This window comes from Candidatus Thiodiazotropha sp. AKAK2 (assembly GCF_058244685.1).
Genome location: NZ_JBSYOP010000020.1, coordinates 1 through 55,716, shown reverse-complemented (window position 1 = coordinate 55,716; position 55,716 = coordinate 1). Strand labels below are relative to the sequence as shown.

The window sequence follows — 55,716 nt, the reverse complement described above, 5'->3', positions numbered from 1 at the left end:
CCTATTATATGAAGGGACTGGCCAACTATAACCGCAATCAGAGTTTTCTCAGCAGTATCCTGCCCACGGATTCATCGGAGCGGGATGCGGGCGCTGCACTGGATTCATTCAACGACTTCGCCGAGCTGATACGTCGATACCCTGACAGCAAGTACTCGGCAGATGCTCATCAGCGCATGCTCTATCTGAGAAACAACCTCTCCAAATACCAGATTCATATTGCAAGATACTATATGAAACGGGGCGCCTATCTGGCAGCAGCTAACCGCGCAAACCGGGTGGTCACCAAGTTTCAGCGCACAGACTCGGTTCAGGAAGCGCTGGAAATCATGATCGATGCTTACTCCCGTCTCGGCCTGACGGATTTGGCCAAGGATGCTCAGCGTGTATTAACTCTCAACCTGGAAAACGGTCGTCTTACCCAACCCACCGCTGACGAGGCGGAGTGATCCACGATCGCCCCACTTCCCTGGACAACAAAAAACCGGCAGATTGAATCAATCCGCCGGTCTCTTTGAATCGATCAGACAAACCGTTTGTACTAAGGCGCTTTAGATCGCCGCTTCATTCTCTTCGCCGGTCCTGATACGGATGACCTGTTCCACTGGGGAAACGAAAATCTTGCCGTCGCCAATTTTTCCTGTACGTGCCGCATTGGTGATGGCATCGATGCAAGCCTGAACCTGCTCACTGGCTACCACCAGCTCCAATTTCACCTTCGGCAGGAAATCGACCACATATTCAGCACCACGGTAGAGCTCGGTATGCCCTTTCTGTCGGCCAAACCCCTTGACTTCAGTGGCGGTCATTCCGGTAATGCCCACCTCTGACAAGGCCTCACGAACATCCTCCAGTTTGAAAGGCTTGATGATTGCTTCAACTTTTTTCATTGTTACTCTGCTCTCGTAGGATAATCTTTCGCATCAGGTAATAATGGATTGTAACGCTGAGCCAACCAGCGAGTCTACGACCCCCCCGGAAATTGCTGCAACAAAACCCAATATTTGATGAATTCAGGCTGTTAACGGCAGAGTGCCTCTTCAATTCCCAACAGAGTCACCAACAAAACTGAGCAGGGAATTATTATAGACAGAAGGATTCAAAGGTGAAACCACACTCTCCATCTAACTGATTTCATTAACAATTTATGAGCTTCAGAACTTACGCCAGGTGAGTGGGTAGCGTCGATCCCGCCCATAGGCGCGTCGGGTGATCTTGACGCCTGGCGGGGCCTGGCGACGTTTATACTCATTTCGATCCACCAGACCGATCACCCGCTCCACCGTCGACCGGTCAAATCCTGCTGAAATAATGGTTGCCGGATCCTGGTCTTGTTCCACATATCGCTCGAGGATTTGATCGAGCACCGGATAGTCGGGGAGTGAGTCACTATCCTTTTGATCCGGCGCCAATTCCGCAGACGGTGGCCTATCCAATACCCGTTGGGGTATCACCGGAGACAACCCGTTGCGATAGCGACAGAGCTGGTATACCAGCGTCTTCGGAACATCTTTTATCGGAGCAAAACCACCCGCCATGTCTCCGTAGAGGGTGGCATAGCCTACCGACATTTCACTCTTGTTACCGGTGGTCAGCAATATCCGTCCTTTTTTGTTGCTGATCGCCATCAGGATGATGCCACGACAGCGGGCCTGGATGTTCTCTTCTGTCACATCAACCGGTTTGTCGGCAAACTCATCGCTGAGCATCTCGAGAAAGGCTTTGAACGCCGGCTCGATCGGGATGGTCCGATACTCGACTCCCAGCGCCTCCGCCTCCGCCTCCGCATCCTGATTACTCATATCTGCCGTGTAACGGGAGGGCATCAGCACCACTTCCACCTGATCGGGTCCCAGCGCATCAGCGGCTATCGCCAGGGTCAAAGCGGAGTCGATCCCACCTGAGAGACCGATGATGGCGCCATTGAAACCATTTTTCACCACATAGTCCCGCACCCCAAGCACCAGGGCCTGATAGACCCTCTGCGCTTCACTCATCAGCGGCTCCACATGCTGAGGTATCGGTGACACAGAATCCGCGGTGCACTCCAGCTCCACGATGGGACAGGACTCTTCGAAGCATGCCGCTCGTTGAACCAGATTACCTGTCGCATCCACGGCAAAGGAACCACCATCAAAGACCAACTCGTCCTGACCACCCACCAGATTGGTATAGATAATGGGAATACCATTATCCAAGGCACGTTTTTGAACCAGCTCCTCCCGTTCCGGCGCCTTGCCGATGTGGAAGGGCGATGCATTCAGGTTCAAGAGTACTTGAGCCCCAGCCGCTCGGCTCATGGCGGCGGGTTCCGCCTCCCAGATATCCTCACAAACAGTCAAACCCAGCTGTACCCCATTGAGATTGAAGGTCACTGCCTCGTGCCCTGGCGCGAAGTATCGCTTTTCATCAAACACACTGTAGTTGGGCAACTTGTGCTTCTCATACTCCGCGATCAGCTGCCCTCCACTGACCACACCTGCCACATTGAACAGCTTGCCATCCCGGTACCTGGGATAGCCGATCACCAGGCAGACGTGACTGATTTCCGAACAGATCAGCTCAATGGCACGCTCAACGCGTTGAATGAAATGGGGACGTAAAAGCAGGTCTTCCGGCGGATAGCCGGTAATCGCCAGCTCAGGAAAGACAATGGCATCCACAGCCTGTTGATCATTGAGCGCCAGATCGATAATTTTCCTGGCATTACCCTCGATATCTCCAACCAGAAAATTGAGTTGGGCAATCTGAATTTTAAGCTTCAAACGGGTACTCCTGACAGCTTGATGATTAATCAGAGTTGTGGATTGTATTGACTGATGCGTAAAAGGCTGCATTCCAGACCATTGAGAGTGCGGTTGCAAGTTTTTAACTTCGGCATCTGAACATCGATCCAGCCACAATCCTGATTGACTCAGTCTCAGACATCATAAACAATTGATTGTATGGGACTAAAAACGATACTTTTCGGCTTAGCAATCTGGGGAATCTACCTCATCATACGCCACCTTGTCAGGCAGCGATCCATAGATCAGACCGCATCAAGAGAGGTCAAATCGGTGGAAAGCGTGGAATGTGCCTATTGCGGGCTGCATCTGCCAAAAACTGAAGCAGTGGAAAAAAAAGGGGTCTACTACTGCAGCAAAGAACATCGGATCGCCGCTGAGTCGGGTAAACCAACAGATCATGAATAGCTGGCTGGAGAAGCTTGAGCAAACCATCATCACAGAATCTCCCGACAAGGAGATGGGTGCGGTGTCCCATTGGCGGTCACTGCGGCTATTCCTACTCTACAGAATCACCCTGTCACTGACCCTGCTGTTTTTCTTCTACGCAGACAGCGGTCCGGTATTCATTGGCTCGACGGATCCCCGGCTCTTTTCCATTACCGTTCTAACCTATAGTGCATTAGCCGTTCTCTCTTCCCTGCTGTTCATCTGGCGCTCACCCGGCCCGGAACACCAGGCCTACCTGGCCCTGTTCATCGATATTCTGGCCATCACCTTGCTGATGCATGCCAGTGGCGGCATCCAGACAGGCCTAGGTATGCTGATCGCGGTCTCCATCTCAGCCGGGGCTCTGATCATGGGGGGACGCGCATCACTCCTGTTTGCCGCATTGGCTGCATTGGCGGTGATCACCGACCAGGTCCACGCCAGCCTGAGCAACCGTGCATCGCCCCAGTTTATCCAGGCCGGATTCCTGGGAGCCGTCTATTTCGCCACCGCTCTGCTGACCTGGGTATTGAGCAGCCGCGCCCGTGCCAGTGAGCGCCTGGCCGAGAAACGAGCCAGCGAACTGGATCACATGGCGAAGATCAATGCCTATGTCATAAAACATATGCAGACCGGAGTCCTGGTCATCGATTCCTCAGGCAAAATCCTGATGATGAATGATCCGGCCTGGCATCTGCTGGGGATGCCCTCAGCCACCACCGGCAGCCATCTGGCCAAGGCCTCCCCGGAGCTGGCTCACATCGCCCGCAAGCGCCAAAACCCCAAACGCAAGCAGAAACTTACCTTCCGTAGTCAGAGCCAGGGCCCTGAACTCAAGGCCCAATTCAATGCACTGAGCGGTGAAGAGGCGGGAGACATGCTGATCTTTCTCGAAGATACCTCACAGGTAACCCGCGAGGCACAACAGATGAAGCTGGCATCTCTGGGACGACTCACCGCCAGCATCGCCCATGAGATACGCAATCCGCTCGGGGCAATCAGTCACGCCAGTCAACTGTTTCGTGAATCCCCGAGTCTCAATGTTGCCGACAAAAGACTGACTGAAATCATCACCACCAATGCAGCGCGGGTGAATCAGGTGATTGAGAATGTCCTCCAGCTCTCACGTCGGGAACCCGGTAAGCAAGTCACAATTCAGCTCGAACCCTGGCTGAAAAAACTCACAGCCGATCTGATCAGGCATCAGGGCTTCAAAGAAGAGAGCATTCGCCTGCAGATCGAACCGCTATCCACCGAGGTCTTTGCGGATCCCGAGCAGTTACGCCAACTGTTGAGTAATCTTTGCAACAACGCCAGGGAGCATTGTGACAAAAAGAGCCTGCAGTTGAGGATTGTCGGCGGTGTGACCAAAGAGTACCAGCATCCTATACTGGATGTGGTGGACAATGGACCCGGGATCGCCCCGGAAGTGGCCAAACAGATCTTCGAGCCCTTTTTCACGACTCGGAATAATGGAACGGGGCTGGGTCTCTACATCGCCAAGGAGTTAAGCGAAACCAATCGGATAAGACTGGAGTATATCCCAGGTCCAACAGGCGGAAGCTGCTTCCGCCTACACTTTGAAAACTGGCAGCGAGAGAATCCTCAAGCATGACACAACCCACCGCACTGATTGTCGATGACGAACCCGATATTTGTGAACTGTTGGAGATAACGCTGCTGCGTATGGGGATTGACGCCCACTCGGTATTCAACCTGGCTAGTGCACACCAACTACTCGCAGAGCAGAGCTTCGATCTCTGCCTGTCAGATATGCGCCTGCCTGATGGAAACGGAATAGACTTAGTTCGGCATATCAATCAGACCTACCCTGAGCTACCTGTCGCCATGATCACTGCCCATGGAAACATGGAGTCTGCCATCGAAGCATTGAAGGCGGGCGCCTTCGATTTTGTATCCAAACCGGTTGATCTGGAGGTGCTTCGCAAGCTGGTTCAGCAGGCCATCAAACTCAGTAAACCGGCAGGCAAAACCAAGGCCAAAATAGAATCTGTAACCAACCACGAACCGATGCTGGGGAACTCCTCAGCCATGATCCATATCATCAAGTTAATCGAGAAACTCGCAAGGAGTCAGGCGCCAGTCTATATCAGCGGAGAATCGGGTACAGGTAAAGAGCTGGCCGCAAGAATGATCCACAATCAGGGACCCCGTGCCGATCACCCCTTTGTGGCAGTCAACTGTGGCGCCATTCCGCAGGAACTGATGGAGAGTGAACTGTTTGGTCATAAAAAGGGCAGCTTCACCGGCGCCACTCAGGATCATGAAGGCCTCTTTCTCAGTGCGAACGGAGGTACTCTTTTTCTGGATGAGATTGCAGACCTACCACTTCATATGCAGGTAAAACTGCTTCGTTCCATTCAAGAAAAGATGATCAGACCTGTAGGTGGACAGAAGGAGATCCCCATTGATGTACGCATCATCAGTGCAACCCATAAGGATCTGGCCAACATGGTGAAAGAAAGCAAATTCCGCCAGGATCTGTTCTATAGAATTAACGTAATCGAATTACCCCTACCCCCACTACGAGAACGAGCCGAGGACATCCCTTTATTAGCGCAGCACTTCCTAACCCGACTATCTCGCCAGAGCGGTATCAACAAACCTAAACTTACCTCTGAAGCGATAAAAAAGCTCAAATCCTATAGTTTTCCTGGGAATATTAGAGAGTTGGAAAATATAGTGGAGCGCTCAATTACCCTTCTCGATCGTGACAAATTAGAAGCTGAAGATCTTCTTTTACCCGTTCAAATGACAGAAACCGACTCAGAAAGCGAGGCACAAAAACTTGACGTAAAAATGGAGCAAGTAGAACGCAAAGCGATATTAGAAGCTCTTGAAGCAACCCGATGGAATCGAACTGCCGCCGCAAAAAATCTTGGGATGAGCTTACGCTCGTTGAGATATCGATTAGAGAAGTTGGGGATAGAGTGAGTTTTTTGAACTCCATCACATTTTTCAGCCTGGCAAAATTTAGAGCGCCTTAGAGCGATCACTCCAAGGAAGCGATCAGTAACCATTGAAAGTGACATTTTTTGTCACTTTCTAACATCGAGAGTCTTTTTTCAATAATTTGTCCATTCAGCTTGTTGAAGCTATTGTTACCTGCTTCCATCAGTAAGCCGGCCATTATTTTTTATATTTTTCAATCAATTACATCTCACTTCATACGAAACCACTTACTCTCGAATAATTTTGGCACCCAGCTTGCATACATGAGGGTAACCCGGCGGGATTTTAGGATTAAAGTTTTATCATCTATCGCCGACAACTCATGCACCGACACAAATGGAGCGTTTAAAGATGAAAAAACAATCTGGTTTCACCCTTATTGAACTCATGATCGTTGTTGCGATCATTGGTATCCTGGCCGCTATCGCACTGCCCGCCTACACAGACTATACCATCAGAGGTAAGGTCACAGAGGGTGTTGTCATTGTCAGTGGCGCGAAAGCAACCGTATCCGAAAATCTATCAAATCTTCCGGCTGCTAACAGCTGCGACGGCGTGAATGTTGGCGTAACCGGCTTAACAACCATCGGTTGCACAGCAGGTAACCCAACCACACTTGATGTTTCAGTTGCAACTGGCATCAACGCAACAACCGTTACCTTTGATCTGGTTGGCACCATGGCTGGCTCAGGCGTCACATGGGATTGCAATAACCCAAGTGATCAGCGTTATGTACCTGCCGAATGCCGTAACTAATACCGGTACTCGTCTAACTTAACGGTTAGCATTTAAACCGCCTCCAGATCTGGAGGCGGTTTAAGTTATTGAATTAAATCATTCTATAAACGCGTCCGCTATCCTCTCTCCCTCCCCCGCGGATCAATACATCTAAAAATCTCACTCCTCAGTAGTCAAATATACTGGTATGTTCCATACAGCCAATGATGCATGACTCACAAATCTTGGTATACGCACATTGATTCCTAGGTCACATAAAGCTATATTGCTTTAATATCAAGGTGTTGGCTGAATATTTGGATTTTTGTGATTTGTATCGAATTATCTGATTTTAACAGCCTCTAAAGTGCAAACACTCCATATCAGGCGAGTCGTATTCGAGACTGAAATATTTGATCTAAATATTCAATATAAATAGCCGATAACGTGTATTATACCCAAAATTGATCTCAAACTAGGATGGCAAATACTAAACCCCAATCTATCCTCAGCGGACTAGCACGTTGCTTGATACAAGATAATCTTATATCTGAAGATCAAGCAGAAACTGCTTTTTCTGAAGCTTTAAAAAAGAAAGTACCTTTTGTCACCTATCTTACCGAAAATAAGATACTCAAAAGTATTGATATATCCATCTCTGCTTCCCGGGGATTTGGCGTCCCAATTTTCGATTTAAATTCACTTGATACTGAATCTATACCCACGGATGTGCTTGCAGAAAAGCTGGTTCGTAATCACCATGCTCTGCCCATTTTCAAGAGAGGAAACAGACTATTTCTTGCGGTTTCAGATCCTACAAATCACCAAGGGCTTGATGAAATACGCTTCAATACCGGACTAGCCTCAGAAGCTATTCTCGTTGAAGAAAATAAACTTGGAAAAATGATTGATAAGGTGCTGGAAGCACAAGAAACCGGCATGGACGATTTGCTGGATGCTGACCTTGATAATCTGGACATTTCTACTGGGGAAGAAGATAAGTCGAATGATGAGTCTAATTTGGACGTGGACGAAGCCCCAGTCGTCCGTTATGTCAATAAGATACTACTCGATGCCATCAATCAAGGTGTTTCTGATATTCATTTTGAACCCTATGAATACACCTACAGAATCCGTTACAGACAGGATGGCATGCTGCGGGAAATTGCCAACCCACCATCAAACCTTGCAAATCGCCTATCCAGTAGAATCAAGGTTATGTCACGTATGAATATTGCGGAAAAGAGGGTACCGCAAGATGGCCGAATAAAAATGCAACTCTCAAAAAAACGCGCCATAGACTTTCGTGTAAATACCTGCCCAACGCTATATGGCGAAAAAATTGTCTTACGTATTCTTGATCCAGCTAGCGCACAGCTTGGAATTGAAGCATTAGGGTTTGAGGAAGCTCAACAAAAAGCATTTCTGAGTGCTATTGGTAAACCCTATGGCATGATCCTCGTTACTGGGCCTACCGGTAGTGGTAAAACGGTCAGCCTCTACACCGCATTAAACTTGCTAAATAAACCTGAGGTCAATATATCAACGGCTGAAGACCCTGTTGAAATACAAGTAGCGGGCATAAATCAAGTCAACATGAATGTTAAAACAGGCTTGACATTTGCTGAAGCTCTTAGAGCATTTCTTCGCCAAGATCCTGATATCGTAATGGTAGGTGAAATACGAGACTTGGAGACTGCAGAAATTGCCGTCAAGGCAGCCCAAACAGGCCATTTAGTACTTTCCACTCTACATACTAATGATGCCCCTCAAACCCTAACTCGATTAGCAAACATGGGGATACCTCCATTTAATATTGCCTCTTCAGTTCTACTCATAATGGCTCAACGACTTGCAAGGAGATTATGCGAAAACTGTAAAGCACCTGAAGAGCTGCCAAAAGAAGCGCTAGTTGAAGAAGGTTTTACCTCTGAACAAATTGATACAAATTTCACAATTTATAAACCAGTTGGATGTGACTTATGTGCTGGTGGATACAAGGGGCGTGTAGGTATTTTTCAGGTAATGCCAGTCTCTGAAAAGATGGGAAAAATCATTATGGAAGGCGGCACCTCTCTACAACTCGAAGACCAGGCCAAAAAGGATGGCATTGACAACCTCCGTCAGTCTGGCTTACGCAAAGTTATGCAGGGTATAACGAGCCTTCAAGAACTCAATCGGGTAACCAAGGATTAAATAATGGCACCGCCAAGAAAGAAACCCAAGATAAAGTCTTATCTGTTCACCTGGGAAGGAACCGATAAAAAAGGAGCGCGAATATCAGGCGAATCCAGGGCAACTGATGCGAACATGGTAAAAGCCGACCTTCGCAGACAAGGTGTCACACCGGTCAAGGTAAGAAAAAAACCCATCTCGATATTCAATAAGAAAAAGAAAATCACTGGTGCAGATGTAACTGTCTTCAGTCGCCAGCTCGCCACCATGATGTCTGCAGGCGTACCTATGGTTCAAGCATTTGATATTGTAGGAAGAGGACATGAAAACCCATCGATGCAAGAGCTCATCCTGACAGTTAAAGCAGATGTTGAAGGTGGTACTGCTCTTGCTGATGCACTAAAAAAGCATCCTCTGCAGTTTGATGATTTATTCGTCAATCTAGTACGTGCTGGTGAACATGCGGGTGTTCTCGAATCACTTTTGCACAAGATTGCAACATACAAGGAAAAAACCGAGTCACTCAAAGGGAAGATCAAAAAAGCCATGTTTTACCCTGCAGCAATCGTAGTAGCTGCTATCGTTGTTACAGCTGTATTGTTAATCTTTGTAATCCCTCAATTTGAACAGCTATTTACTAATTTTGGCGCAGAACTTCCTGCCTTCACACAAATGGTCGTGCATTTATCCCATCTTGTTAGAGATTGGTGGTGGGTAATTCTACTAGGCACTGCTGCTGGTGGGTATATGTTTTCATCCCTATGGAAGCGATCACGTAAGTTACGACATGCGATTGATCGTATCTTACTCAAAGTTCCCGTCATTGGAATGATACTAAACAAATCGGCCATTGCCAGATTTTCACGTACATTAGCAACAATGTCCGCTGCCGGCGTACCGCTTGTAGAAGCTTTGGATTCAGTAGCAGGGGCTACCGGTAATGTGGTTTACAGCGATGCCGTATTGAGAATGCGTGAAGATGTAGCAACCGGCCAGTCCTTACAGCTTGCCATGAAGCAAAGAAATCTTTTCCCTAACATGGTCGTACAGATGGTATCAATTGGTGAGGAATCCGGCTCTCTGGACGACATGCTCAACAAAGTTGCAGACTTTTACGAAGAGCAGGTTGATAACGCCGTGGATGCCATGAGCAGTTTAATGGAACCATTAATCATGGTTGTACTGGGCACCCTCGTAGGCGGTCTTGTTGTTGCCATGTACCTGCCGATATTCAAGATGGGTACAGCGATTTAATCTGACTTACCGAACCTAGTAATCAATAAGTAGAACGTGCGTGATCGTTTTTGATTATTTACAGGCTAATTTTTTAGCCTTTCTCCTAGTGGCATTGGTCATAGGACTGATTGTTGGCAGTTTTCTTAATGTTGTTATCCTTCGACTCCCGAAAATGATGGAGCAACAGTGGCACAGAGACTGCGACGAATTAAAAGGTCTCAGCTCTGATTCGTCAGCTGAGACTGAAGTTTACAATCTAAACACACCGGCTTCTCACTGCCCAAAATGCCAGCATAAAATTCGTCCTTGGGAGAATATTCCGGTAATCAGCTGGCTGATGTTAAAAGGTCGCTGCTCCAACTGCCAGAATCCGATCAGCGCCAGATATCCGATCATCGAAGCCGTAACCGGTTTATTATCACTCTGGATCGCTAACCATTTCGGCTTTTCCTGGGAAGCAGCCGCTGCGATGCTGCTGACCTGGGGTCTGATTGCCTTGACCGTAATCGATTTCGATGTACAACTGCTGCCCGACAACATCACTCTGCCGTTTCTCTGGCTCGGCCTGTTAGTCAATATTGGCGGACTGTTCACTGATCTTGAATCGGCTGTGATCGGCGCCATCGCAGGCTATATGGCGCTATGGAGTGTCTACCAGCTGTTTAAAAAACTCACTGGCAAGGAAGGCATGGGGTACGGCGATTTCAAATTACTCGCCATGCTCGGCGCCTGGCTCGGCTGGCAATATCTACCTCAGATCATTTTGCTCTCCGCTTTGGTTGGCGCCATTGTCGGTATCTTGTTGATCGTGGTCAGAGGCCGTGACCGGAACATTCCAATTCCTTTCGGCCCCTATCTGGCCGCCGCCGGCTGGATCAGTCTGATGTGGGGCTCTCAGATCAATCAGGCCTATCTTCGCTGGTCTGGCTTGTAATCCCTGTGTTGACAGTAGCCCTTACCGGGGGAATCGGCAGTGGCAAAAGCGCTGTATCCAACCATTTTGAATCCCTTGGCGTGCCGGTAATCGATGCGGACAGGCTGGCGCATCAGATGGTCCAACCCGGCTCGCCGGCTTTAACCCGGATAAAGGACAGCTTCGGTGATCACCTGATCGGCCCGCAGGGACAACTGAATCGGGGGGCTTTGAGAGAGATCGTATTTAATGACCCGACCCAAAGAAAACGTCTCGAATCCATCCTGCACCCACCGATCAGACAGGCCATGGAAGAATGGATCGAACAACAGACGGCCCCCTATGTGATACTGGTCATTCCACTACTGTTTGAGACCGGACAACAGGATATCGCGCAGCGGATACTGGTTGTGGATTGTGAAGAGTCCCTTCAGTACCAACGGGTTGCACAACGGGACAACCTGGACGAGTCAGAAATCACCCAGATCCTCGCCAGCCAGGTCGATCGTCAGACCCGACTGGAGGGTGCTGACGATATCATTGAGAATAATGGCGACCTGGCTGCGTTGACCAAAGCAACCGAACGAATGCATCAAGCCTACTTAGTGCTTTCGAAGTCTTAACGATTAACCAGATTAGTATCGAGTTTAATCGAAGGGGCTTGGTGGGGCCGGGCCCCACCCTACTGTTTCTTTCTGGGTGTCGGGGGGGGCCATGCCCCACCAAATGCGGCTCGAATAAGCCCAATCCCCAGCAATCCAGCAAGATACCATACTGCTGCATATAGGCATGGGATCTGGTGAATTCAACTCGCAGGTAAATACCTGCTAGTGGTTATTACCTCCTGTATCACGCAACATTCATCTTCTGACTTTTATGAAAGCCCAATCCGTCACCTGAAACATCCACTTCAATCGTATCCCCTGATCCAAATCGACCCGAGAGAATCTCCTGAGCCAGAGGATTCTCAAGCTGCTGACGTATCGCCCGCTTTAAGGGTCGAGCACCGTATACCGGATCGAAACCGGCCTGACCCAAGCGATCCAATGCCGCATCGGTAACCGCCAGGATCAACTCATGATCTGCCAGTCGCTGACGCAGATAGTCCACCTGGATACTGGCAATGGCACGTATCTGCTCCGCCCCCAGAGGATGAAAGACAACGATCTCATCGACCCGATTGATAAATTCGGGACGGAAGTTCTGCTGCACAGTCTCCATCACCGATGCCTTCATCGCATCATATTGCTCTTCGGTGGCCATCTCCTGAATGATCTGAGAGCCGAGATTCGAGGTCATGACGATCACCGTATTGCGGAAATCCACCGTACGGCCCTGACCATCGGTCAGCCGACCGTCATCCAGTACCTGCAACAACACATTGAAGACATCCGGATGGGCCTTCTCCACCTCGTCGAGCAGGATCACCGAGTAGGGCCTGCGACGTACCGCCTCGGTCAGATAGCCACCCTCTTCGTAGCCCACGTAGCCGGGAGGCGCTCCGATCAAACGGGCCACGGAGTGCTTCTCCATGAACTCTGACATATCGATACGCACCATCGCCTCTTCGGTGTCGAAGAGAAACTCCGCCAGGGATTTACAGAGCTCGGTCTTACCCACTCCGGTCGGGCCGAGAAAGAGAAATGAACCATTCGGCTGGTTGGGGTCGGCAAGCCCTGCTCTGGAGCGGCGAATCGCATCACTGACAGCTCTCACACCCTCCTCCTGTCCGATTACCCGCTTACCCAGCTCCTCTTCCATGCGCAATAGTTTATCCCGCTCACCCTCCAACATCTTGGAGACCGGAATGCCTGTCCACTTGGAGACCACATCGGCGATCTCCTCCTCGGAGACCTTGTTCCTCAGCAGTTTCATCTCCTGCATCTCGGCCTGGGTGGCCATATCGAGCTGTTTCTCAAGCTCTGGAATCCTTCCATACTGCAGTTCGGACATACGCGCCAGATCACCGGCACGATGGGCGGTTTCCAGCTCCAGCCGGGCCTTCTCCAGCGACTCCTTGATATGGGTGGTACCCTGCAGGGCCGCTTTCTCCGATTTCCAGATCTCCTCCAGGTCAGAAAACTCCCGCTCCAACCGTTCGATATGGGATTCGAGATCCGCAAGACGCTTTTTCGAGGCTTCATCAGACTCCTTGTTGAGCGCCTCGCGTTCGATCTTCAACTGAATCAGACGCCGCTCCAGACGATCCATCTCCTCCGGCTTGGAGTCGATCTCCATACGGATCTGTGAGGCCGCCTCATCCACCAGATCGATCGCCTTGTCCGGCAGCTGACGATCGGTGATATAGCGGTGGGAGAGGGTTGCCGCGGCGACAATGGCCGGATCGGTGACGTCCACACCATGGTGGACCTCATAACGCTCCTTCAATCCCCGCAGAATGGCAATGGTGTCCTCCACACTGGGCTCTTCCACCAAAACCTTTTGAAAGCGGCGTTCCAGTGCCGCATCCTTCTCCAGGTATTGACGATACTCATCCAGGGTGGTGGCGCCCACGCAGTGGAGCTCACCCCGCGCCAGAGCCGGCTTCAGCATATTGCCTGCATCCATCGCACCTTCCGCTTTACCAGCGCCCACCATGGTGTGCAGCTCATCGATGAAGAGGATGATCTGCCCCTCCTGCTTGGCCAGATCGTTGAGCACGGCTTTCAGTCGCTCTTCAAATTCACCACGGAATTTCGCCCCGGCAATCAACGCCCCCATATCGAGGGAGAGCAGGCGCTTGGTTTTCAACCCCTCGGGTACTTCACCGTTGATGATGCGTTGAGCCAGACCTTCGACAATTGCGGTCTTACCCACACCGGGCTCACCAATCAGTACCGGGTTATTTTTGGTTCTACGCTGCAGTACCTGAATGGTGCGACGAATCTCATCGTCCCGGCCGATGACCGGATCGAGCTTGCCCTGCTCGGCCCGCTCGGTGAGATCAATGGTATATTTTTCCAGTGCCTGACGCTGGTCTTCCGCATTTGGGTCATCCACATTCTGACCGCCACGCATCTTCTCGATACTCTGTTCCAGCACCTCCTTGGCGGCGCCGGCATTGCGTAACATCTCCCCAAGCTCACCCTTGTCCTCGACGGCGGCGAGCACAAACAACTCACTGGAGATGTATTGATCATTTCTTTGTTGCGCCAGCTTATCGGTCTGATTGAGCAAGCGACCCAGATCGTTGGAGATATGCAGATCTCCAGCGGCACCTTCAACTCTGGAAAGGCGTTCAGTAGCCGCACTCAGACTTGAGCGCAGTTGATTGACGTTGACATCGGATTGAGCCAACAGATGACGAACCGTACCGCCATCCTGGTCGAGCATGGCGCTCATCAGGTGAACCGGCTCAATGAACTGATGATCCTGGCCAACAGCCAGGCTCTGGGCATCGGCCAGCGCCATCTGGAACTTACTGGTCAAACGATCCATTCGCATGGGGTATTACTCCAAAATCTTTTCTGAATACCCAATAGATTGGGGAGAAACCCCAACTTTTCAAGTTGATTGCCTATGAGCCAACCGCTGACGCGGTTTTTTTCAACTGACTGAGTATGAAGCGCCCCCTGAGCCCAGAGCCATTCACCGCAAATGGACACCAATCACCGCGAATCCTTCACAAATATTGAATTACAGTTCGCTGGGTACTCCCATGAGGTGTCACACAACAACTGTTTTTCCATTGGCGGATTTTTTTTGCGGTCCCTCGCGGCCTGTTCTTCTATGAATCAGGACTGAGAACCCTGCTGCTTCTCCATCACCTCCACCTTACCCATCACCATCGCTTCCAGGTCGGCTTTGTAAGTCCGGACCTTTTCACGGATCTCCATATCCGCTGTGCCCAGCATCTGAGCGGCCAGGATGGCGGCATTTTTTGCCCCATTGATTGCTACCGTGGCCACCGGTACACCGGGGGGCATCTGCACAATCGAGAGCAGGGAATCCTCACCACTCAAAGCCGAGGATTTGACCGGTACGCCGACCACCGGCAGGGGGGTGATTGAGGCCACCATACCGGGCAGATGGGCAGCGCCGCCCGCACCGGCAATGATAACCTTCAGGCCGCGCTGCTCGGCGGTCTGGGAGTATTCATAGAGCCTGGCAGGTGTGCGGTGAGCCGAAACAATGGTCATTTCAAAGGGTATCTGAAACGCCTCGAGTTGCTTGGCTGCCTCCTGCATGACCGGCAGATCGGAATCACTGCCCATAATGATGCCAACTATGGGTTTTGTCATGGATGCTGTTCTCCACTAATTTCAATTAAATCCCGCACCTGCTCGGCTTTCCGGCGGGCACTGTCCAGGTCCTGGTCGATAACCGTCACATGGCCCATTTTGCGAAACGGTTTCACTTCCGCTTTACCGTAGAGATGCAGACATACCCCAGGGATAGCCAGCGCCTCGGACATGCCTTTAATGACCGGTCTGCCGGCTGCATCGGGTGCGCCCAGGAGATTGATCATGGCCGCCGGAGCCAGCAGCTCTGTGGAACCCAGTGGTAGGTCGAGGACGGCACGCAGATGCTGTTCAAACTGATCGGTCACACAAGCCTCAATCGTGTGATGACCGGAATTATGGGTCCGTGGGGCGATCTCATTGACCAGCAACTCCCCCTCCCGGGAGAGAAACATCTCCACCCCGAACACACCAACCCCGTCGAATGCCTGGATGGTACGGATCGCCAGATCCTCGGCCTGCCGTGCGATTGCGGGATCCACCTTGGCAGGGCAGAGCAACAGATCCAGCACATTCTCTCCGGCGCGAAAACACATCTCCACAGTCGGATAGGCCACACAATCCCCATCGGCATTGCGCGCCACCATCACCGCCAGCTCTTTTTGTGCTTCCACGAAACGCTCGATCAATGAAGGTACCGGTAGATGAGAGCTGAAGGCAGCGGTATCCATCATCACCGCCACACCACGACCGTCATAGCCTCCACGCCGGGCCTTCTGCACCAAAGGGAAGCCAAAGGCTTCACAATCGGCCAGATTCGCATCCGCCATCTCAACGAATTCCGAAGTCGGGATACCCGCATCCTTGAGAAACTGCTTCTGTGTCAGCTTGTCCTGCAGAATGGAAAGCAGGCCTGGTGCGGGATTGATCTTATGTCCTTCCAGCTCCAGTTGACGCAAGGTCTCGGTGTCGGTGTTTTCCAGTTCATAGGTCACCACATCGCAGGACTCTGCCAGCTCTCTCAATTTGGCTGGATCATGATAGCCGCCGATAATCTGATGTCCGGCCACCTGTCCGGCAGGTGACCCTGGATAGGGATCCAGTACAACACAGGTACAGCCCAGTCTTTTCGCCGCCTTGACCATCATGCGGCCCAGCTGGCCTCCCCCTATTACACCGATACGGGCCACCGGAAAGGGAAAACTATCCTTCATGATTCGCTCTAACTCATAATTGGGTGAGAAAACGTTACAGTATAACCGGCCAACACCTGGAATGTCTCAAAATTCGAGAGAAAAAAGCTGTGATCAACCCTTGATTGAGCCAGCAAGCAGGCTGACTCCACCGATACCGAAAACCGGCTTCACCCCTTCTCGGATGGAATCGGGGCCAACTTACCATCGCTGGAGGCATAGGCCTGCAGTCTCTCATCATCGAGGACATCCACACGACTCCCCTCCACCCGGATCACCCCCTGTTCGGAAAAGTTGTGCAGGATGCGGGAAAAGGTCTCTGGCGTCACGGAGAGCCGGGATGCAATCACGCCTTTCGGCGCCTGAAGCTCAAATGAGTCTCCCTGGCTTTTCACCAGACACCAACGATTCCACAAAAAACTGGCCACCCGACAACTGGCGCTCTGCAGGGTCAGATTGTCAATTTCACGGATCAGCATCCGCAAACGCTGACTTAAATCGGCCAGCAGATGGAAACAGGTCTCCACCGAACCCCGCAGGATCTCCTTGAAGGGTTCACTTTCAAAAACCAACAGCTCAGTCTCCCCCATCGCCTGGGCATTGACGGGGTAGTCGGGCTGTTCACCGAACATCAGCGCCTCGGCAAAGGTCTGCCCTGGAGTGATAATCTCGATCACCTTCTCCTGACCCTGCAGCGACAACCGTGTCAGCTTGATCTGGCCACTGACCACCAGAAAAAAGTGCGTTGCCGGATCTCCAGCCTGAAAAAAGAGCTGCCCGTCCCTCAGCTTTGCACCATGCGCCATCTGCTCAACATCGGCAAACTGTTGCTCATCCAAATGCGCAAACAGATAGCATTGCCTGAGATCGTATTCCACTAACCAGCCTCCAGTTTGAACGACAGGATTGAACCTCTGTACCTCACTAAACCCGACCGTCAAATTGTATCGTCAGGTGTCAGACTCAGTGATTCAGTTTCCAAACCCGGTAATAGATGATGCCGCGACTCGTGTCGGTAACCAGCCATCGGCCATTGTCAAAATCGAAACGCTTATCGGTGAATCTTTGGCAGGTCAACGCGCCGCGATTGACCAGTAATACCTCATCACCACTGACTTGGTGAAACCACTCTGCCGGTTTCTCACAATCCACAAACGCATAGTCACTGCTTCTACGAAGCTTCAGTTCTGTCAGCTCAGTGGACAATTTGAGCCAAGCACTGAAACCACGCACTATGGTGCCTCCCTCATCAAGCAGCGCTACCTGCTCGTATGGGGTCTCAAATCCATCTTCGAAGATCAACTCGGGATCTGTAGCGGTTGGATCACCACCGCTACAGCCTGTCATCATCAGGCTCAAACCAATATAGAAACCTGCGCCGGCAGACCAGCTTCCAGCCAGGTTTTGCTTATAAAACGTCACCAGCATGGCTCAAAAACCAACTCCTAAGCCGAATGGCACTTAACTTATGCACTAAACTCATTGCATCTTATTTTATCAGAGGGTTTTGGTGGGGCATGGCCCCACCCTACACCATGAATCCAACCGTAGGGTGGGGCCATGCCCCACCAAATAACGCTTAAGTAGGTACCATTCACGCCTAAGCCGATAAATCGTACAGCCAGTCACTGTAGAACCCAATCAATCGAGTTGTGAGAGATCCCTGACCGCCCCACGGGCTGCCGAGGTAGTCAATGCCGCATAGGCCTTCAGTGCCGTGGATACCTGGCGCTGTCGTGAGACAGGTTTCCAGGCCTGCTCTCGCTCATTCATCTGTTCGCGTCGCTGCACCAACTGCTGATCGCTGATTGCCACCTGAATGGTACGGTTGGGAATATCGATTTCGATCCGATCCCCCTCTTCCACCAGGCCGATATTGCCGCCCTCGGCCGCCTCGGGAGAGCAGTGCCCGATCGACAGCCCGGAGGTGCCGCCGGAAAACCGGCCATCAGTGATCAGGGCACACTGTTTGCCAAGACCTTTCGATTTCAGGTAACTGGTTGGATAGAGCATCTCCTGCATGCCTGGGCCGCCTTTCGGCCCCTCATAGCGGATGATGACCACATCACCGGGATTGATCCGGTCGGCCAGAATCGCCTCGACAGCCGCCTCCTGACTCTCAAAAATCCGTGCCGGACCGGAAAACTTGAGGATCGACTCATCCACACCGGCGGTCTTTACGATGCAGCCATGTTCAGCCAGGTTACCAAACAGCACGGCCAGACCACCATCCTTCGAATAGGCGTGTTCCAAATCACGTATACAGCCGGCACTTCGATCCAGATCGAGGCCAGGCCAGCGGGCTTGCTGACTGAAGGCCACCTGGGTCGGCACACCACCTGGCGCCGCCAGATAGCGACTGTGAACCACCGCCTCTTCGGTACGGATCACATCCCAACTGTCCAGCGCCTCGGCAAGGCTTTTTGCATAGACGGTGGGCACATCCCGTTTAATCAGCCCGGCCCGGTCAAGCTCTCCGAGGATTCCGATCACCCCGCCGGCCCGATGCACATCCTCCATATGGTATTGCTGTGTGGCTGGCGCCACCTTGCACAGATTCGGTACCAAACGGCTCAATCGATCGATATCCTGCATGGTGAAATCCACCTCACCTTCATGGGCCGCTGCCAACAGGTGCAGTACCGTATTGGTGGAGCCTCCCATCGCGATGTCGAGACTCATGGCATTTTCGAATGCCTGGAAACTGGCAATCTCTCTGGGCAGAACCGAGGCATCGTCCTGCTCATACCAGCGCCTGGCCAGATCGACCACCAGTCTTCCCGCCTCGAGAAACAGCTGCTCCCGATCCGCATGGGTGGCCAACAGAGAACCATTGCCGGGAAGTGACAACCCCAGCGCTTCGGTAAGACAGTTCATGGAGTTGGCGGTGAACATGCCTGAGCAGGAGCCACAGGTAGGGCAGGCGGATCGTTCAATCTGGGCCACGTTTTCGTCGCTCTCATTGGGATCCGCAGCGGAGACCATGGCATCCACCAGATCCAGATGGAGTTCCTTGCCCTGCAGCTTAACCTTACCTGCCTCCATGGGTCCGCCGGAGACGAACACGGTGGGGATGTTCAGGCGCAATGATGCCATCAGCATTCCGGGCGTGATTTTGTCGCAGTTGGAGATACAGACCAGGGCATCGGCACAGTGGGCATTGACCATATATTCCACAGAATCCGCAATGATATCCCGGGAGGGTAGCGAGTAGAGCATGCCCCCATGTCCCATGGCGATACCGTCATCCACCGCAATGGTATTGAACTCCTTGGCAACCCCGCCAGCTTGCTCGATCTCCCGGGCCACCAACTGCCCCAGATCTTTCAGATGAACATGTCCGGGTACAAACTGGGTGAATGAGTTGGCAACCGCGATGATCGGCTTGTCAAAATCGTCATCTGTCATACCGGTAGCCCGCCAGAGGGCGCGGGCACCCGCCATGTTGCGGCCATGGGTGGTGGTATGTGAACGATATTGTGGCATCTCAGGCTCCGACAGTTAGCATTTCAAACGACTATTATGCCTGTTTTCAGAGTGCGCTAACAAACCCCAATGATGGCTTGAGCTCATTTTCAAGTCGCCAATCAAGCTTCACACGCAAGTGTTCGATCACACCTTTGAATGAGACACGGCTTGCAATGATGGGAGCTCTCTTTCCTGCAGCAGCGAACCAGACTCAAGGGCAGATTCGGCGCGCCAAACAGAGGATGGATATGGGGATAGGCTTAATCGTTGTCCTGAAGGGGGGATTCACTCTCGCAGGGAATACTCAGCGAGAAGGTGGCGCCACCCTGCTGATTATTCCGCGCGGCGACTTTACCATGGTGCTTGTCGGCCACCACCTTGACGAAACTCAGCCCCAAACCTACCCCGCGGATATCGGACAGGACATTCAGTGAGGATTGAATGAAGGGCAGAAAGATCTCCTGCAGCTGATCCTCCGGTATGCCCGCCCCCTGATCGACGATGTCACAGATCACCGAACCCTGATCCCGATAGACCTTAACCGAAACCTGACTCTCTGAGGGTGAGAATTTAACCGCATTTTCCATCAGATTGAACAGCGCCCGCTCAAGCAGACTGGGATCACCCAATAGCCAGATCTCGTCATCATCGAACTCACTTTCGAAAGTGATCTGGTGTTCCTTGGCCTTGATATAGATCTCATCCAACGCATTACAGGTGACACTGACAAAGTCCGTATCGATGAATGAAGCCACTTCCACGGCTTCGGCCCTGGCCAGGCGCAGAAAGTCATCGGCCAACTTAAGTGAACGGCGTGCCAGGGGCTCAATCTCTTCAGCCAGGACTTCAGCACTGCCCTGGCGTTTCTGCTGCGACTGAGTCAATGAGAGCAGCGAGGTGATTGGAGAGCGAATATCGTGGGAGAGAAAGTTGAGCATCTTGGCCCGGGTGCGCTCAGAACGTTTCAGAGTACCGATATAAGAGAGATTGACAATCATCCCATGGGTATCGGCCTCCACACCCTGCAGAGACTTCAGTTGTACGAACAACTCGGTATCGGGTCGACGTATCGCCTCGAAGCGTATCGGCTCATCGGCGAGCATCACTTTTTTGAAGATATCTTCCCAGGACTCCCCACCCTGCACTTCCAGCACCTTCAGCAACTTATAGGCGTCCTCACCCAGCAGCTCCTGATCGGTTTCGTGGCCCAGGTAGAAAGCACTCCGCGGGTTGGACATCACCACCTGACCGTGACTGTTGATCACCATCAGTCCATCGTCCATCTGCCCGACCGCATTGCGAATCAGGTTACGGAATCGCTGAATTCTGGCGGTCGCCACCCGCATCTGGCGTAGCCGCAACTCAACACGCTCCAAAACCCCACCCTCATCCGTCTGGGGTTTCTCGGTGAACTGATAGGCAAAATCACTCACCAATCCCAACGCCCGACCTTCAGGCACCGCATTGCGTGGCCAACTCAATCCAAGCTGCCAATGACCTTCCGGTCGTTCGATCAATGTCCAGAGCTCTGCGCCGGACCTCTGCCACTCCTCCTTGCCCAGCGCTTCAAGCGGCTCGCCCAATGTCTCACCACCACCCATCAACCGCTCTCCACTGCGTGCATCGTAGACGACCCAGCCCTGCAATGGCATCAAACGGGAGAGAAACTGCATCGACATCGACATGTCGCCCGCAGGAAGGTGCACAGGCAACAGACTCTGCTCCCGGTGGATCCGCTCCAGCTGCTCGTTCAGATAGCGCACCGCCTGGTCGAGACGCCGCCAACTCCAAAGCGGGTAGCTCAGTGTCAGCCCCAGCAGCACAGCAGAGGGAGGAAACCAGATCTCCATACCTCGTAGCAGAATCCAGTTCACCAATACAAATCCCATCACCAGAGCCACAGACACCAGAGGCGCCGCGCGGGTCGGAAAGAAGGGATAGAAGAGGAAGGGCAGCATCACCACCAGGGTACTACCCAGCAGATGGGTCAGAAAACTGACCGGAGCGACCGCTTCATTGCGCCGCAGACTATCCAGAATATTGGCGTTGATCTCCACCCCGGGCATGGGTACACCGTAACCTGACAATGGGGTTGGCAAAGCATCGCCGATTCCGGTAGCCGTGACTCCGACGAGCACAATCCGGTCACGAAACATATCGGCCATATAGTCACCCTCCAGCACCTGGCTGTATGAGTAACGGTTATAGTGACCGGCGGGACCGGTAAAGGGGATCAGGCGATGGGTATGCCTTCGGATCAGGTGAACATTGTGTTGCTGGTTAGGCAGCGGTTTATTATCCAGCGGATACTGTTCAGGATTGAGCCAATTCAGCAGACTCAGCATCAATTGAGGCCAATAGGCCTGGCCAAGCCCCTCATAGAGATAAACACCTCGGGCAATACCATCAGCGTCCAGATCGATGTGGACATGCCCGAGACCAGCCACCACATTAGACAGGGCTGGCAGAGGCATCGACTCAACCAGCATACCCCCCTGTCGATTCTGCTCGGTAATTACCGGCATGAAGACCCGCTCACTGGCGGCGACGGACTGAATCAACTGAACATCGGCCTGGGGATCAGTTCTGTCCTCTTCCGCCATCAGGATATCGAAGACGATTGCCTTCGCTCCCGACTGGGTCAGGCGATCCACCAACTCGGCATGCACCCGCCTTGACCAAGGCCATCTGCCCAGTGCCCTCAGGCTCTTTTCATCGATCGCAACAATGACAATGTCATCGGACGGGGCAACGGTTTTCACCCCCATTTGCAAGTCATAAAGCAACAGATCCCAACGATGCAACCAACCACTGGCGGCAAACAGAGTGGTAAACAGCGCCAGTATCAGGGCACTTCTGAACGGCTCAGGCAAGCCCCGATGGGCCCGCTGTTCCAATGATCTGTTCGCTGTGATCTGCATAGTAATAGGTGAAAAGCATTTCGCCGCCGGTTGCTTAAAAGATAGAACGAATCCTTCATCAAAAATTCGTTCTATCCAATCATGACGAGGTTAATCATCAAGTAAAATGTTACCGGCGTTTGTCCAAATCCCTTGATATCGCTCACTACCTGACTGGTATGTCTATGACATAGATATTTGATAACCGCTTATTCTCTGTATCGTTTTCCGCCAAGGCCTCAACCGCGACAAAGTACCGCCCAGGTCCAGGGTAACCCATTTCAAAGCCGGTATCGAAAGAGAGCCGTTCGAAAAGCAGATCGCTCAATCCCGGATCCCGGGCAAATAGAAATCTATACCCCCAGGCATCCGCCGCAGCGCGCCATTGAAACCACATACCATGCGGAAAAAACTTTGGTGGCATCAACTGCGTGGCAGCGACTGGTGCTGATGATGGTTTTATCTCCACCGCTGGCTGTAAATCCAGCTGAAAGAGAGTCTCTCCCTCCATGCCTTCCAATCCCAGCTCATCGATACCACGCAGCAACAGATGGTACTCACCCGCAGGTTGTGGGGGTATCTCAACATGGGGAGTCTGGCTGATACCGATCGCAACCAGCACCTGATCCCTATCCTTCAACTGATAGCGATAGCTGACAGCGTCCGATAACCCGGGCCACTCCAACAACAGGCCGTCATCAATCCGGGTAAGATTCAATTCAGTCATGTCCGGTGCCGGCAGCAGTCTGCGCGGTTCGGCCGGTGGCTCTCCGGATACCACCCGGGTCCCCTCACCCCGCGTAACAAACACAGATGTTCCTTGTGCAGTCACTTGAACCTCACCCTCGGTGACCTCACTCCGTGTCACATCATCGGCCAGATCCGATGAAACCCTGAAATCCGTACCTCTTACCACAGTCACCGCCGCTGGAGTGTGTATTTCATAGCGGGATTTCGGTCTTGAGAACGGGGTAATACGGTTTTCCACCCGACCCCGTTGTAATCGGATGCGGGTATCCAGCATACCAATTCCCTGATAGGAAGAGAGCGCATCGAAGACGACCTCACTGGACTCACCGACAAGCAACACGGATTGATCTGCAAAGCGCAGGGAAGCGGCAGACCTTTCAGCCGTTTTGATGCGATCTCCAGCTTTAAGAATATCGCCCTTCAGGGCCTCATTTTCCACCGCATTCCCACGGCGGATGACAAACACACTACCGTAGACATAGACGACCTCGACACCAGCGAGCTGGTCCCTCATCCAGTCGATGGGCACACGGACCTCGGTGCCAACCGGAATCTCCCTATCCTTCTCAATGCTGTTGTAAACCTGCAACTGCCAGGCGCTGAATTCAGGCTTGAGAAAACGCTCCTTGACCAGGGTCAGGTTCTCACCTTCGTGCAACTTGTATATCCAGTCCTCCGACCAGGCCTTGGTGGAGAGTGTGGATAACAGCAAGAGAAGCAGTATTGTAGCTCGAATGACATTAACCATATCAAATTACAATACCATGCCGATCAGCGTAGGTACTGTCTTTATCCGGGTAACTAAACCAACAACCATTCACCCTTCGTCTTCGAGCTGCTCGAGTCGATATCCCTGATGATAGACCGCTTTCAATCGCCAGCCGTTTTCCGGGGTCAATCCCAACTTTCTACGTAAACGACTGATATGGGTATCGACTGTACGAGTCATCAACCCTGGACCGAAGCCCCAAATACTCTCTAACAGATGATCTCTGGAAAGCAGTCGCCCGATATTGGTAAACAGCATCCATGCCAGCTGAAATTCCTTTTCAGTCATCTCAATCGGCACATCCTTCAACGTAAGGGTTTTATTCTCTTTATTCAGAGTAAAATTGGAAATCCGAATAAGATCCCGTCGCCCGCTGTGTCGTCTGACCAGGGCCTTGATTCTTGCCAGCATGACTTCACGGTTTACCGGCTTGGCCAGATAGTCATCGGCGCCTTTGTCGAGGGCCTCGATGATATCCTGTTCACCATCCCTGTGAGTGATGAAAAAAACCGGAAGATCCCACTCCCGCTCTCCTCTGACCCATGAAAGCACCTCGACACCACTCTTGCCGGGCAACTCCCAATCCATAATCAATAAATCGTATGTTTCATGGCGCAGTTCACGCATAAAAGCGTCCGCATTATCGAATACGCGGCAGACATATCCTTCAGCCTCCAGCCACTCCTTCATAACACCCGATTGCACTTTGTCGTCTTCCAAATAGGCTATTCGCATAAGCTACTCCCACTCAGGCAATACGCCGACGAGACCCTCTGACGTATCACGAAACGACTATAGGCGTTGGGAAACACCCTGATGCTGCCATATCCTAAATCTACAGCCCCATACAAGTCGTCCAAACTTTAACCAACATTAAACCGTTCTGTCATATTATTCGCTATTCCTATTCAATGAAACAACAAATCAGCACTCAGACATGGATCCAGCCTTACGGCCAGCGAATAGTTTAATACTTTCCCTATCGTTACTTTTTACCTTCAATCTGGCAAAAGATTATACTCAGCCATGACGAAAGGCCCCGTGATACAGAGCGTTGTACCATCAGGGCCTCATCTTGCCAGCCGGATCAGTTGGCCAGTTTTAACTCAACCCGACGGTTCTCCATTCTTCCGTCGGCACTCTTGTTATCAGCAACAGGAGAGTTCTCCCCCATCCCCTTGACCGTCATCATTCCCTGATCTACCCCCTGCGCAACCAAGGCATCGGCAACCGCTTGCGCACGTTTTTCCGATAGAGACTGATTGTAAGTCGCACTACCTAAGGAATCGGTATGGCCAACCACCGTTAATGCCTTGATATCACTACGGGACTTCAACGAAGCAGCCACCTTTTCGATGACTTGGCTGTACGCTCCGCTGATCTGGTGACTGTTTAGCTCGAACTGTATGTTCTGTAATACGATTTTTACAGCACACCCATCTGCGGTGACCGTTGCACCCGGCGGGGTGTTCGGACAGCTATCCTGACTATCAGCAACACCATCGCCATCACTGTCCACTTCACAGCCCATGGCATCAACCTGGAGACCCTGTGCTGTATCGGGACATTTATCCTCAGCATCGATGACACCGTCACCATCACTATCCAGAGGACATCCATCGGCACCAACCTTTGTCCCGGCGGCACTGTTTGGACACTTATCCTGTGAATCAACCACACCGTCGCCATCACTGTCTGCTTCGGTTTGATCCTCTTTGACCGCAACCACCGGCTCGCCGAAACAGCCACTCTCCTGGGTTGCTTTATCCCGATAGGATGTTGTCCAGCACTCACCTGATCCGGTCCGCCAGACACTACCAGTCGGATTGTAAGCCAACCCCTTCTCGGCATGCAGTGAGGCGCTAAACAGCAAGCCAGCCATTGCCAAAATCAGAGTACGATTCACACTAGTCTTCATAGAATGTTCCTCTTTATGTGATTCATCCGTGCTGAACTGAGCACTGCATATCAGGCAGCGCTCTTCTGAATCATGTGAAGATCCCTTTGTGGATAGGGGATACTGATACCTTCCTGGTCAAAACGAGTTTTTATGGCTTCCAGTAACGCTGCCCTGGTAGTCCAGTAGTCCCCACTTTTAACCCAGGGTCGAACTGCGAAATCAACACTGCTCTCACCCAACTCCAACAGCATGATGGTTGGTGCGGGGTCTGTGAGAACCGTTTCATCAGCCGTTAGAATCTGCGTTAACAGATCGCGGGCCTGTTTAATGTTGTCTTCATAACCAATCCCGATCACCAGATCGATGCGACGGGTTTCACGGGCGGAATAGTTGATGATGGTGCCGCTGTAGATCTGCGCATTGGGCATGGTGATCTCCCGGTTGTCACCGGTCTTCAGCACACTGTGAAAGATGCGGATATCCTCAACCACTCCGGAAACACCACCAGCCTCAACAAAATCACCCAGTTTGAATGGACGGAAGATGATCAGCATCACGCCCGCGGCGAAACTGGCAAGCGAATCTTTCAGAGCCAGACCAACCGCGAGGCCGGCAGCACCGAGAATGGCCAGTGCGGAGGTGGTATTGACACCCAACTGCTCCAACGCCGCCAGCACCACAACCGCCAGCAGTGCCCCATTGACGATATTCCCCAGAAAGCTGACCAACATCGGATCGACATTGCTTTTGGTCATCAGCTTCTGCATGGTCTTTGTCAATGCCTTGGCAATCCAGCGGCCGATGATAAACACCAGCGCCGCCATAATGATTTTCGTACCCCAGGGAATGACATAAGTATTCAGTAATGTATCTAATGAGATATCCATTTTTTCTCTCCCAAACTGTTTTCGTTGTTAGATCAAATCGATATGAATGACAGGAATGTTGACCACCCCACCCCTTCAGCCTCTATTTGTTAACAAATAATCGGCTGTGGATTTCCCATGAGAATAACTGGTTTTTCCAAAGCATTGAGAAGCTACCGTCTTCTGTAAACTGAAAACGCTCTTGATGAAGCAGCTTATGCAATCACTCATTTCGAATAAAGCTGCCGGCTGTTAAGATTTGTAAACTCACGCTGAAACAACCAAACCTGCGATCCTCATACCGGCTTAACCAGGGAACTTCTGCTTGGGAACAATTCCTGCCGCAGTGGCAAACCTTGCACAAAGCTCTCTTTATACCCAGGAAACAAGATTTCTGGTTGCCAGGCGATTAACTGCGGGGTGGATTCATAACCTCTCTCTTTCAGCCTGCCAAATCAATAGGCAATCTTAAAAAGCTACGACTTGGTTCCTGCTTAAGATCAATCTCAGGCAGACACCCGGTTGCAGCGGGCGAAGAGATTGGTTAGGGGATAGCGGAAATTCACATACAATGACTGAAATAAGCTACTTTTTGTATGTATATTATTGACCTGGTTACCATAGAGCCCACTCTCAGGGCATGCTTGAAGCCCCTAGCATTGTGACTATATTGAAGAGAGGCTGTGGCGGGCAAGCCTGCACTGTTTTTTGGAGCACTCACTGCAGAGACACACAGAGTGGCTGAAAGTAAATGAGTCGGTCGCCAGGTTCATAAACTAAGATGAATTGAATTAGGGCCTGTTAGGGCCTGTTAGGGCCTGTTAGGGCCTGTTAGGGCCTGTTAGGGCCTGTTAACACTTAGGCAGCAGGGTTGGCTTATGTCAGTATTACTCGAATTTAGTATTTTCCCTCTCGACCAAGGGGAGAGCGTCAGCCGGGAAGTCAGTAAGGTCATTGAAATGATCAGGGAGAGCGGTGTCAGCTACCAGTTGACCGCAATGGGTACCCTGATCGAAACCGACAATGTCAGTCAGGCCCTGGGTATCGTGGAAAGCGCCACACAACAACTCAGCGCAGCAGGCTGCAATCGCATCTACAGCGCAATAAAAATGGATATCAGAAGTGGCAAGGCGAATCGCATGGCGAGCAAACCAGATTCTATCCGGAAACATATCGGAGAGGTAAACACCTGAACGGATAACCACCCAGCTCCCTATTTTTTCAATTCCAACTTAAAGGGTGAGCCCTGTTCTTACTGATTACTGGAAAAACCGGGCCAATCAGAAAACCAAGGTAAACCGCCCCGGTTGTTTTAATCCGGGATTCCCGGTTTACGCAGGATACAAATCAGTCAATGGATTGCAGCGAAGAAAACGAGAATAAGATGAACAACGAAACATCATCAGAAGATCTGCTGCAGAGTATCAACCGACTCTGGAATGAGAGCTTTAGCGGACTACTGTCCACCCACTCGATTAAATTCCCAGGCTATCCTTTCGGTTCGCTGCTGCCGACCTGCAGAGACCAAAAAGGTAACATGCTGCTGCTGATCTCCCATCTGGCGCAACATACCAGAAACCTGGAGAGCGATCCTCGCTGCTCTATGACACTCAGTGAAAGTGGAAACGGCGATGTGCAGCAACTGGCGCGACTGACCTGCCTGACCAAGGCGGAACCACTCAACTCCACCGCCGCATCAGAGCGCTATTTCCGTTACTACCCCACGGCCCGCCGATACCACAAGGAACTCAATTTCAACTTTTATAAACTGAGTGTGGAGCAATACTACTTTATTGGCGGATTCGGCTCGGCGCGCTGGTTCGACGGCAGCCGAATCGAACCAACCTGTCCCTTTTCGACCTCGGATGAGGCAGAGGCACTCTATCAGTTGAACGCTCATAACAACCGATTATTGATTCAATATCTTGGAAAACAGGGATTCCCGAGCAACCCGGCTGGGGTCGAAGCCGTTGGTGCGGATCCCATGGGGCTGGATATCAGGGATGGGGATAACTTACAGCGCGTACACGCTCACCAGGCTTGCGAGCGTGTGGACGATTTCCTGCAGATGATCGAATCTGGCTGACAAGCCACACAGCACACCGCCAGGCTATCATGGGATTTCATCTTGCTTGGCACTCCTCAAGATAGACAAATCCGCAAAAAGTTTGGGGTAGATAAATAAGCCTGATTACCTTTAAACTCCCTACCAAGTAATAACCTACCTTTTCACTTGGTAATAGGAGCAGGACAGATGAACACCCAAATTCCAGAACGAGATGGGGACGGCTATCTCACCGATATGAATGCTTGGACACCTGAAATTGCCAAGGCGATGGCACAGGAAGATGAGTTTGAAATGACCGACGAGAAGTGGCAGCAGATCCTGAAAGCCAGAGAATATTTCAACGAATTCAATGTTGTCCCACCGATCCGCAAGTTCTCCAAATACCTGGGTGAAGACAAGAAAGCAATGTTCCAACTCTGGCTGACAGGACCGATGAAACCGATTACCAAATATGGTGGATTGCCCAAACCTACCGGTTGCGTCTAGGCACCCTCCCACATAGGCCGTTAATGAGGGAGCTTGCCTCCCTTCCATCTCAGCGTATCCCATCAACGCCTCAGCTGAAAAGGCGTACCACCTTCCCTCCCACAGGATTGAGATTAGGGCTGCGAGGTACGCCTGCCCGGCTTTTTCAGCGGAATCTGCCAATCAGTACAGCGGCCTTACTGGGCCAGTTATGCATATTGTATGGCATCTAACAACATCTTATCGAATCCCCCAGCAGTGAGGTCTGTGTCAAGCAGTATCAGAGAAAGATGGCGGAGCACCGTGGTGTTATACCCTCTTTTGGGCAAGCCAGAAATTCGTGCAGCCTCCTTCTCCATGGCTATTCCGAATTCCAGCCAACTCAGACAATGACACCCTAGTGGGCCACCACCAAATGGGAATTTGCGCCAATCCGCAAGTGCAGCTGATTGCTCGCCGAAGGTATTAAACAGCCCCATAAAGGAAGTGAATTCATAAACTTGGGGGTATCGGTCACGCTTGAGAATGAAACTATTAAAGAATTGTAAAAAACTGCCAACTAAGCAGGTAGGGAATACCGAAATTGTTAGGGTTTGCTGTAGTTATGGGCATCAATTCAATCACTGGATCAGCACTGCAAGGCATCCACAAAGGCCTTCAAGGAATGCGCCGTGTGGCCTCTGATATTGCCAGTGCCAATCAGGTTCAACAATCGAATCCCAAGGACCTCTCCCGCTCCATGGTGGAAATGCAGCAGCAGGCCAATCTGGTCAAGGCCCAGGTGAAAACCTTAAAGGCGGCTGACGAAACCCTCGGCACCCTGATTGACGAAAAGGTCTGACCCCCCACCAAGCCCTGTTCACACGAATCCAATACGCCCTGCTGGGTGTATAAAACAGATCCAGCTCCCTCTTTAAAGACTAATATGGGGGATTACGCCTGAAAAAGCGCCACTCGGCGTTGCTTGTCGCTCATTTGGAACAACCAGACCAGGCTCATCGCCCGTTGGATTCCTGTTAACAGGCGCTCGCCTCTTCCATTGCCAGAGACTACTCCTCAAACAACATCGACAGATCGATAGCACGGATGTCCTTGGTCAGAGCGCCAATCGAGATATCATCGATTCCGGTTTTGGCAATCTCTCTTATCGTAGCTAAATTGATACCACCGGAGGCCTCCAGCCTGGCGCGCCCAGCAGCCAGCTTTACCGCTTCACGCAAATGTTCGGACGTAAAATTGTCCAGCAACACCCGCTGAACGCCCGCATTGAGAGCCTGTTGCAACTCATCCAGCGTTTCCACTTCGATCTCGACAGATACCCCATCCGGCACCAGCTCCCTGGATCTGGCCAAAGCAGCATCAATCGATCCGGCAGCCCGGATATGATTCTCTTTGATCAACACGGCATCATACAGCCCCACCCGGTGGTTATGACAACCACCACAGCGGACAGCATACTTCTGCTGCAGGCGCAGACCCGGCACCGTCTTGCGCGTATCCAGGATCCGCACATCTATGCCGGATACCGCTTCTGCATAACTTCTGGCGAGGGTAGCGGTTCCTGACAGGCTTTGCAGATAGTTCAGAGCGCAACGTTCACCACTCAGCAATGCCCTGGTGTTTCCGCTGAGCCGGCACAGCGGCTGATTCTCAGTGACCATCTCACCATCTTCAACCAACCACTCCAGCCCGATAGCCGGATCCAGTTGCCGGTAAACTTCATTTACCCAGGGAATCCCGCATATCACAGCCTGTTCCCGGCTGATGATCTGCGCCTGGGTGACGGCGTCTGCTGGCAACAGAGCGGCAGTCAGGTCACCACTGCCCAGATCCTCGGCCAGTGCCTGACTGACCTGACCGCTGATCAGAAAGTGATTGCTGTGTAGATTCATCCGGATATGGCAAGCAGTTCCACATCAAATACCAGCGTTGCATTGGGCGGAATCACGCCACCGGCACCTTGCGCGCCGTAACCCAACTGAGGAGGGATGGTCAGCCTGCGCTTACCGCCTACCTTCATACCGGCAACCCCTTCATCCCAACCACGGATCACCATGCCTTTGCCCAAGGCGAAATCAAACGGCTGATTCCGATCGACTGAGGAGTCGAACTTATCCCCATCCAGCAACCAGCCGGTATAGTGTACAGAGACACGTTGACCAGACTCTGCAAGCTGGCCGTCACCCTCAACTAAGTCTTCAATTTTCAATCCGGAATCGGTGATCTTTTCACTCATTGTTCTCTCTCATTGTTTAGCTAATCTTAACCAGGGCTTGTTGTTACCAATCGCCCCGGTTTGGCAGGCCACATTATATTACTTTCAGCCAGAGCATGCCCGCCTGCCGAGTGCAGTCGATCTAACGATCATCAGAATGATTACCGCTTCAGGCTGAAGCGGATGAAGCGTCGGTATTCTTCAGCGCGCTGAGCATGGCATCGAGCGCTCGATCCATGATCGGTGTGGATGAGACTTCAACCGTTTTGGCTTTGCCTTCACGCAACTGCTTGGCCACACCGGCCGATGTCAGTTCCATAGCTTTCATACCCTTGCGGTTAACAAAGATATAGGTATCCGTGACTTTACTCTTCCAGGAGAGTTTGACACGAACTTTAGTGGGCCCATCCGCCATCTCCAGCCACATACCCGGTTCGAGTTCAGTAGCCATCTTTGAAAATTCATCACTGTCGGAGATCGCTTCATCCGCCATCTCCATCAACTGGCTGTTGTCATCGGAGGTCAGCTGACTGTCCGGGAAGTGAATCTCATATTGACTGACAGGCTGGGTTCCGGTGGTGTTCATCTGACTGCCATCACCGCCCCGCAGCACCTGGATATGGCAATTCTGTAACTCTTTGAACAGGCGGGCCATCTTGTGCTGATCAAAGGAGATGCTATTCAGACGCTCCCGTACATTGCGCAGCAGTTCCGGTATCCCACGCAGCAGTTGCTGGCGTTCACCATACTCGGACTTCGGCTGCACACTCCACAACAACCGATCGACGATCTCCAGCGCATCGGTCCAGTCCTGACTCTGATCACCTTCGCGCAGATAGATCAGCAGCAATGCATCCTTCCAGCCATCTTCCAGGATCGACATCACCGCTTGTGGTACCAGCTTCTGGGTACGTAACCGCGTATTGAGTTCTTCGGAGACGATCCGCTTGGCAGACTTCAGCTGCTCCTTGCCCCGGGTGATCTGGTTGGTGCGCTTTTCAGCGATCTGTGCGCCACGCTGCTCCTTCTCCCACCACTTGGAGAACTCATTATCCAGTTCGGCGAACAGCTCCGGATCATCATGAAACTCATTCAGGATCCGTTTGATGGTCGATTCGATCTTGGTGTAGAGGGTGTCGTTGACCCGGTCACCGGTATCATTCCAGCCTACCGCCGCCTGGGCCAGGGAGTTCAACAATCTCCTCGCCGGATGCACCTTCTCACTGAAGAAGCTTTTGTCGATGATTGCCACTTTCAGCATCGGTATCTGCAGGCGGCTGATCAAGGCTTTCATCGCATCAGGCAGGCTGTAGTCATCAAGGATGAACTCAAACAGCATGGAGATAACATCAATGGTATCGTTATCCGCATCGCCCAGGGAGCGGGTCAGCTGCCCATCCTTTGCGATCTTCAGATCCGTTACCAGACGGGTCCGCATCTCTTCCGGAGTCAGGCTTCGATCGATCCGCTTACCTTGCGGCAACATCACCACATTGGACTGCTGGATCGCTGAAAGGGCACCGAGCAACTCGCCGGTATCCACCACCGGGATATTGCCGTTCGGCGTCGTCAGCATCAGGCTGGACGTCAGCATACTGCTTCCGCTGCCGGCACGACGCGTGCCCAGTAACTGCTGCAGTGTGGCAAACACCTCCGCCTGCACTTCACTGCCGGTCGATGTCATCTGACTCTCAGGGTAGGCGGAAGGCGGAGAGGTTGAAACATAGGATGAGTCACTGGCCAGGTAGCTCTCACCCGCATCACCCCGCATGCTGGGAGCAATCGGATTGCGACGCACTTTCGGCGTCAACTTGGGTATCACACCGGCGCGGCCCAGCAACAGATTGACTTCATCATACAGACCACCGATATAGTGCATCACGTGACGGTCAAAGAGTTTGTAAACGACCAGCTTGACCGGCAGCTCAACCGGCACACTCGACATGGCAAACTGAAATGCGTTGCAGACAACACCCGGTTCCAGCGGAGATCGCTGGGCGATCTGCTCATTGATATTGCCACCACCCATGACATATGCGAATCGCTGCCCCATGGCATAGAGTTCCCGGGTAAACCGACTTTCCGATTTGCTGACCATATTGGTTATTGCCAGAGACTCTTCGAGATCGTCATTTTCCACCAGCGACATCTCTGAGTCCCGGCTCAATTCGTCCAGGGTTGGCTGATTGATATGAATCTCACCGGTCTGCCAATAGCGATCGTAGATGCTGAGCAATTCCTGGGTGAAGGCGCGATCGATCCCTGCGCGCTGTTTGCGCAGCTCTCTCATGGAATCGAAGTAGACATTCTGCAGTGCGTTATTATCCGATTTGTTCGCCATTTCATAGAGAGAATCGTCCAGATTCTCGAACAAATCATTCATTAACTTGGGAATGGCCTTGATGACCAGATTACGGCACTCAGACGAAATCCTTCGCCCGTTAGCATTCAGCGAAATATTTTTCTGATGAGGCACAGCAGAGCCGAATGTAATAATGTTGTCTTGCCTTTGCATCTAAAATCACTTGAAAAAACCCACACATACCCAAGCAAATGCTTACAAGTTCCCTTTAGTCTGCACCTATTAAGAGGCTATGACAGTAAAAGATAAGCGTCTGAGAATAGCCTCACAAAAGAACCATGCTCATTTTGGGGCCATTCTGCATCATCATTGGATACACTATTCAAAAACTAGCACCAAGTGCCTGTCCAATCAATAGTTTCTACATATCGGCAAAGATAATACAGACTGAAGCTCTGTGTAGGTAATTGATCAATAAAGCAAGATTTTGGGAAACTAATTCCATCATTTACCCACTTATGGAGCAAATTTTCCAAAATTCAGGAAGTTAACCCCTATCCGAGAATCTGTCACCGCCCCACAACCAGACCTTGCAATCACTCAATCGCCTCTACAGACACCCATCAGTGTCGATCGACGCTTCGCACATTAAGCAGAAGTTCCAGCAGGGCCGGTCGGATTCTTGTCAACAGACCCTAATGTAATAGATGCTCAACTCAAACTATTGTATGGTTCGTTATCGGAGAACTGGGTCTATCACCAGTCATCAAACAAAAACAACCAACTGTTCACAGTAACCGGCCCGAATGAAATGAATACAATCCGGCGCCTATTCGCATCACTTCTCAGCAGCTTTCGAGATCTTCTGCCGATCTTCATCGTGATTGCTTTTTTCCAGATGGTGGTCCTGCAACAACCGATTCCCAACCTGGGTTCTCTGCTGATCGGTACGATTCTGGTGCTTTTTGGTCTGAGCTTGTTCATCGAAGGCCTGAACCTGGGTCTCTTCCCCCTCGGTGAGACGATGGCCTGGAACTTTGCCCGCAAAGGCAGTCTCAGCTGGCTCCTGTTATTTGCCTTTGCGCTTGGATTCGGCACCACAGTGGCCGAACCCGCGCTGATCAAGATTGCTGAGGAGGCGGCAAAAATTGCGGCAAACGGTGGCATGATCGATGATTCCATAGAGGCCATGCACGAATATGCCCAGGGACTCCGCTATACCGTGGCCCTTTCGGTAGGATTCGCCATCGTGCTGGGTGTCCTGAGGATCGTCAAAGGCTGGCCGGTGCAGTATCTGATCATCGGCGGCTATATCGGTGTCGTGATCATGACCGCCTTTGCACCCAAAGAGATCATCGGTATCGCCTATGACTCAGGGGGTGTCACAACATCCACCGTGACCGTTCCCCTGGTGACAGCACTCGGGGTGGGCCTGGCCTCCAGTATCAAAGGGCGCAATCCGATGACGGATGGGTTCGGTCTGATTGCATTTGCCTCCCTGACACCAATGATATTCGTCATGTTCTACGGAATCATGTTATGACTGAAGGTATCATCCACTTTCTTAATATCCTGGTAGGCACTGTGCTGGACATCCTGCCGATTGCCGCGATCCTGTTCGGCTTCCAGATCTTCGTACTACGCAGGCCACTGAAAAATGCCAAGGAGATAGGTGTTGGATTCTTGATGGTGCTATTCGGCCTGGCGCTGTTTCTTGAGGGTCTTGATCTTGCCCTCTTCCCCTTGGGTGAACTGATGGCAAGCCAGCTCACCTCACCTGAGCTGCTGAATGTCCCGACTACCGGAGAGACTGTTCAGTGGCATCACTACTTCTGGGTCTATCTGTTTGCCGCCAGTATCGGCTTTTCCACCACCATTGCGGAGCCTTCCCTGATTGCTGTTGCAATCAAGGCCAACCAGGTATCCGCCGGGGCGATCAGTCAATGGGGCTTGAGGATTGCCGTGGCCATCGGGGTCGCGATCGGCATTTCCCTCGGCAGTTATCGGATCATCACCGGTACACCCCTGCACTGGTACATCATCGCCGGCTATGTGGTGGTGATTTTTCAAACCATGGTCGCCCCCCGTACCATCATCGCCCTGGCATACGATTCCGGTGGCGTAACCACCTCCACAGTGACCGTTCCTTTGGTCGCTGCTCTCGGTATTGGCCTGTCCAGTAACATACCTGGACGTAATCCACTGATTGACGGCTTTGGTCTGATCGCCTTTGCCAGTCTGTTTCCCATCATGTCCGTTATGGCTTACGCCCAGCTCAGTGAGTGGCGCAGTCGTTAATGATTCACACGAGGTATTGAGATGCACTTCAAACTCATCATCGCCCTGGTAGAAGACAGCACCACGGAAAAAGTGCTTGAGGCTGCGCGCTCCGCCGGAGCCACAGGTTCAACCGTCATCAACCATGCACGGGGTGAAGGTATCGAGCAGTCGAAAACCTTCCTCGGCCTGACCCTGGATACCCAACGGGATGTTCTACTGCTGCTGGTGGAGGAGCATCTGAGCCGGACGATTCTGGAAAAGATCTCCGAGGCCGGAGAATTTGATAACCAGTCAGGCAGTGGCATCGCCTTTCAGATCGACATCGAGGATGCTGTCGGTGTCAGTCATCAGATAGCTTCACTTTCACAAGTGGTCGAGGAGGAATTATGACCGATCGTAAACTAGTCCGAGTCCGAGACGTAATGAAAAATGATTTTGATTTGGTTGAAGGGATGGATACCGTTGAAAGTGCCCTGGAGAAGATGAGCCACGTGGAAACCAAGTCACTGATCGTGAAGAAGCGCGATCAAAACGATGAATTCGGTATCGTCACCCTATCGGATATCGCACGACAGGTATTGGCAAAAGACCGGGCTCCGGAACGGGTGAATATCTACGAGATCATGAGCAAACCTGCCTTCACGGTGGCTGCTGACATGGATATCCGCTACTGCGCCAGACTGTTTGGCCGCTTTGAACTCAACCGGGCGCCGGTGGTGGAGGATGGCGAAGTGATCGGTATCGTCAGTTATACCGATATGGTTCTGAAAGGTTTTCCGTCTGCTGCGGATAAATCTTGAAGCCCAAACAGACCGGCCTACTCGACGGCGCTCTGTTCCATAACTCCGCAAACCAGGATCAGCGCCCCGCCGATTGCGACATTGACCTGCTGGTGATCCACAGCATCAGTCTCCCACCGGGGGAGTTCGGCGGTGATTGGATTGATGATCTGTTCATGAACCGCCTGGATGCGGATGCCCATCCGTACTTCCAGGAAATCAGCAGTCTCAAAGTATCCTGCCATCTGCTGATCCGACGGGACGGTTCCCAGGTGCAATACGTCCCCCTGCACCATCGGGCCTGGCATGCCGGCAAATCCAACTATTGCGGGCGCGAATGCTGCAACGACTTCTCCATCGGTATCGAACTGGAAGGCAGTGATGAGCAAGCCTTCACGGATGCCCAATACGCCAGCCTGGTGAAGGCGACCCGACAGATCATGGCAATCTATCCGAACATCACTCAGGAGCGGATCACCAGTCACGCGACAATTGCCCCTGGACGTAAGACCGATCCCGGTCCGATGTTCGATTGGCAAAAGTACTTCCGCTTATTGCATTCTTGAGTGAAAGTACGGATATTCCATGCTGAATAAAAAATGCGGGCCATCTCTGCAGATCGGTGCAGACAACCATCAATGACACCGAGATGAACCGCCAGGGATAACTTGAACCTAGATTCTGCGGGTGACCGCTCCATTCTGTTACTAAGCTGTTGAATGAGATGAAAAAAGTGTTCGATAAAGGGCATCCCTCGCTGGGTGAGTCACGCTACAGGGCAAATTGCACGCTTGTGGCGGCTCATAGCGGCGTTGCAACGCCTTGCAATAGCGGGCTATTGCGCGTCGTTGCGCCTTGCCCTGCCCTCCCACAAGCGCACACTTCACCCTGCCCAACTGCGGATTCCAGGTTGAAACTTGCGGCTGATTCGGTGAAACTTTCGCGATGACCTTGACGATCATTCTTATCTGCCTGATAGCAGAGCGATTTTTACTTGAGCACAGCCACCTGAGAAGCAATCGCTGGTTCACCAGATATTGTCAGTGGCACCAACAGCAAAACCTGCCTGAATGGATGCAGCAGGGCATCATAGGCCTGCTGTTGCTGCTGCTCCCACCCCTGCTGGCAATCGCAGCGCTGCAACATCTGTTTGCCGACAGTTTGCTGGGTCTGCCCAGCCTGCTGTTATCCATCGGGGTATTGCTCTACGCCCTGGGACCACAGGATCTGGACAGCCAGATCAACCAGTATGTCGAGACGGCTGAAGCCGATGACGGTGAAGCGAGGCAGATCGCCCGGGAGATCATCGAAGATGAGCCACCCACCAGCGAGCCTGCCCGCTCACAGGCTGTTGCTGAAGCGGCGCTGCAACAAGCAAACCGCAGAACGGTGGCGGTGCTTTTCTGGTTCATCCTACTCGGCCCGCTCGGCGCCATGCTCTATCGACTGGCGACATGGATGCCTCAATCGGACCAGGCCGCACAGGATATCGATTTCAAACTCAACACCAGGCAATTGGTCATCATCCTGGACTGGCTACCTGCCAGAATCACCGCCTTTTGCTATGCCATCGCCGGCAGTTTTGAGGATGCGTTGTATGGCTGGAGAAGCTACCAGGAGAGCCGGCAGAGTGAATTCAGCGACAGTAACGCTGGCACCCTGATCTGCACCGGAAGCGGCGCCATGCGTCTGACCACGCTGCTGGATGAAGCCTACGCCGGAGCCCATCTCTACACCTACCTGCCGAAAGCCGCCATGGCTTTGATCTGGAGAAGCCTGATCGTTTTTCTGGTGATCCTCGCCTTTCTCACCTTTACCGGCCTGATCTGATTGCCTGTTTACCGCCGATGAGTGAGACAACCACCATTGATCTGTTACGTCACGGTGAACCCGTCGGGGGTAGACGCTATCGGGGTCAGATCGATGACCCTCTGAGTGACACCGGCTGGCAGGAGATGCGTGATGCGGTATCCGGGCAGCGGCCATGGCAGACCATCATCAGCTCACCGCTCATACGCTGCGCCGCATTTGCAGCTGAACTCAGCGATCAAATGGACATTACTCTCTCATATGACGACCGACTCAAGGAGGTGGGATTTGGTCACTGGGAGGGCTTTTCCGGGGATCAGCTGCGCGCCCAGGACCCACATCAGATGAAGCGATTTTATCACGACCCCATAGGGCATCGCCCGCAGAACGCCGAGCCATTGGAAAGCTTCAGCCAAAGGGTCGTCCAGGCCTACAACCAGGCGGTGAGAGAGAATTCGGGTCAACATATCCTGCTGATCACCCATGCCGGGGTGATTCGTTCCATCTTGGCCAATCTGCTGGATGCGCCGCTGGGTTCCATGTACCGCTTCTCCATTGGCACGGCCAGTCTCTCCCGAATTAAGATTGGAACCGAACGTCCTCCTACCATCATGTTCATTGGCAAACAGAGCCTATCTTGAACTAAATTAACGCCATTTCACGCTATCTTGCTGCGATCTTCCTAATATAAGCAAGGCACCAGCGCATCCAGATAAGCACTGAAAGAATCTAGAGCGTAAAATTTTGTGAACAAAGTCTCACCTTTTTTAAGCTTTCTTTAATACAAATAAGTTAAAAGTCACAGTACAGACGAATTTAATACCCTAGTCTTAACGACACGATATAAATCAACCGGCAATGTACCGGTTCAAGACAAAAGAGGAGGCAACCTATGTCTTGGTTATTACTCGCTGCACTGACAGCCATCGTCGTAACAGTTCTTTCCACGAAAAGTGTTGAGCTGCCCGACTGACAATCGCCGGATAATAACAACTTACCTCAGACATCCATCAAGCTGCTTATCTTGAGGGGTATTGGCGTATGTATTCATACATCATGATTGAGGCGGCGACAGCCACATTCAGACTCTCAACCTGACCGAACTGCGGTATCGCCAGACAGCTAATGTCTGGGTAGTCGCTCATTTCAAAACTGTGCCCCCACTCCTCATGCCCCAGTACGAAGGCGGTCTTGCAGTCCAGAACAGATTCGGTCGACAGATGCGCACAATCACCGCTTAACGCCACGATCTTGTAATCCCGCTTGACCAGCTCCTGATAACTCTGCTCGAAATTGTCGTAAAACTTCGCCGGCACCTTTTTGAAGGCCCCTTTACCCGGAGAAGGATCGAATGGACCGATATCGATCAGATGGACCTCGGCAGCACCAAAAGCTTCAGCACTGCGAAATATCTTGGCCACATTGAATCCCGCCTTCATATGGTCCAGAACCAGAATAAAGTCATTGGCGCCCGGCTTGGCCAGCAGATTGCGCTGACGCTGCTTGGTATAGCGCAGCAGCGCCTGATCCCTGGCTTCACGTTTTTCCCGTTTACTCTTTCTTTGGCGTAACATGTTATTTATCAATGTAAAGCAGGCTTCTGTCCAATCATACTAGGGCCTGTTAAATGTTGCAGAGCACAAGCCGTGCTCAAATGAGTCGATTCCCACTTTAGCGCCACCAAATAACCTTACCAAAAGGATCAATCTAGAGTAGCCATCCAGCGTAAGATATCAGATTGACCCAGTCCCGCTCGGAGTAACCATGCAAAAGAGTAGCGTAACCCGTGTTTCCGTCTGGAGCCGATGGCTCAGGATTTCCCATTGGCTGATGGGAATCTCCACACTGGGCCTGATCGGCAGTGGTTATCTCCTTTCCATTCAGACCACTCAGGACGCCACGATCCAGGACACTCACTACCTGTTTGGCGCACTTCTGCTCCCCGGCTTTCTGATCAGGCTCTATCTGTTGCTGTTTGGCAAAGGAACAGACCATATCAGTGATTGCGAGCCGGATGCCCACCGCTTGTCTCAGGCCTGGCAGGTTGCCAAATACTATCTGACCCTGGGGAAGGCACCACTGCCCAACTGGTTCAGCCATAACCCCTTCTGGGGACCCATCTATATCGGATTGTTCTTTATTCTGTTACTCAGCCTGATTAGTGGTTACGCACTGCTCAATGAACAGCAATTTCTCTTCGGTATCGTCATGGCGGACCTGCACTACCTGACCTATGTGATCATTGCCTGGTTCAGTCTGCTGCATATCCTTGCGGTTTTTGCCCACGATCTCAGCGGTAGTGGATCCGATATATCCGGCATGATCAATGGCCATCGGATATTTCAACATTCAGAGAAACCATCAGAGCCTGGAACAAGCACTGTTGATCTGAATGACCTCATGAAGACCATAAAAAAGTAGCTCTCATAAGCAAATTAGCTGAAGTAGTCGGGCTAGACCTGAATGGTCTTACTTAAGCACTATTTGGTAGGGCATGGCCTCACCCTACGCTTGAATTCATGGTGTAGGGTGGGGCCATGCCCCACCAAAACCCTTTGATAAAACGCGTTGCAATGCGTTTTAATGCTTAAGTTAGTGCCATTCAAGCTAGACCTAAGAGATTAGCCTCCAATCACCGCGAATCTACGCAAATAGTCACCACAATGTGAGTTGTATTCACGCCATTTTGCGCTGATTGGCGGTTAATTCTGCTGAGTAAGCAGCGGACACAAAAAAACCCACGCTTTTCAGCGTGGGTTTTTCAACTCTATTGCCAGTAGCTCAGTCGTTACTCTTCAGTAGCGACCTCGTCTTCCTCAGCAACGGACTCTTCGATCGGGCGGTCAACCAGCTCCACATAGGCCATTGGCGCCTTGTCACCTGGACGATAGCCACACTTCAGAATACGTACATAGCCACCAGGGCGTTCCTGGTATCTTGGGCCCAGCTCAGCGAAGAGCTTGCCTACCGCTGACTTATCACGCAGGCGTGAGAAGGCGAGACGACGTTTTGCAACGTTGTCTGTCTTGGACATGGTGATGAGCGGCTCAGCTACACGACGAAGCTCTTTTGCCTTAGGCACAGTCGTTTTGATCAACTCATGATTGATCAAAGAGACCGCCATGTTTCTGAACATGGCATTCCTGTGGCTGCTGTTACGATTTAGCTGCCGTCCTGATTTGCGATGACGCATGAGTCGACTTTCCCAAATTCAAAATTGTTTAACGGTTAATAGCGGCCTGCCTCAATGGGCAAGCTGCTCCTCGATGTTCTCTGGTGGCCAATGTTCCAGGCGCATACCCAGTGACAGACCACGACGTGCGAGCACATCCTTAATCTCAGTCAGTGACTTCTTACCCAAGTTAGGTGTCTTGAGCAGTTCCACTTCGGTTCTCTGAATCAGATCACCGATAAGAAAAATATTCTCTGCCTTCAAGCAGTTTGCAGAACGAACGGTCAATTCCAGATCGTCTACCGGACGCAGCAGAATCGGATCGATTGCCGGCTCTTCCGGCTCTGCCACAGATTCTGCAGCCTCAGCTTCAAGGTCGACAAACACCGAGAGCTGATCACGCAAGATACTTGCAGAACGTCTGATCGCCTCTTCAGGATCGATCGTACCATTGGTCTCCAGCTCGATCACCAGACGATCCAGGCCGGTGTTCTGCTCAACACGGGCGGCTTCCACACTGTAGGCCACTTCACGGATCGGACTGAATGAGGCATCAACCTGCAACATGCCGATCGGACGCTCATCACCTGCGGATCCCTGACGGGCAGCAGCAGGGTGATAGCCACGGCCACGATGCACGTTCAGAGTCATGTTGATCTCGCCTGACTTAGTCAGCGTAGCGATCACATGATCAGGGTTAGCCACTTCCACGTCGTGATCAAGTGCGATGTCACTGGCGAAGACCTGACCGGGACCCTTTTTCTGCAGCTTCAGAGTTGCTTCATCACGGGTGTGCATGATCAGGGCAACCTGCTTCAGATTGAGCAGAATATCCAGAACATCTTCCTGCACACCTTCAATGGTGGTGTACTCGTGCAAAACATCAGCGATTTCGACTTCTGTTATCGCACTACCTGGCATCGATGAGAGCAGGATGCGGCGCAAGGCGTTACCGAGCGTATGACCAAAACCTCTCTCCAGTGGCTCGAGAGTCACTTTGGCGCGAGTGGCTGTGATCGGCTGCACGTTGACAATACGCGGCTTCAGGAATTCCGTAACGCTTTCGGTCATATATTTTCCCTCGTCAAGGCTTACTTGGAGTAGAGCTCAACGACCAGTTGTTCGTTAATTTCAGCAGAAAGATCGGAACGATCCGGGATACGCTTCAGCTTACCCTTCATCGCTTTAGGATCGACTTCTACCCAATCCACGAAACCATACTGACCCTGCAGTTCGAGTGCTCCCTGAATACGTACCTGCTTTTTAGCCTTCTCACGTATGGAGACTTCATCTTCAGCAGTCACTTTGAAGGAAGGCACATTGACGATCTTGCCGTTAACTTCAATTGCCTTGTGACTGACCAACTGACGAGCTTCTGCACGAGTCGAACCAAAACCCATACGATAGACGATGTTGTCGAGACGGGTCTCAAGCAGTTGCAGCAGGTTTTCACCGGTTGCACCTTTGTTCTGCGCAGCTGCTTTGTAGTAGTTACGGAACTGCTTCTCCATGACGCCATAGATACGACGCACTTTCTGCTTTTCACGCAGCTGCAATCCATAATCCGAGACGCGACGACGGCGGTCGCCAGCTTGTCCGGGTACTTTCTCCATGTTGCACTTGGAGTCAAGCGAACGCACGCGACTCTTGAGAAAGAGATCTGTGCCTTCCCGACGGCTCAGCTTACATTTTGGTCCGATGTACCTTGCCATGATTCAATAACTCCAGTATTTATACGCGGCGCTTTTTAGGAGGACGACAACCGTTATGGGGAATCGGTGTCACGTCAGAGATGCTGGTAATTTTGAAACCGGCATTGTTCAAGGATCTTACGGCAGACTCACGGCCTGGTCCGGGACCTTTGACGTTGACATCCAGATTCTTGACGCCGTATTCCTTAACCATCTGACCGACACGATCGGCAGCCACCTGTGCTGCGAACGGAGTGCTTTTTCTGGAACCACGAAAACCTGAACCACCGGCTGTCGCCCATGCAAGAGCATTACCTTGACGGTCGGTTATGGTGATGATGGTATTGTTGAAAGAGGCATGAATGTGCGCAACACCATCGGTGACGCTCTTTCTTACCTTCTTCTTGGCACGGCTGCTGGGTTTTGCCATCTTCTGTACCTACAGATTCGATTTAAAGTTGATTAACGTTTGATTGGACGACGAGGACCTTTGCGGGTACGGGCATTGGTGCGCGTACGCTGTCCACGTAGAGGCAGACCACGGCGATGACGAATGCCGCGATTACAACCCAGGTCCATCAGACGTTTGATGTTCATGGAGATCTCACGTCGCAGGTCGCCTTCCGTTGTGAAACGGGCCACGATGCCGCGAATGGACTCAATCTGGTCTTCACTCAGCTCCTGGATCTTGATATTGGGCTCAATACCAGCCTCTTTACAGATATCGCCAGCCGTAGAGCGGCCGATACCATAGATAGAGGTCAATGCGATAACCGCATGTTTTCGATCCGGAATGTTGACTCCTGCAATTCGAGCCATCTTTCTAATCTCCTAAAGTAACCCCTGGAATTATTCCGAAGGGAAACGTACAATAATACCTCAGGCAACAGCCTCTAGCAAGCCGTCACCCCATTATTTTGATTGCCAGGTTAACCCTGACGCTGCTTGTGGCGACCCTCTTTACAGATCACCCGTACTACACCATTACGGCGAACAATCTTACAATTGCGGCAGATTTTTTTAACAGATGCACGCACTTTCATTTTTCAGACTCCAATTCAGATTCGGTCAGATCAGCGTAGCAATCCGCCACCACTGCCTTTCAGGTTGGCTTTTTTCATCAAGCCGTCGTATTGGTGTGACATCAGGTGCGCTTGTACCTGGGCCATAAAGTCCATCACTACCACAACGATAATCAGCAGTGATGTGCCACCAAAGTAGAAAGGCACATTCCAACCAACTATCAGGAATTCGGGAAGCAGACATACCAGAGTGATATAAATGGCACCCGCCATGGTGAGCCTGGACATCACGCCGTCGATGTATTTGGCGGTCTGTTCACCAGGCCGGATCCCTGGAATAAATGCTCCGGATCTTTTCAAATTATCTGCGGTGTCACGTGAGTTGAAGACCAACGCAGTATAGAAAAAACAGAAAAAGATGATCGCCGCCGCATAGGCCATGACATAGACAGGTTCACCAGGCGATAACTTGGCGAAGATGTCCTGTATCCAGCGAGTCCCCTCAGTATTGCCAAACCACTGCCCCAGGGTTGCCGGGAAGAGAATGATACTGGAAGCGAAAATCGGTGGGATTACACCAGCCATGTTCAGTTTCAGTGGCAGATGAGTACTCTGCGCCGCCAGCATCCGACGGCCCTGCTGACGCTTGGCATAGTTGATGGTTATACGGCGTTGCCCACGCTCGACAAAGACAACGAATGCGGTAACCGCAATCGCCAGTACGAACAGGAACAGAATAGTCAGCGCATTCAGCTCACCGGTACGAGCCAGTTCCAGAGTACCACCGATAGCGGAAGGCAATCCGGCGACGATACCGGCAAAAATAATCATCGAGATACCGTTACCGATGCCACGTTCAGTGATCTGCTCGCCGAGCCACATCAGAAACATGGTACCGGTTACCAGGGATACCGCCGCGGTTACGACGAAGCCCATTCCCTGATGAACCACGATGGTTTCACCACCGACTGTCTGGCTCTGCAGCGCAATGGAGATACCGACCGCCTGAAAGGTTGCCAGTACCACTGTGCCGTAGCGGGTGTACTGAGTGATCTTTCTTCGACCGGACTCACCCTCTTTCTTCAGCTGCTCAAGGGTCGGTATCACAGCCGACATCAACTGCATAATAATCGACGCCGAGATATAGGGCATAATGCCAAGTGCAAAGATACTGGCTCGTTCCAGTGCGCCACCGGAAAACATGTTGAACATATCCAGGATCGAACCCTGAGCCTGCTCAAACAGGGCAGCCAATGCCACTGGATTCACACCGGGTACAGGAATGAATGTACCGATTCGGAATACCAGTAACGCACCGGCGACAAACAGCAGACGCTGACGTAATTCAGTCAGCTGACCCATACCGCCCAGAGCACCCATCATTGCACCTTGGTTGGCCATAATTTATTCGACCTTACCACCAGCAGCTTCGACAGCGGCCTTTGCACCCTTGGTCAGGGCGATACCTTTCACAGTAACTGCACGATCGATCTCCCCGGAAAGGAAGATCTTAACCCGCTTTATATCGCGAGTGATCAAATTCGCCTTCTTCAGGGCATCCAGATCGACAACGTCGCCTTCGACTTTGGCCAGCTCACCCAGACGAACCTGGGCGGATACCATAGAGACGCGTGAGGTGAAACCGATCTTCGGCAGACGGCGCTGCAGTGGCATCTGACCACCTTCGAAACCGACTTTGTGAAAACCGCCGGAACGGGACTTCTGACCTTTATGGCCGCGTCCACAGGTTTTGCCTAATCCACTGCCGATACCGCGACCGACACGTTTACGCGTGGTTTTGCTTCCCGCAGCAGGCTGGAGAGTATTCAATTTCATCTTAAGCCTCCACTACCTTAACCATGTAACTGACCTTGTTCACCATACCGCGAGTGCAAGGAGTGTCTTCCACATCCACTTCGTGATGTATACGACGCAGACCCAGACCTCTTACACATGCTTGATGGCTTGCAAGGCGACCGCTTGTGCTACGCACCAGCTTGACCCGCATCATCTTCTTATCAGCCATGACTTACCCCAGGATATCTTCGACGCTTTTGCCCCGCTTCAGGGCAACCGATTCAGCGTCGGCCATTTCATTCAGACCATTGATGGTCGCACGCACCACATTCATCGGATTGTTGGTGCCGATACACTTGGCCAGTACGTTCTGTACGCCGAGCACTTCGAATACCGCACGCATCGCACCACCGGCAATGATACCGGTACCTTCCGATGCGGGCTGCATGAAGACCTTGGCAGCACCATGACGACCAACCAGAGGATACTGAAGGGTAGCCCCATCGAGCTTAACGGAGACCATGTTCTTACGAGCTGTCTCCATCGCTTTCTGGATGGCGACCGGCACTTCGCGTGCTTTACCGGTACCGAAACCGACTCGGCCCTTGCCGTCACCGACCACGGTCAACGCAGAGAAACCGAACTGACGGCCACCTTTGACCACCTTGGCTACACGGTTAACATTGACGAGTTTCTCAAGTAACTCATCACCCTCAGGTTTTGCATTAAAATTTGCCATAATCCTAAACCTTTAAAATTGAAGACCGGCTTCGCGAGCCGCTTCAGCGAGGGCCTTAACCCGACCGTGGTAACGGAAACCCGAACGATCAAAGGCCACATTTTCGATACCGGCGGTTTTTGCCCGCTCGGCGACCAGTTTGCCAACAACGGAGGCAGCCTTGGCGTTACCGCTGGCCTCGCCGTTGATCTCACCTTTTACATCCTTGTCCAGAGTCGAGGCACTGGCCAACACACTGGAACCGTCAGGACTGATGACCTGAGCGTAAATATGGCGAGGTGTACGGTGAATCGAGAGACGATGAACGCCCAGCTCCCGAATCTTAGCTCTGGTACGGCGCCCGCGGCGCATACGTGATTGTTTCTTGTCCATCGTTCTACCTATTTCTTCTTGGCTTCTTTACGCGCCACATATTCGTCGGCGTATCTGACACCCTTACCCTTATAGGGTTCAGGTGGACGGAACGCGCGAATCTCAGCGGCAACCTGACCAACACGTTGCTTGTCGCTGCCACTGACCACGATCTCAGTCGGGGACGGGGTAGCGATGGTGATTCCCTCAGGAACCGGATAATCAATCGGGTGGGAGAAACCAAGGTTTAGATTCAGTGATTTACCACCACCTTGGGCACGATAACCAACACCAACCAGCTGTAATTTTTTCTCAAAACCCTGATTGACACCGTGAACCATGTTGTTGACCAGTGCACGGAAAGTGCCGGCCATGGCCCAGGCTGCTTTACTCTCGCTCTTGGGAGCGATTTTCAGCTGGCTGTCCTCTTCATTGACAGCCACATCGGGGTGCAGGTTGAGCGCCATTTCACCTTTAGGACCTTTGATGGAGATCGACTGATCCGCCATCTTTACGCTGGTGCCTGAAGGCAATGCGATAGGGCTTTTTGCTACTCGAGACATTGCTCATCCCTCCTTAGGCGACATAGGCGATGACTTCACCGCCCTGGCCGAGTTCACGTGCCGCACGGTCTGTCATCACACCTTTGGATGTGGAGATAATCGCAACGCCGAGGCCGGCGCGTACCTTCGGCAGTTCATCTCTGCCTTTATAGACACGCAGTCCTGGACGGCTTATCCGTTTGATGAGATCGATAACGGGACGACCCTGAAAATAGCGAAGCTCCAAAACCAGGGTAGGTTTGGCGCCATTCTCATTTACGGAAACTTCTTGGATGTAGCCTTCGTTTTTCAGAAGGTTGGCAATGGCTACCTTCTGTTTGGAAGAAGGCAGTTCGACAGTCGTTTTCTTCGCTGCCTGGCCATTGCGGATGCGTGTGAGCATATCCGCGATGGGATCTGACATACTCATAATGAGCTCCTAAGGTCAGTCCGCCTTTTTGGCGCGATACCTATTGATTGAACAACCGAATGCCCGGGGCACTCGGGTAAGGGCGCAGGATTATACTGTTACCAGCTTGCTTTAACAAGTCCTGGTACATCACCTCTCATTGCTGCTTCACGCAGTTTGTTTCTGCATAAGCCGAATTTACGGTAGACGCCATGGGGACGACCGGTAACCTGACAGCGATTCTGTCGGCGTGACGGGCTCGCATCCCGGGGCAATTTCTGCAATTTGCCTACCGCCTGCTCGATCTCTTCAAAGCTGCTGTTCGGATTTTTGATCACAGCTTTCAGGGCAGCGCGCTTCGCTGCAAACCTGGAGACAGTCCGTGCACGCTTGGTTTCCCGTGCGATCATGCTTTTCTTTGCCATATTAAACTCAGTTCTTAAAAGGAAACTTGAAGGCTTCCAAGAGCGCACGACCCTCTTCATCGGTACGCGCAGTGGTGGTGATGGTGATATCCAGACCACGCAGTGCGTCGATTTTGTCGTAATCGATCTCAGGAAACATAATCTGTTCTTTAACGCCCATCGAGTAGTTGCCGCGGCCATCAAAAGATTTGTTGCTCAAACCACGGAAATCACGAATACGGGGAATCGAGATATTGATCAGTCGATCAAGAAACTCATACATACGCTCTCTGCGCAGAGTCACTTTACAACCGATCGGCCATCCCTCACGGACTTTAAAACCGGCAATTGATTTTCTTGCATGGGTAATGACTGCCTTTTGACCGGCAATCTTCTCCATGTCACCAACCGCATGCTCCAGCACCTTCTTATCGCCGATTGCCTCACCAACACCCATATTGAGGGTGATCTTGGTAATTTTCGGCACTTCCATGATGCTGTCGAATTGAAACTTGTCCATCAGATCCTTGATAACAGTTTCACTGTAATATTGCTGTAACCTAGCCATCTCTCATCATGCCTCAAATATCGACGACTTCTTGGTTGGATTTGAACACCCGAACCTTTTTGCCGTCTTCGAGAATTTTGAAACCAACACGGTCAGCCTTATCGGTTGCCGGGTTATACAAAGCCACATTGGAGATGTGCAGAGGCATCTCCTTGTCCAGGATACCGCCAGGTTCACCCCGGTTCGGATTTGGCTTGGTGTGTTTTTTAGCCATGTTGACGTTTTCGACCACCAGACGGTCGTCTTCCATCATCTTGACAACAGTACCACGCTTACCCTTGTCTTTGCCGCTTATGACGATTACCTCGTCACCTTTTCTGATTTTGCTTGCCATTAGTGCTGCCTCACAAAACTTCAGGTGCAAGCGAAATTATTTTCATAAACCGCTCGCTCCTTAATTCACGGGTAACCGGGCCGAAGATACGTGTACCAATGGGCTGCAGGGCGCTGTTCAACAGAACCGCAGCATTGGAATCAAAACGAATCACCGAGCCATCAGGCCGACGAACGCCTTTCTTAGTACGTACAACAACGGCGTTGTAGACGTCGCCCTTCTTAACTTTACCCCTGGGGATCGCATCTTTGACACTGACTTTCACAATGTCGCCAACACCGGCATAGCGACGGTGCGAACCACCGAGCACCTTTATGCACTGAACCCGCTTTGCACCGCTGTTGTCAGCAACGCTTAGGTTAGTCTGCATCTGAATCATGGTATTGCCCTAATTCCAAATAGTTACGATTGGTACAAGCTGATCGATCAGCTTGCACGCTCCAGTACCTTCACCAGACGCCAGGTCTTGCTCTTCGACAGAGGACGGCACTGCTCTACCATTACGGTATCACCGGAGTGACACTCGTTCGCTTCGTCATGTGCGTGCACTTTGGTGGAACGCTTCATGAACTTCCCGTATACGGGGTGCTTTACGCGTCGCTCGACGGTAACGGTGATAGTTTTATCCATCGCATTACTGACCACCTGGCCAATCAGCGTACGGTTTGATGCCTGTTGCTCACTCATGATGCGTCACCTGACTTCTGTTCATTCATCACAGTCTTGATCCGCGCGATGTCTTTACGTACTTCATTCATACGGGAGGGACGTGCAAGCTGTCCGGTACCCCGTTGCATGCGCAGGTTAAACTGCTCTTTCAAGAGTTCATCCAGAGTAGTGGTCAACTCTTGCTGTGACTTTTCTCTAATCTCAGATGCTTTCATTACATTACCGTCCGTTTCACGAAAGTAGTCGCGACAGGCAGCTTGGCAGATGCCAGTGCGAATGCTTCACGCGCCAGCTCTTCGGAAATGCCCTCGATTTCGTAGAGCATGCGTCCCGGCTGAACCTGAGCAACCCAGTACTCCACGTTACCCTTACCTTTACCCTGACGCACTTCGAGAGGCTTCTTGGTAATCGGCTTATCGGGGAACACGCGAATCCAGATCTTACCACCACGTTTTACATGACGGGTGATCGCACGACGCGCGGCTTCGATCTGGCGTGCAGTAATACGGCCCCGGCCAGTCGACTTCAGACCATACTCACCAAAGGAGACCGAGCTACCGGCAAACGCCAGGCCACGATTGCGTCCTTTGTGCTGTTTGCGAAATTTTGTCCGTTTTGGCTGTAGCATGACTTAAGACCTCTTACTCGGTGCGGAAGCGGACTTGGTCTCAACCTCAACTTCCTCGCGATCACCGAAAACTTCACCTTTGAAGACCCATACCTTGACACCGATGATGCCGTAAGTGGTATTGGCTTCAGCAAAACCATAATCAATGTCAGCACGCAGGGTATGCAGCGGTACACGACCTTCGCGATACCACTCTGAACGGGCGATTTCAGCGCCATTCAAACGACCACTGATGTGGACCTTGATACCCTCAGCGCCCAGACGCATGGCGTTCTGAACAGCACGCTTCATGGCCCGACGAAACATGACGCGACGCTCGAGCTGCTGAGCGATACTCTCGCCAACCAGCTGCGCATCAAGTTCAGGCTTACGGATTTCCTCGATACTCATGTGTACCGGAATACCCATCATCGCAGAGACTTCGGATCTCAATGCATCGATATCTTCGCCTTTCTTACCGATCACCAGGCCTGGACGGGCGGTGTGAACAGTGATGTGGGCATTGTTGGCCGGACGATCGATCTGAATGCGGCTGACAGAGGCTTGCGACAGTCTCTTTTTCAGGTAGTCACGCACTACAAGATCATTGTTTAGCAGTGTTGCGTACTCTTTCGAATCTGCGTACCACTTGGACGTCCAGTCTTTAACAATGCCAAGACGTATCCCGGTTGGATGTACTTTCTGACCCATATCGGCCTCTCTTGCCTATTACTTTTCGGCGACAGTCACATTGATGTGACTGGTCCGCTTGAGAATTCTGGATGCCCGACCTTTGGCGCGAGCACGAATACGCTTCATGGTTGGCCCTTCGTCAACACTGACGGCGGCAACCTTCAGCTCGTCGATATCCGCACCGTCATTATGCTCGGCATTGGCGATGGCTGACTCAAGAACCTTCTTCACCAATACCGCGCCTTTCTTCTTGCTGAATGACAGAATGTCCAGCGCCTGCTCAACCGGCAGTCCGCGAATCTGATCAGCAACCAAGCGGCCTTTCTGAGCTGCTAGACGAGCGTGGCGTAACTTTGCTGTTGTCTGCATCGTTAATACCTCTACTTCGACTTTCTATCTGCAGCGTGGCCGCGATAGGTGCGGGTCAACGCAAACTCACCCAGTTTGTGTCCGACCATGTTTTCCGAGACCAGAACAGGTACATGAACCTTACCGTTGTGCACAGCGATGGTTAAACCCACCATCTCTGGAAACACGACAGATCGGCGTGACCAGGTTTTGATAGGACGCTTGTTGTTCTGGGCTACCGCTTCGTCCACCTTCTTTACCAGATGGTGGTCAATGAATGGGCCTTTTCTGACTGAACGTGGCACGACTCTAACCCCTAATTATCTATTTACGGTTTCTGCGACGAACAATCATCTTGTTCGTGCGCTTGTTGGTGCGGGTCTTATAGCCCTTGGTTGGCGTACCCCATGGCGATACAGGATGACGTCCACCAGAGGTACGTCCTTCACCACCACCGTGAGGATGATCAACCGGGTTCATGGCGACACCACGGACGGTCGGGCGTACACCCTTCCAGCGTTTGGCGCCAGCTTTACCCAGTGAGCGCAGGTTGTGCTCGGAATTGGAGACTTCACCAATTACCGCGCGACAGTCTGCAGGTACTTTACGCATCTCGCCAGAGCGTAGACGCAGGGTGGCATATTCACCTTCGCGGGCTACCAGCTGTACAGCAGCACCTGCTGAGCGGGCCATCTGAGCACCTTTGCCCGGCTTCATTTCGATACAGTGAACAACTGAACCCAGTGGCATGTTGCGCAATGGCAGACAGTTGCCCGTCTTGATCGCTGCAGCGCTACCAGACTCAACACTGTCGCCAACATGCAGATTGTTCGGTGCGATAATGTAACTGCGCTCACCATCCGCATAGCGGATCAAGGCAAGTCTTGCAGTACGGTTTGGATCGTATTCCAGACGTTCAACAACCGCCGGGATATTCTCCTTATTGCGCTTGAAGTCGATAATACGATAGCGCTGCTTGTGACCACCGCCACGATGACGAGTGGTTATACGACCGTTGTTGTTACGACCACCACTTTTGCTCTTCTTTGCCAGCAGCGGGCCATAAGGCGCACCTTTGTGCAGCTCCGCATCGCCAACCTTGACCACAAATCGGCGGCCTGCAGAGGTCGGTTTAGTTTTAACGACTGCCATTATCCCAATCCTGTATTACTTGCTCATGCACCGGCAGCGAAATCGATTTCGCTTCCAGCCTTGAGACGTACATATGCTTTTTTCCAGTCGGAACGTTTGCCATTGACAGCGCCAAAACGCTTTTGCTTGCCTTTGACATTCACCACCTGGACACGCTCGACCTCAACCTCGAACAGCTTCTCGACCGCTTTCGCAATCTCACGCTTGGTCGCATCCTTGGTGACCCGAAAGGTGTATTGATCGTTTTGGTCTGCAACGATACTGCTCTTTTCCGAAACCAGAGGGCTCAGAAGAACCTTCATCAGACGTTCGCTGTTCATGCCAGACGCTCCTCAAGTTTTTTGACCGCACTTTCGGTGACCAGAACATGCTCGTAAGCAACCAGGCTCACCGGATCGATCTCCTCTACATCTCGCACATCCACGCCATACAGATTGCGCGAGGCCAGATAGAGGTTTTCATCAGGGTTTTCTGATACCACCAGGACATCTTTCAGCTCCATGTCCTTCAGTTTACCAACCAACTCTTTGGTCTTTGGTTGAGAGATGCTGATCTCATCGACCACCACCAGTCTCTCCTGCCGGTTGAGTTCCGACAGTATGGAGCGGATCGCACCACGGTACATCTTGCGGTTGATCTTCTGCTCGTAGCTGCGCGGGGTAGCTGCAAAATTAACACCACCACTACGCCAGATCGGGCTGCGGCTGGTACCGGCACGTGCGCGACCAGTACCCTTTTGACGGAAAGGCTTGGCACCACCGCCCTGAACTGCAGCGCGATTCTTTTGCGCTTTGGTACCGGAACGTGCAGCAGACATATAGGCAGTTACCACCTGATGAATCAGCGACTGCTTGTACTCTGCGCCAAACACGTCATCAGACACTTGTATTGTCTGAGCGCCGGCGGCTGTTTTTACGTTGAGATCCATTACTGTCACCCTTTATTCTTCATCTTCACAGCAGGTGTGACAATCACGTCACCACCTCTGGAACCAGGCACTGAACCTTTCACCAGGATCAGGTTGCGCTCTGCATCGACGCGCACAACCTCAAGGTTCTGCTGGCAGCGCTGAGCGGCACCCATGTGACCGGCCATTTTCTTACCTTTGAATACACGACCTGGTGTCTGACACTGTCCGATCGAACCCGGGGCACGATGAGACAAGGAGTTACCATGTGTCGCATCCTGGGTGCGAAAGTTATGACGCTTTACGCCACCCTGAAAACCCTTACCCTGCGACTGACCGCGAACATCCACGATCTGTCCGGCTTCGAACAGGTCAGCTTTGATCTCGCTACCCACTTCGATGCCTTCGACATCAGCGGTTTCAGCGCGAAACTCCACCATCTTGCGACCAGCCTCAACACCCGCTTTCGCATAGTGTCCGGCAGCCGGTTTACTGACCCGTGACGCCTTGCGAGCACCGGTAGTAACCTGAATCGCCAGATACCCATCGGTATCGTCGTTCTTCAGCTGAGTCACACGGTTGGGTTCAACCTCAATTACCGTTACAGGCACGGAATCACCCTGTTCGGTAAATACTCGGGTCATTCCTGCCTTGCGGCCGACTACTCCAATCGCCATCGTTCTTAACCTCAGTTCAGTTTGATCTGCACGTCTACGCCGGCAGCCAAATCGAGCTTCATCAGCGCATCCACAGTCTTGTCGGTCGGCTCAACGATATCGAGCAGACGCTTGTGGGTGCGGATTTCATACTGATCACGGGCGTCTTTGTTGACGTGCGGTGAAATCAGAATGGTGTAACGCTCATTTTTAGTCGGCAGTGGAATCGGGCCACGGATGTGTGCACCGGTCCGCTTAGCGGTTTCCACAATCTCACGGGCAGATTGATCAATCAGTCGATGATCAAATGCTTTGAGACGAATTCGTATTCTCTGGTTAGCCATTATCTCTTACTCGATAATTTTGGATACCACGCCGGCACCCACGGTCCGACCGCCTTCACGGATCGCAAAACGCAGACCCTCTTCCATCGCGATCGGCGCAATCAACTTCACAGTCATCTTCACGTTGTCACCCGGCA

At 51.9% G+C, this 55,716-nt stretch carries 67 protein-coding genes (1 of these 67 only partly in view); 21 read left to right on the top strand and 46 right to left on the bottom strand.

The window, feature by feature from the left end:
* Positions 1-449, top strand: partial view of an outer membrane protein assembly factor BamD gene (locus tag AC4IE8_RS07710; RefSeq protein ID WP_490790721.1) — the 3' portion only. The gene continues 322 nt to the left of window position 1, outside the view; 449 of the gene's 771 nt are visible here — the last part of the coding sequence; its start codon lies beyond the left edge, outside the window; the stop codon is at positions 447-449.
* 102 nt (positions 450-551) lie between these two features.
* Here the strand turns inward: AC4IE8_RS07710 and AC4IE8_RS07705 are convergent, their stop codons facing one another.
* Both AC4IE8_RS07705 and AC4IE8_RS07700 read right to left on the bottom strand, forming a co-directional pair.
* Positions 552-890 (bottom strand): P-II family nitrogen regulator, encoded by a 339-nt coding sequence (locus AC4IE8_RS07705; RefSeq protein ID WP_068989963.1) that lies wholly within the window; start codon positions 888-890, stop codon positions 552-554.
* Between the two features lie 264 nt (positions 891-1,154).
* A complete protein-coding gene (locus tag AC4IE8_RS07700; RefSeq protein ID WP_490790720.1) occupies positions 1,155-2,765 on the bottom strand; it encodes an NAD+ synthase in 1,611 nt (536 codons plus the stop codon).
* Between the two features lie 180 nt (positions 2,766-2,945).
* Here AC4IE8_RS07700 and AC4IE8_RS07695 point away from each other — a divergent pair, with 180 nt between their 5' ends.
* From AC4IE8_RS07695 to coaE, 8 genes are all read left to right on the top strand, one after another.
* A complete protein-coding gene (locus tag AC4IE8_RS07695) occupies positions 2,946-3,194 on the top strand; it encodes a PP0621 family protein (RefSeq protein ID WP_490790719.1) in 249 nt (82 codons plus the stop codon).
* On the top strand, positions 3,187-4,830 hold the full coding sequence (locus AC4IE8_RS07690; RefSeq protein WP_490790718.1) for a two-component system sensor histidine kinase NtrB: 1,644 nt from the start codon (positions 3,187-3,189) through the stop codon (positions 4,828-4,830). Before AC4IE8_RS07695 ends, AC4IE8_RS07690 begins: the two co-directional genes overlap by 8 nt.
* Positions 4,827-6,170: a sigma-54-dependent transcriptional regulator gene (locus AC4IE8_RS07685; RefSeq protein WP_490790717.1), complete on the top strand. Its 1,344-nt coding sequence runs from the start codon at positions 4,827-4,829 to the stop codon at positions 6,168-6,170. The genes AC4IE8_RS07690 and AC4IE8_RS07685 overlap by 4 nt, the downstream gene beginning before the upstream one ends.
* A gap of 369 nt (positions 6,171-6,539) precedes the next feature.
* Positions 6,540-6,944 (top strand): pilin, encoded by a 405-nt coding sequence (locus tag AC4IE8_RS07680; protein WP_490790716.1) that lies wholly within the window; start codon positions 6,540-6,542, stop codon positions 6,942-6,944.
* A gap of 441 nt (positions 6,945-7,385) precedes the next feature.
* The gene (gene pilB, locus AC4IE8_RS07675) at positions 7,386-9,101 is read left to right on the top strand and encodes a type IV-A pilus assembly ATPase PilB (RefSeq protein ID WP_490790715.1); all 1,716 of its coding nucleotides are present in this window, start codon (positions 7,386-7,388) and stop codon (positions 9,099-9,101) included.
* 3 nt (positions 9,102-9,104) lie between these two features.
* Positions 9,105-10,334 carry a type II secretion system F family protein gene (locus AC4IE8_RS07670; RefSeq protein WP_490790714.1) on the top strand — a complete coding sequence of 410 codons (1,230 nt, stop codon included), beginning with the start codon at positions 9,105-9,107 and terminating at the stop codon, positions 10,332-10,334.
* Between the two features lie 40 nt (positions 10,335-10,374).
* Positions 10,375-11,250 carry a prepilin peptidase gene (locus AC4IE8_RS07665; protein WP_490790713.1) on the top strand — a complete coding sequence of 292 codons (876 nt, stop codon included), beginning with the start codon at positions 10,375-10,377 and terminating at the stop codon, positions 11,248-11,250.
* Between the two features lie 5 nt (positions 11,251-11,255).
* The gene (coaE, locus tag AC4IE8_RS07660) at positions 11,256-11,852 is read left to right on the top strand and encodes a dephospho-CoA kinase (RefSeq protein ID WP_490790712.1); all 597 of its coding nucleotides are present in this window, start codon (positions 11,256-11,258) and stop codon (positions 11,850-11,852) included.
* Positions 11,853-12,078: 226 nt separating this feature from the next.
* On the opposite strand, the gene clpB is transcribed toward coaE, so the two are convergent.
* The 11 genes from clpB to AC4IE8_RS07605 form a co-directional block, all read right to left on the bottom strand.
* Positions 12,079-14,673 (bottom strand): ATP-dependent chaperone ClpB, encoded by a 2,595-nt coding sequence (gene clpB / locus AC4IE8_RS07655; RefSeq protein ID WP_490790711.1) that lies wholly within the window; start codon positions 14,671-14,673, stop codon positions 12,079-12,081.
* Between the two features lie 290 nt (positions 14,674-14,963).
* Positions 14,964-15,470: a 5-(carboxyamino)imidazole ribonucleotide mutase gene (purE, locus tag AC4IE8_RS07650; RefSeq protein WP_068989940.1), complete on the bottom strand. Its 507-nt coding sequence runs from the start codon at positions 15,468-15,470 to the stop codon at positions 14,964-14,966.
* On the bottom strand, positions 15,467-16,624 hold the full coding sequence (purK, locus tag AC4IE8_RS07645; protein WP_068989938.1) for a 5-(carboxyamino)imidazole ribonucleotide synthase: 1,158 nt from the start codon (positions 16,622-16,624) through the stop codon (positions 15,467-15,469). The genes purE and purK overlap by 4 nt, the downstream gene beginning before the upstream one ends.
* Before the next feature lie 149 nt (positions 16,625-16,773).
* On the bottom strand, positions 16,774-17,481 hold the full coding sequence (locus AC4IE8_RS07640) for a Crp/Fnr family transcriptional regulator (RefSeq protein ID WP_068989935.1): 708 nt from the start codon (positions 17,479-17,481) through the stop codon (positions 16,774-16,776).
* 85 nt (positions 17,482-17,566) lie between these two features.
* The gene (locus AC4IE8_RS07635; protein WP_490790710.1) at positions 17,567-18,031 is read right to left on the bottom strand and encodes a hypothetical protein; all 465 of its coding nucleotides are present in this window, start codon (positions 18,029-18,031) and stop codon (positions 17,567-17,569) included.
* Positions 18,032-18,244: 213 nt separating this feature from the next.
* A complete protein-coding gene (gene ilvD / locus AC4IE8_RS07630) occupies positions 18,245-20,089 on the bottom strand; it encodes a dihydroxy-acid dehydratase (RefSeq protein WP_490790709.1) in 1,845 nt (614 codons plus the stop codon).
* Between the two features lie 242 nt (positions 20,090-20,331).
* Positions 20,332-22,992 carry a CHASE2 domain-containing protein gene (locus AC4IE8_RS07625; RefSeq protein WP_490790708.1) on the bottom strand — a complete coding sequence of 887 codons (2,661 nt, stop codon included), beginning with the start codon at positions 22,990-22,992 and terminating at the stop codon, positions 20,332-20,334.
* A 145-nt stretch (positions 22,993-23,137) separates the two neighbouring features.
* Entirely contained in the window at positions 23,138-24,469 is a 1,332-nt protein-coding gene (locus tag AC4IE8_RS07620) for a FecR family protein (RefSeq protein WP_490790707.1), read from the bottom strand.
* 69 nt (positions 24,470-24,538) lie between these two features.
* Positions 24,539-25,225 carry a response regulator transcription factor gene (locus tag AC4IE8_RS07615; RefSeq protein ID WP_068989922.1) on the bottom strand — a complete coding sequence of 229 codons (687 nt, stop codon included), beginning with the start codon at positions 25,223-25,225 and terminating at the stop codon, positions 24,539-24,541.
* Between the two features lie 352 nt (positions 25,226-25,577).
* A complete protein-coding gene (locus tag AC4IE8_RS07610) occupies positions 25,578-26,408 on the bottom strand; it encodes an OmpA family protein (protein WP_068989919.1) in 831 nt (276 codons plus the stop codon).
* 50 nt (positions 26,409-26,458) lie between these two features.
* Positions 26,459-27,277 carry a mechanosensitive ion channel family protein gene (locus tag AC4IE8_RS07605; RefSeq protein WP_068989914.1) on the bottom strand — a complete coding sequence of 273 codons (819 nt, stop codon included), beginning with the start codon at positions 27,275-27,277 and terminating at the stop codon, positions 26,459-26,461.
* 857 nt (positions 27,278-28,134) lie between these two features.
* On the opposite strand from AC4IE8_RS07605, the gene AC4IE8_RS07600 reads away from it, so the two are divergent.
* The 4 genes from AC4IE8_RS07600 to AC4IE8_RS07585 all read left to right on the top strand — a co-directional run bounded on the left by AC4IE8_RS07600 (position 28,135) and on the right by AC4IE8_RS07585 (position 30,630).
* Positions 28,135-28,449, top strand: coding sequence for an MTH1187 family thiamine-binding protein (locus tag AC4IE8_RS07600; RefSeq protein WP_490790706.1), 315 nt, complete (start codon positions 28,135-28,137; stop codon positions 28,447-28,449).
* Positions 28,450-28,640: 191 nt separating this feature from the next.
* Positions 28,641-29,342: a HugZ family pyridoxamine 5'-phosphate oxidase gene (locus AC4IE8_RS07595; protein WP_490790705.1), complete on the top strand. Its 702-nt coding sequence runs from the start codon at positions 28,641-28,643 to the stop codon at positions 29,340-29,342.
* A gap of 168 nt (positions 29,343-29,510) precedes the next feature.
* Positions 29,511-29,810, top strand: coding sequence for a TusE/DsrC/DsvC family sulfur relay protein (locus AC4IE8_RS07590; RefSeq protein ID WP_068989904.1), 300 nt, complete (start codon positions 29,511-29,513; stop codon positions 29,808-29,810).
* Between the two features lie 652 nt (positions 29,811-30,462).
* Positions 30,463-30,630 (top strand): hypothetical protein, encoded by a 168-nt coding sequence (locus AC4IE8_RS07585; protein ID WP_490790704.1) that lies wholly within the window; start codon positions 30,463-30,465, stop codon positions 30,628-30,630.
* A 208-nt stretch (positions 30,631-30,838) separates the two neighbouring features.
* Here the strand turns inward: AC4IE8_RS07585 and nadC are convergent, their stop codons facing one another.
* From nadC to AC4IE8_RS07570, 3 genes are all read right to left on the bottom strand, one after another.
* Positions 30,839-31,681: a carboxylating nicotinate-nucleotide diphosphorylase gene (gene nadC, locus AC4IE8_RS07580; RefSeq protein WP_068989897.1), complete on the bottom strand. Its 843-nt coding sequence runs from the start codon at positions 31,679-31,681 to the stop codon at positions 30,839-30,841.
* Positions 31,678-32,025: an FKBP-type peptidyl-prolyl cis-trans isomerase gene (locus AC4IE8_RS07575; protein ID WP_068989894.1), complete on the bottom strand. Its 348-nt coding sequence runs from the start codon at positions 32,023-32,025 to the stop codon at positions 31,678-31,680. Before AC4IE8_RS07575 ends, nadC begins: the two co-directional genes overlap by 4 nt.
* Positions 32,026-32,173: 148 nt before the next feature.
* Positions 32,174-34,519 carry a DUF1631 domain-containing protein gene (locus AC4IE8_RS07570; RefSeq protein WP_490790703.1) on the bottom strand — a complete coding sequence of 782 codons (2,346 nt, stop codon included), beginning with the start codon at positions 34,517-34,519 and terminating at the stop codon, positions 32,174-32,176.
* A gap of 598 nt (positions 34,520-35,117) precedes the next feature.
* Here AC4IE8_RS07570 and AC4IE8_RS07565 point away from each other — a divergent pair.
* The 7 genes from AC4IE8_RS07565 to AC4IE8_RS07535 all read left to right on the top strand — a co-directional run bounded on the left by AC4IE8_RS07565 (position 35,118) and on the right by AC4IE8_RS07535 (position 39,815).
* The gene (locus tag AC4IE8_RS07565; protein ID WP_068991617.1) at positions 35,118-35,849 is read left to right on the top strand and encodes a DUF1538 domain-containing protein; all 732 of its coding nucleotides are present in this window, start codon (positions 35,118-35,120) and stop codon (positions 35,847-35,849) included.
* On the top strand, positions 35,846-36,604 hold the full coding sequence (locus tag AC4IE8_RS07560) for a DUF1538 domain-containing protein (protein ID WP_068989888.1): 759 nt from the start codon (positions 35,846-35,848) through the stop codon (positions 36,602-36,604). Before AC4IE8_RS07565 ends, AC4IE8_RS07560 begins: the two co-directional genes overlap by 4 nt.
* Before the next feature lie 21 nt (positions 36,605-36,625).
* A complete protein-coding gene (locus AC4IE8_RS07555; RefSeq protein ID WP_068989885.1) occupies positions 36,626-36,976 on the top strand; it encodes a P-II family nitrogen regulator in 351 nt (116 codons plus the stop codon).
* Positions 36,977-37,008: 32 nt separating this feature from the next.
* Complete coding sequence (locus AC4IE8_RS07550; protein ID WP_490790702.1) at positions 37,009-37,386, top strand: CBS domain-containing protein; 378 nt, start codon at positions 37,009-37,011, stop codon at positions 37,384-37,386.
* Positions 37,383-37,931, top strand: coding sequence for a 1,6-anhydro-N-acetylmuramyl-L-alanine amidase AmpD (gene ampD / locus AC4IE8_RS07545; RefSeq protein ID WP_490790701.1), 549 nt, complete (start codon positions 37,383-37,385; stop codon positions 37,929-37,931). The genes AC4IE8_RS07550 and ampD overlap by 4 nt, the downstream gene beginning before the upstream one ends.
* A gap of 379 nt (positions 37,932-38,310) precedes the next feature.
* Positions 38,311-39,195, top strand: a complete 885-nt coding sequence (gene ampE / locus AC4IE8_RS07540) for a regulatory signaling modulator protein AmpE (RefSeq protein ID WP_490790700.1) — start codon at positions 38,311-38,313, stop codon at positions 39,193-39,195.
* A gap of 17 nt (positions 39,196-39,212) precedes the next feature.
* On the top strand, positions 39,213-39,815 hold the full coding sequence (locus tag AC4IE8_RS07535) for a histidine phosphatase family protein (protein WP_490790699.1): 603 nt from the start codon (positions 39,213-39,215) through the stop codon (positions 39,813-39,815).
* A gap of 378 nt (positions 39,816-40,193) precedes the next feature.
* On the opposite strand, the gene AC4IE8_RS07530 is transcribed toward AC4IE8_RS07535, so the two are convergent.
* On the bottom strand, positions 40,194-40,748 hold the full coding sequence (locus AC4IE8_RS07530; RefSeq protein WP_490790698.1) for a TrmH family RNA methyltransferase: 555 nt from the start codon (positions 40,746-40,748) through the stop codon (positions 40,194-40,196).
* Positions 40,749-40,938: 190 nt separating this feature from the next.
* Here AC4IE8_RS07530 and AC4IE8_RS07525 point away from each other — a divergent pair, with 190 nt between their 5' ends.
* Positions 40,939-41,595, top strand: coding sequence for a cytochrome b/b6 domain-containing protein (locus tag AC4IE8_RS07525; protein ID WP_490790697.1), 657 nt, complete (start codon positions 40,939-40,941; stop codon positions 41,593-41,595).
* Positions 41,596-41,962: 367 nt separating this feature from the next.
* Here AC4IE8_RS07525 and rplQ read toward each other — a convergent pair whose 3' ends face one another.
* From rplQ to AC4IE8_RS07380, 29 genes are all read right to left on the bottom strand, one after another.
* Positions 41,963-42,367: a 50S ribosomal protein L17 gene (rplQ, locus tag AC4IE8_RS07520; RefSeq protein ID WP_490790696.1), complete on the bottom strand. Its 405-nt coding sequence runs from the start codon at positions 42,365-42,367 to the stop codon at positions 41,963-41,965.
* Between the two features lie 51 nt (positions 42,368-42,418).
* On the bottom strand, positions 42,419-43,417 hold the full coding sequence (locus tag AC4IE8_RS07515) for a DNA-directed RNA polymerase subunit alpha (RefSeq protein WP_068989859.1): 999 nt from the start codon (positions 43,415-43,417) through the stop codon (positions 42,419-42,421).
* Positions 43,418-43,437: 20 nt separating this feature from the next.
* Positions 43,438-44,058 carry a 30S ribosomal protein S4 gene (gene rpsD / locus AC4IE8_RS07510; protein ID WP_068989856.1) on the bottom strand — a complete coding sequence of 207 codons (621 nt, stop codon included), beginning with the start codon at positions 44,056-44,058 and terminating at the stop codon, positions 43,438-43,440.
* Between the two features lie 19 nt (positions 44,059-44,077).
* Positions 44,078-44,467, bottom strand: coding sequence for a 30S ribosomal protein S11 (gene rpsK / locus AC4IE8_RS07505; RefSeq protein WP_068989854.1), 390 nt, complete (start codon positions 44,465-44,467; stop codon positions 44,078-44,080).
* 32 nt (positions 44,468-44,499) lie between these two features.
* On the bottom strand, positions 44,500-44,856 hold the full coding sequence (gene rpsM / locus AC4IE8_RS07500) for a 30S ribosomal protein S13 (protein ID WP_068989851.1): 357 nt from the start codon (positions 44,854-44,856) through the stop codon (positions 44,500-44,502).
* A 110-nt stretch (positions 44,857-44,966) separates the two neighbouring features.
* Positions 44,967-45,080 (bottom strand): 50S ribosomal protein L36, encoded by a 114-nt coding sequence (gene rpmJ, locus AC4IE8_RS07495; protein WP_071891793.1) that lies wholly within the window; start codon positions 45,078-45,080, stop codon positions 44,967-44,969.
* A 30-nt stretch (positions 45,081-45,110) separates the two neighbouring features.
* On the bottom strand, positions 45,111-46,460 hold the full coding sequence (secY, locus tag AC4IE8_RS07490) for a preprotein translocase subunit SecY (protein WP_490790695.1): 1,350 nt from the start codon (positions 46,458-46,460) through the stop codon (positions 45,111-45,113).
* Positions 46,461-46,463: 3 nt separating this feature from the next.
* On the bottom strand, positions 46,464-46,895 hold the full coding sequence (gene rplO / locus AC4IE8_RS07485; protein ID WP_490790694.1) for a 50S ribosomal protein L15: 432 nt from the start codon (positions 46,893-46,895) through the stop codon (positions 46,464-46,466).
* A 1-nt stretch (position 46,896) separates the two neighbouring features.
* Positions 46,897-47,085, bottom strand: a complete 189-nt coding sequence (gene rpmD / locus AC4IE8_RS07480; protein WP_490790693.1) for a 50S ribosomal protein L30 — start codon at positions 47,083-47,085, stop codon at positions 46,897-46,899.
* A 3-nt stretch (positions 47,086-47,088) separates the two neighbouring features.
* Entirely contained in the window at positions 47,089-47,595 is a 507-nt protein-coding gene (gene rpsE, locus AC4IE8_RS07475) for a 30S ribosomal protein S5 (protein WP_068989840.1), read from the bottom strand.
* Positions 47,596-47,607: 12 nt separating this feature from the next.
* Positions 47,608-47,967 (bottom strand): 50S ribosomal protein L18, encoded by a 360-nt coding sequence (gene rplR, locus AC4IE8_RS07470; RefSeq protein WP_068989837.1) that lies wholly within the window; start codon positions 47,965-47,967, stop codon positions 47,608-47,610.
* Positions 47,968-47,975: 8 nt separating this feature from the next.
* On the bottom strand, positions 47,976-48,509 hold the full coding sequence (rplF, locus tag AC4IE8_RS07465) for a 50S ribosomal protein L6 (RefSeq protein ID WP_068989834.1): 534 nt from the start codon (positions 48,507-48,509) through the stop codon (positions 47,976-47,978).
* A gap of 13 nt (positions 48,510-48,522) precedes the next feature.
* A complete protein-coding gene (gene rpsH, locus AC4IE8_RS07460; protein ID WP_068989830.1) occupies positions 48,523-48,918 on the bottom strand; it encodes a 30S ribosomal protein S8 in 396 nt (131 codons plus the stop codon).
* A gap of 98 nt (positions 48,919-49,016) precedes the next feature.
* Complete coding sequence (rpsN, locus tag AC4IE8_RS07455; protein WP_068989828.1) at positions 49,017-49,322, bottom strand: 30S ribosomal protein S14; 306 nt, start codon at positions 49,320-49,322, stop codon at positions 49,017-49,019.
* Positions 49,323-49,329: 7 nt separating this feature from the next.
* A complete protein-coding gene (gene rplE, locus AC4IE8_RS07450) occupies positions 49,330-49,869 on the bottom strand; it encodes a 50S ribosomal protein L5 (RefSeq protein ID WP_068989825.1) in 540 nt (179 codons plus the stop codon).
* Positions 49,870-49,882: 13 nt separating this feature from the next.
* Positions 49,883-50,203 carry a 50S ribosomal protein L24 gene (gene rplX, locus AC4IE8_RS07445; RefSeq protein ID WP_068989823.1) on the bottom strand — a complete coding sequence of 107 codons (321 nt, stop codon included), beginning with the start codon at positions 50,201-50,203 and terminating at the stop codon, positions 49,883-49,885.
* Positions 50,204-50,213: 10 nt separating this feature from the next.
* The gene (gene rplN, locus AC4IE8_RS07440; protein ID WP_068989819.1) at positions 50,214-50,582 is read right to left on the bottom strand and encodes a 50S ribosomal protein L14; all 369 of its coding nucleotides are present in this window, start codon (positions 50,580-50,582) and stop codon (positions 50,214-50,216) included.
* Positions 50,583-50,629: 47 nt separating this feature from the next.
* Entirely contained in the window at positions 50,630-50,890 is a 261-nt protein-coding gene (gene rpsQ / locus AC4IE8_RS07435) for a 30S ribosomal protein S17 (RefSeq protein ID WP_068989809.1), read from the bottom strand.
* Positions 50,887-51,087, bottom strand: coding sequence for a 50S ribosomal protein L29 (rpmC, locus tag AC4IE8_RS07430; protein ID WP_068989805.1), 201 nt, complete (start codon positions 51,085-51,087; stop codon positions 50,887-50,889). Before rpmC ends, rpsQ begins: the two co-directional genes overlap by 4 nt.
* Complete coding sequence (gene rplP, locus AC4IE8_RS07425; RefSeq protein ID WP_068989803.1) at positions 51,087-51,500, bottom strand: 50S ribosomal protein L16; 414 nt, start codon at positions 51,498-51,500, stop codon at positions 51,087-51,089. The genes rpmC and rplP overlap by 1 nt, the downstream gene beginning before the upstream one ends.
* Before the next feature lie 3 nt (positions 51,501-51,503).
* The gene (rpsC, locus tag AC4IE8_RS07420) at positions 51,504-52,190 is read right to left on the bottom strand and encodes a 30S ribosomal protein S3 (RefSeq protein ID WP_068989800.1); all 687 of its coding nucleotides are present in this window, start codon (positions 52,188-52,190) and stop codon (positions 51,504-51,506) included.
* Between the two features lie 18 nt (positions 52,191-52,208).
* Positions 52,209-52,541: a 50S ribosomal protein L22 gene (gene rplV, locus AC4IE8_RS07415; RefSeq protein ID WP_068989797.1), complete on the bottom strand. Its 333-nt coding sequence runs from the start codon at positions 52,539-52,541 to the stop codon at positions 52,209-52,211.
* A gap of 11 nt (positions 52,542-52,552) precedes the next feature.
* Positions 52,553-52,825 (bottom strand): 30S ribosomal protein S19, encoded by a 273-nt coding sequence (rpsS, locus tag AC4IE8_RS07410; protein WP_068989794.1) that lies wholly within the window; start codon positions 52,823-52,825, stop codon positions 52,553-52,555.
* Positions 52,826-52,844: 19 nt separating this feature from the next.
* On the bottom strand, positions 52,845-53,672 hold the full coding sequence (rplB, locus tag AC4IE8_RS07405; protein WP_490790692.1) for a 50S ribosomal protein L2: 828 nt from the start codon (positions 53,670-53,672) through the stop codon (positions 52,845-52,847).
* A 23-nt stretch (positions 53,673-53,695) separates the two neighbouring features.
* Positions 53,696-53,992, bottom strand: coding sequence for a 50S ribosomal protein L23 (gene rplW, locus AC4IE8_RS07400; RefSeq protein ID WP_068989788.1), 297 nt, complete (start codon positions 53,990-53,992; stop codon positions 53,696-53,698).
* Positions 53,989-54,600, bottom strand: coding sequence for a 50S ribosomal protein L4 (gene rplD / locus AC4IE8_RS07395; protein ID WP_068989786.1), 612 nt, complete (start codon positions 54,598-54,600; stop codon positions 53,989-53,991). Before rplD ends, rplW begins: the two co-directional genes overlap by 4 nt.
* Positions 54,601-54,605: 5 nt before the next feature.
* On the bottom strand, positions 54,606-55,256 hold the full coding sequence (gene rplC / locus AC4IE8_RS07390; protein ID WP_068989783.1) for a 50S ribosomal protein L3: 651 nt from the start codon (positions 55,254-55,256) through the stop codon (positions 54,606-54,608).
* A gap of 11 nt (positions 55,257-55,267) precedes the next feature.
* Positions 55,268-55,579: a 30S ribosomal protein S10 gene (gene rpsJ / locus AC4IE8_RS07385; RefSeq protein WP_068989778.1), complete on the bottom strand. Its 312-nt coding sequence runs from the start codon at positions 55,577-55,579 to the stop codon at positions 55,268-55,270.
* A gap of 6 nt (positions 55,580-55,585) precedes the next feature.
* Positions 55,586-55,716: EF-Tu C-terminal domain-related protein (locus tag AC4IE8_RS07380; protein ID WP_490790729.1), on the bottom strand; the 131-nt coding region annotated here is incomplete at its 5' end.

Bases quoted from the DNA above. Each gene is read 5' to 3' on its own strand.
- AC4IE8_RS07705 (WP_068989963.1), bottom strand. From the start codon at position 890: ATGAAAAAAGTTGAAGCAATCATCAAGCCTTTCAAACTGGAGGATGTT.
- AC4IE8_RS07695 (WP_490790719.1), top strand. From the start codon at position 2,946: ATGGGACTAAAAACGATACTTTTCGGCTTAGCAATCTGGGGAATCTAC.
- AC4IE8_RS07690 (WP_490790718.1), top strand. From the start codon at position 3,187: ATGAATAGCTGGCTGGAGAAGCTTGAGCAAACCATCATCACAGAATCT.
- AC4IE8_RS07685 (WP_490790717.1), top strand. From the start codon at position 4,827: ATGACACAACCCACCGCACTGATTGTCGATGACGAACCCGATATTTGT.
- AC4IE8_RS07680 (WP_490790716.1), top strand. From the start codon at position 6,540: ATGAAAAAACAATCTGGTTTCACCCTTATTGAACTCATGATCGTTGTT.
- pilB (WP_490790715.1), top strand. From the start codon at position 7,386: ATGGCAAATACTAAACCCCAATCTATCCTCAGCGGACTAGCACGTTGC.
- AC4IE8_RS07670 (WP_490790714.1), top strand. From the start codon at position 9,105: ATGGCACCGCCAAGAAAGAAACCCAAGATAAAGTCTTATCTGTTCACC.
- clpB (WP_490790711.1), bottom strand. From the start codon at position 14,673: ATGCGAATGGATCGTTTGACCAGTAAGTTCCAGATGGCGCTGGCCGAT.
- purE (WP_068989940.1), bottom strand. From the start codon at position 15,470: ATGACAAAACCCATAGTTGGCATCATTATGGGCAGTGATTCCGATCTG.
- purK (WP_068989938.1), bottom strand. From the start codon at position 16,624: ATGAAGGATAGTTTTCCCTTTCCGGTGGCCCGTATCGGTGTAATAGGG.
- AC4IE8_RS07635 (WP_490790710.1), bottom strand. From the start codon at position 18,031: ATGCTGGTGACGTTTTATAAGCAAAACCTGGCTGGAAGCTGGTCTGCC.
- ilvD (WP_490790709.1), bottom strand. From the start codon at position 20,089: ATGCCACAATATCGTTCACATACCACCACCCATGGCCGCAACATGGCG.
- AC4IE8_RS07625 (WP_490790708.1), bottom strand. From the start codon at position 22,992: ATGCAGATCACAGCGAACAGATCATTGGAACAGCGGGCCCATCGGGGC.
- AC4IE8_RS07620 (WP_490790707.1), bottom strand. From the start codon at position 24,469: ATGGTTAATGTCATTCGAGCTACAATACTGCTTCTCTTGCTGTTATCC.
- AC4IE8_RS07615 (WP_068989922.1), bottom strand. From the start codon at position 25,225: ATGCGAATAGCCTATTTGGAAGACGACAAAGTGCAATCGGGTGTTATG.
- AC4IE8_RS07610 (WP_068989919.1), bottom strand. From the start codon at position 26,408: ATGAAGACTAGTGTGAATCGTACTCTGATTTTGGCAATGGCTGGCTTG.
- AC4IE8_RS07605 (WP_068989914.1), bottom strand. From the start codon at position 27,277: ATGGATATCTCATTAGATACATTACTGAATACTTATGTCATTCCCTGG.
- AC4IE8_RS07600 (WP_490790706.1), top strand. From the start codon at position 28,135: ATGTCAGTATTACTCGAATTTAGTATTTTCCCTCTCGACCAAGGGGAG.
- AC4IE8_RS07595 (WP_490790705.1), top strand. From the start codon at position 28,641: ATGAACAACGAAACATCATCAGAAGATCTGCTGCAGAGTATCAACCGA.
- AC4IE8_RS07590 (WP_068989904.1), top strand. From the start codon at position 29,511: ATGAACACCCAAATTCCAGAACGAGATGGGGACGGCTATCTCACCGAT.
- nadC (WP_068989897.1), bottom strand. From the start codon at position 31,681: ATGAATCTACACAGCAATCACTTTCTGATCAGCGGTCAGGTCAGTCAG.
- AC4IE8_RS07575 (WP_068989894.1), bottom strand. From the start codon at position 32,025: ATGAGTGAAAAGATCACCGATTCCGGATTGAAAATTGAAGACTTAGTT.
- AC4IE8_RS07570 (WP_490790703.1), bottom strand. From the start codon at position 34,519: ATGCAAAGGCAAGACAACATTATTACATTCGGCTCTGCTGTGCCTCAT.
- AC4IE8_RS07565 (WP_068991617.1), top strand. From the start codon at position 35,118: ATGAATACAATCCGGCGCCTATTCGCATCACTTCTCAGCAGCTTTCGA.
- AC4IE8_RS07560 (WP_068989888.1), top strand. From the start codon at position 35,846: ATGACTGAAGGTATCATCCACTTTCTTAATATCCTGGTAGGCACTGTG.
- AC4IE8_RS07555 (WP_068989885.1), top strand. From the start codon at position 36,626: ATGCACTTCAAACTCATCATCGCCCTGGTAGAAGACAGCACCACGGAA.
- AC4IE8_RS07550 (WP_490790702.1), top strand. From the start codon at position 37,009: ATGAAAAATGATTTTGATTTGGTTGAAGGGATGGATACCGTTGAAAGT.
- ampE (WP_490790700.1), top strand. From the start codon at position 38,311: ATGACCTTGACGATCATTCTTATCTGCCTGATAGCAGAGCGATTTTTA.
- AC4IE8_RS07535 (WP_490790699.1), top strand. From the start codon at position 39,213: ATGAGTGAGACAACCACCATTGATCTGTTACGTCACGGTGAACCCGTC.
- AC4IE8_RS07530 (WP_490790698.1), bottom strand. From the start codon at position 40,748: ATGTTACGCCAAAGAAAGAGTAAACGGGAAAAACGTGAAGCCAGGGAT.
- AC4IE8_RS07525 (WP_490790697.1), top strand. From the start codon at position 40,939: ATGCAAAAGAGTAGCGTAACCCGTGTTTCCGTCTGGAGCCGATGGCTC.
- rplQ (WP_490790696.1), bottom strand. From the start codon at position 42,367: ATGCGTCATCGCAAATCAGGACGGCAGCTAAATCGTAACAGCAGCCAC.
- AC4IE8_RS07515 (WP_068989859.1), bottom strand. From the start codon at position 43,417: ATGACCGAAAGCGTTACGGAATTCCTGAAGCCGCGTATTGTCAACGTG.
- rpsD (WP_068989856.1), bottom strand. From the start codon at position 44,058: ATGGCAAGGTACATCGGACCAAAATGTAAGCTGAGCCGTCGGGAAGGC.
- rpsK (WP_068989854.1), bottom strand. From the start codon at position 44,467: ATGGCAAAACCCAGCAGCCGTGCCAAGAAGAAGGTAAGAAAGAGCGTC.
- rpsM (WP_068989851.1), bottom strand. From the start codon at position 44,856: ATGGCTCGAATTGCAGGAGTCAACATTCCGGATCGAAAACATGCGGTT.
- rpmJ (WP_071891793.1), bottom strand. From the start codon at position 45,080: ATGAAAGTGCGTGCATCTGTTAAAAAAATCTGCCGCAATTGTAAGATT.
- secY (WP_490790695.1), bottom strand. From the start codon at position 46,460: ATGGCCAACCAAGGTGCAATGATGGGTGCTCTGGGCGGTATGGGTCAG.
- rplO (WP_490790694.1), bottom strand. From the start codon at position 46,895: ATGAAATTGAATACTCTCCAGCCTGCTGCGGGAAGCAAAACCACGCGT.
- rpmD (WP_490790693.1), bottom strand. From the start codon at position 47,085: ATGGCTGATAAGAAGATGATGCGGGTCAAGCTGGTGCGTAGCACAAGC.
- rpsE (WP_068989840.1), bottom strand. From the start codon at position 47,595: ATGGCAAATTTTAATGCAAAACCTGAGGGTGATGAGTTACTTGAGAAA.
- rplR (WP_068989837.1), bottom strand. From the start codon at position 47,967: ATGGACAAGAAACAATCACGTATGCGCCGCGGGCGCCGTACCAGAGCT.
- rplF (WP_068989834.1), bottom strand. From the start codon at position 48,509: ATGTCTCGAGTAGCAAAAAGCCCTATCGCATTGCCTTCAGGCACCAGC.
- rpsH (WP_068989830.1), bottom strand. From the start codon at position 48,918: ATGAGTATGTCAGATCCCATCGCGGATATGCTCACACGCATCCGCAAT.
- rpsN (WP_068989828.1), bottom strand. From the start codon at position 49,322: ATGGCAAAGAAAAGCATGATCGCACGGGAAACCAAGCGTGCACGGACT.
- rplE (WP_068989825.1), bottom strand. From the start codon at position 49,869: ATGGCTAGGTTACAGCAATATTACAGTGAAACTGTTATCAAGGATCTG.
- rplX (WP_068989823.1), bottom strand. From the start codon at position 50,203: ATGGCAAGCAAAATCAGAAAAGGTGACGAGGTAATCGTCATAAGCGGC.
- rplN (WP_068989819.1), bottom strand. From the start codon at position 50,582: ATGATTCAGATGCAGACTAACCTAAGCGTTGCTGACAACAGCGGTGCA.
- rpsQ (WP_068989809.1), bottom strand. From the start codon at position 50,890: ATGAGTGAGCAACAGGCATCAAACCGTACGCTGATTGGCCAGGTGGTC.
- rpmC (WP_068989805.1), bottom strand. From the start codon at position 51,087: ATGAAAGCATCTGAGATTAGAGAAAAGTCACAGCAAGAGTTGACCACT.
- rplP (WP_068989803.1), bottom strand. From the start codon at position 51,500: ATGCTACAGCCAAAACGGACAAAATTTCGCAAACAGCACAAAGGACGC.
- rpsC (WP_068989800.1), bottom strand. From the start codon at position 52,190: ATGGGTCAGAAAGTACATCCAACCGGGATACGTCTTGGCATTGTTAAA.
- rplV (WP_068989797.1), bottom strand. From the start codon at position 52,541: ATGCAGACAACAGCAAAGTTACGCCACGCTCGTCTAGCAGCTCAGAAA.
- rplB (WP_490790692.1), bottom strand. From the start codon at position 53,672: ATGGCAGTCGTTAAAACTAAACCGACCTCTGCAGGCCGCCGATTTGTG.
- rplW (WP_068989788.1), bottom strand. From the start codon at position 53,992: ATGAACAGCGAACGTCTGATGAAGGTTCTTCTGAGCCCTCTGGTTTCG.
- rplD (WP_068989786.1), bottom strand. From the start codon at position 54,600: ATGGATCTCAACGTAAAAACAGCCGCCGGCGCTCAGACAATACAAGTG.
- rplC (WP_068989783.1), bottom strand. From the start codon at position 55,256: ATGGCGATTGGAGTAGTCGGCCGCAAGGCAGGAATGACCCGAGTATTT.
- rpsJ (WP_068989778.1), bottom strand. From the start codon at position 55,579: ATGGCTAACCAGAGAATACGAATTCGTCTCAAAGCATTTGATCATCGA.